Source organism: Stenotrophomonas sp., from assembly GCF_036662295.1.
In the GTDB taxonomy this organism is placed as follows: Bacteria; Pseudomonadota; Gammaproteobacteria; order Xanthomonadales; family Xanthomonadaceae; genus Stenotrophomonas.
In genome coordinates this window covers 1-50,804 of the sequence record NZ_JAVWXA010000021.1, presented here as the reverse complement: position 1 = coordinate 50,804, position 50,804 = coordinate 1, and the positions used below count along the sequence as shown (strand labels likewise).

Below are 50,804 nucleotides of genomic sequence, written 5' to 3'. Positions count from 1 at the left end.
GGCCCAGGCCGACTTCGGTGGTCTGCTTGACCGCTTCATAGGTCAGGGTGCCCGAGCGCGACACGATGCCGATCTTGCCCGGCATGTGGATGTGGCCCGGCATGATGCCGATCTTGCACTCACCCGGGGTGATGACACCCGGGCAGTTCGGACCGACCAGCACGGTGTCCGGATGGGCACGGGTCAGCACGTTCTTGACGCGCAGCATGTCCAGCACCGGGATGCCTTCGGTGATGCACACGATGACCTTGATGCCGGCCGCAGCCGCTTCCAGGATCGCATCGGCCGCGTACGGCGGCGGCACGTAGATGACCGACGCGTCAGCGCCGGTGGAAGCCACGGCATCGGCCACGGTGTTGAAGACCGGCAGGTCGATATGGGTGGTGCCGCCCTTGCCGGGGGTCACGCCGCCGACCACCTGGGTGCCGTACTCGATCATCTGGGTGGCGTGGAAGGTGCCCTGCTGGCCGGTGAAGCCCTGCACGATCACCTTGGTGTTCTTGTTAATCAAAACAGACATTGGATTTCCTTCGGTGTCGGATCAGGCGGCGTTCTTGACAGCTTCGACGACCTTCTTGGCACCGTCGTTGATGTTGTCGGCCGGGATGATGGCCATGCCGCTGTCGCGCAGCAGCTGCTTGCCTTCTTCCACGTTGGTGCCTTCCAGGCGCACCACGACCGGCACCTTGACGCCCACTTCCTTCACCGCGGCGATGATGCCTTCGGCAATCATGTCGCAGCGGACGATGCCGCCGAAGATGTTGACGAAGATGCCTTCGACCTTGTCCGAGGACAGGATCAGCTTGAAGGCTTCGATGACGCGCTGCTTGTTGGCACCGCCGCCCACGTCCAGGAAGTTCGCCGGCTCGCCGCCGTTGAGCTTGATGACGTCCATGGTGGCCATGGCCAGGCCGGCGCCGTTGACCATGCAGCCGATGTTGCCGTCCATGGTGACGTAGTTGATGTCCAGCTCCGAAGCGGTCACTTCGGTCTCGTCTTCCTGGGTCTTGTCGCGCATGGCGACCAGCGCCTTCTGACGGAACGCGGCGTTGTCGTCGCTGTCGAACTTGCCGTCCAGCGCGTACAGGTTGCCGTCGTCCAGGATGGCCAGCGGGTTGATTTCAACCAGGGCCAGGTCCTTTTCGTTGAAGAGGCGGTACAGGTTCACCATGATGCTGGCGAACTGGCCGGCCTGCTTGGCGGTCAGGCCCAGCTTGAAGCCGAAATCACGGCCGTGGTAGCCCTGCACGCCTTCGACGAAATCGACGTTGAGCGAGTGGATCAGCTCGGGGGTTTCGGCAGCGACCTGCTCGATTTCCACGCCGCCCTCGGAAGAGGCGATGTAGGTGATGGTCTTGGTGCCGCGATCGACCAGGACCGACAGGTACAGTTCCTTGACGATCTCACCGGCGGTGGTCACCAGCACCAGGTTGACCGGCAGTTCGACGCCGGCGGTCTGGTAGGTGGCCATCTTGGTGCCGAGCATCTTGGCCGCAGCGGCCTTCACGTCGTCGGTGGTCTTGCAGAACTTGACGCCGCCAGCCTTGCCGCGGCCGCCCGCGTGGATCTGCGCCTTGACCATCCAGGGGCCCTGGCCCAGGGCGTTGGCCGCCGCGACTGCTTCGTCCGGGGTCGCCGCGACCTTGCCGGCCGGAACGGGAATGCCGTACTCGGCAAGCAGTTGTTTTGACTGGTATTCGTGGAAATTCATGCGTCACCGTGGGAATAGGAACGACCGCACGCATCTCCAGGGCTCCCTCACGGGGCGCCGGTACGGACCGCGGCGGGCCCACTATTGTGGACGAGCCGGCGCGCAGGCGCAAAGACGCGCGTGCCCGGCACCGGCGCCGGGCGGTTTTCCACGGTCATTCAGGCAGTTGCGCCGGCAACCGGCGCGCCGGGGCGTGGGCCGGCCCCGTCAATTGCGCGGCAACGCAGGCCCGGCCCGCCCCGTCCGCCGCCCGGCTTGCCTATACTGGCCCTTCGACGGAGCGGGCCCGGGCCGTTGAAGGACGGTCGCCGGCGGCCGGTCTCCACCAGGGCAGCCAGAAGGGGAGTTCCGGCGTGTCACCCAGCGCTTCACTGATCGACCGCATCGAGTCCATACCGAGGCGGGAGCTGTACTTTTTCGCGCTTTACCGGGTGTTGATCGCCGCGGTGATCGCCGCCCTGCTGTTCAGCCCGTTGAACGGGCTGGTGGGCGCGGCCGACCACCCGCGCCTGGCCGCCTGGGTCAGCGGCGCCTACCTGCTGCTGTCGCTGGTCATCCTGGTGGTGGGCCGCAACGAGCGCTGGCTGCGCCCGATCGTGGTGGGCGGCGTGGCCGTGGACATCGTCGCCGCCACCCTGCTCGCCCATGCCCTGCCCGGGGCCAGCGCGGGCATCTCCATGTCCCTGCTGTTCAACGTCGCGGCCGCCGCCACCCTGCTGCCGCTGTCGCTGGGCATGGGCATCGCGCTGACCGCCAGCGCGGCCACCGCCGGGGAATACGTGTGGAAGCTGGTCGAGGGCGGGGACCCGACCCGCACCCTGGCCGAGCTGGCCATGTTCATCACCAGCTACCTGGCCCTGGCCTTCGTGAGCTACCAGGTCGGCAACCGTGCCCGGCGCAACCAGCAGCTGGCCAACCAGCGCGGCGACGAGGTAGCCAACCTGTTTGAAATCAACGAACTGATCATCCGCCGCATGCGCACCGGCGTGCTGGTGGTGGATGGCGCCAACCGCATCACCCTGGCCAACGAGGCCGCCTCCACCCTGATCGGCGATGGCCAGGGCAACGGCGGCAGCGGCCTGCTCGAGCTGGGCAGCGCCGCACCGGACCTGAGCCGGCGCCTGCAGCGCTGGCGCAACGGCTGGACCAACGAAGAAACGCCCCTGCAGCTGTCCCCCGACCAGCCCGAGGTGCAGCCCCGCTTCGCGCGCCTGCTGGCCGGCAGCGACCTCACCCTGGTGTTCCTGGACGACTCCAGCGTGGTCTCGCGCCGCGCCGAGTCGTTGACGCTGTCGGCGATGGGGCGCTTCTCGGCCAGCCTGGCCCACGAGATCCGCAACCCGCTGGCGGCGATCAACTACGCGGCCCAGTTGCTGGAGGAATCCACCGCGATCGGCGACACCGACCGCCGCCTGCTGCAGATCATCCACCAGCAGTGCCAACGCACCAACGGCATCGTGGAAAGCGTGCTCGGCCTGGCCCGGCGCGAGCGCGCCAACCCGGAAAACCTGGACCTGGCCGCCTTCGTGCGCCGCTTCGTGCTGGAGTACAAGCAGGGCCTGAGCCTGGAGACCGACAGCGTGGAGCCGATCATCACCGAGACCTCGGTGCACGCCCTGATCGACCCGCGCCACCTGCACCAGATGCTCACCGTGCTGGTGCACAACGCGCTCAAGTACGGCCGGATCGGCCAGGAGCCGGCCCGCGTGCGGCTGCGCGTGGCGCGCCAGGACCGCGCGGCGGTGATCGATGTGATGGACCGCGGCCCGGGCATCCCCGAGACCGTGGCCAGCCAGCTGTTCCGCCCGTTCTTCACCACCTCCGAGCACGGCACCGGGCTGGGCCTGTACATCGCCCGCGAGCTGTGCCGGGCCAACCAGGCCACCCTGGAATACGTCTCGGTCCCCGCCGGCGGCGCCTGCTTCCGGCTGGTCCTGGCCGGTCCGCACACGATGCTGCCGCCATGACCGGGCCCACCGCGGCCCCGCCCACCGTCAAACATTTGTCGGATTCAACCGCCCTCGGCTATCTTTCCCCCATATGAACGAAAACCGCAGCGCCCTCGTCGTCGACGACGAACGTGACATCCGAGAACTGCTGGTACTGACCCTGGGCCGGATGGGCCTGCGGATCAGCACCGCGGCCAACCTCGCCGAAGCCCGCGAGCTGCTGGCCAGCAATCCCTACGACCTGTGCATCACCGACATGCGCCTGCCCGACGGCAACGGCATCGAGCTGGTCACCGAGATCGCCCAGCACTACCCGCGCACGCCGGTGGCGATGATCACCGCCTTCGGCAGCATGGACCTGGCGGTGGAAGCGCTGAAGGCCGGCGCGTTCGATTTCGTCAGCAAGCCGGTGGACATCGCCGTGCTGCGCGGGCTGGTCAAGCACGCACTGGAACTCAACAACAGCGAGCGCGTGGTGCCGGTGGCACTGGCCAGCGAACAGGCCGCGCGCCTGCTCGGCGAATCGCCGGCCATGGACGCCCTGCGCAGCACCATCGCCAAGGTCTCGCGCAGCCAGGCCCCGGTCTACATCCTGGGCGAGTCCGGGGTGGGCAAGGAACTGGTGGCCCGCACCATCCACGCGCAGAGCGCGCGCGCGGCCGGGACGTTCGTGCCGGTCAACTGCGGCGCCATTCCGTCCGAATTGATGGAAAGCGAATTCTTCGGGCACAAGAAGGGCAGCTTCAGCGGCGCCCACGCCGACAAGCCTGGCCTGTTCCAGGCGGCGCATGGCGGCACCCTGTTCCTGGACGAAGTGGCCGAGCTCCCGCTGCAGATGCAGGTCAAGCTGCTGCGCGCGATCCAGGAAAAGTCGATCCGCCCGGTCGGCTCGGCCACCGAGGTGCCGGTGGACGTGCGCATCCTGTCGGCGACCCACAAGGACCTGGGCGAGCTGGTCGAGGATGGCCGCTTCCGCCACGACCTGTACTACCGCATCAACGTGATCGAGCTGCGCGTGCCGCCGCTGCGCGAGCGTCGCAGCGACCTGCCGCAGTTGGCCGCCTCGATCCTGGCGCGGCTGGCCCGCACCCACGAGCGCGCCACCCCGCTGCTGGCGCCCTCGGCGCTGGATGCGCTGGCCCAGTACCACTTCCCGGGCAACGTGCGCGAGCTGGAGAACATCCTCGAGCGCGCCCTCGCCCTGGCCGAAACGGACAGCATCGGCGCCAGCGACCTGCGCCTGCCCCAACCGGGCAGCCAGCGCCAGGGCAGCGGCGCCTCGGCGGTGCAGGAAGAAGCCGTGGTCGACCTGCCGCCGGGCAACGGCGCCCTGCCCTCCTACATCGAGCAGATGGAGCGCACCGCCATCCAGAAGGCGCTGGAAGAAAACCGCTGGAACAAGACGCGCACGGCCGCGCAGCTGGGGATCACCTTCCGCGCGTTGCGGTACAAGTTGAAAAAGCTGGGGATGGATTAGCGCCAACGCATGGCGTGCCACGGCGCTTCAAAACGCCAGGCACAGGCGACTTCATGTACATCATGTGCGGGCATGCGATTCAATCGACATCAAACCCAGCACTGCGGAGAGCGAGCCAACCGTTTCTCCGCCCCTGCTTTTCAACAGTGCACGTGAAAGCATCTTGACGCTAGCGATGATCGCCTTCGTCGTTCCACCAAAAATCGCAGTACCTATTTTCGATCAGTACCCGCCGTCCAGAGCCGCGCTCGACTGCACGAACAATGCCGTGGTCGATATACCCGTAGTGCATCCAGTCAAAAAAATCCACGAACTCAAGGTCAGGAAGATCTGCAGCAACAACCAGTTCAACCTTGCTCCAGTATGTGTTTCCTTCGATCCCCGCACTCGCCAACTGGACCGGCACCTCCGGGTAACCGAGCTTGGGCTTCACGAAAAGCCCGCCGATGGCGGATTGTCGGTAGTGATCTGCCGCTGCACTTCCATCGAGCACCATGCTCCGCAGCAGCGCCCGCTCAATGTCGTGGAAAGCGTCTTCGACCACCATGTCGACGACGCCTTCGCCAGGCATCAGATAGGCATTCCAGATATGTCGACTTGCCTCTCTGAATCTCTGCATCTGCGCGTTGACGTTCTTCATAGCAATCCCTCCAGAAGACCGCCGCTCGGTTGATCTGGACAGCACAGGCAGGGCATCGGGCGTCTCCACGAATAGGGCAAATGCAGGCAAATCGACTGCAAGCCTGCCGAAACTTCGCGCAGGACAGGCTGCCTGCAGCGCAATCCGCCGCGGCCAATGAGGCCGCGACGTTGATCGCCGGACGTTGCGTCAGTCCTTGGTCACGCGGTTGATCTCGGCCAGGCTGGTCGTGCCCGCCGCGGCCTTGATCAGTGCGGACTGGCGCAGATCCGGGATACCGGCCTTCTGCGCGGCTTCGGCAATCTGGATGGCGTTGCCGCCGGCCAGCACGATCACCGCGATTTCCTCGCTCATCGGCATCACCTGGTAGATACCGGTACGGCCCTTGTAGCCCTCGGTGCACTCCTCGCAGCCCACCGGCTCATACAGCCGGATCCCGGCGTCGATCTGCGCCTGGGTGAAGCCCTCGGCCAGCAGCGCATTGGCCGGCAGCTCGATGGAGCGCTTGCAGTTGCTGCACAGGCGGCGGGCCAGGCGCTGGGCGATCACCAGCGTGACCGAGCTGGTGATGTTGAACGGGGCGATGCCCATGTTCATCAAGCGCGCGATGGTCTGCGGCGCATCGTTGGTATGCAGGGTGGAGAGCACCATGTGGCCGGTCTGCGCGGCCTTGATCGCGATCTCGGCCGTTTCCAGGTCGCGGATTTCGCCGACCATGATGATGTCCGGATCCTGGCGCAGGAACGAGCGCAGCGCGGCGGCGAAGGTCATGCCGCGCTTGACGTTCTGCTGCACCTGGTTGACGCCGGGCAGGCGGATTTCCACCGGGTCTTCGGCGGTGGAAATGTTGCGCGTCTCATCGTTGAGGATGCCCAGCGCGGTATACAGCGAGACGGTCTTGCCCGAGCCGGTCGGGCCGGTCACCAGCACCATGCCGTAGGGCTTGTGGATGGCGTCCAGGAACAGCCGCTGCTGCTCGGCCTCGTAGCCGAGCTTGTCGATGCCCAGCTTGGCCGCGCTGCCGTCCAGGATACGCAGCACGATCTTCTCGCCGAACAGCGTGGGCAGCGTGCTGACGCGGAAGTCGATCTGCTTGGTCTTGGACAGGTTGAGCTTGATGCGCCCGTCCTGCGGCACGCGCTTTTCGGCGATGTCCAGCTGGGACATCACCTTCAGGCGCGCGGCGATGCGCTGGTTGAGCTTGACCGGGGCCTTGGCCACGTTCTTGAGCAGGCCATCGATGCGGAAGCGCACCCGGTAATCGTCTTCGTAGGGCTCGAAATGGATATCCGAGGCGCCCTTGCGGATCGCATCGACCAGCACCTTGTTGACGAACTTCACCACCGGAGTGTCATCGCCCTTGGCATCGTGCCCGGTGTCGCCGCCGGCGCCGCCGTCTTCGTCGCCGCCGGAGACGTCCAGGTCGCCCATGCCTTCGTCATCGCCGCCCAGCCCGCCACCCAGCGTGTCGTGCTTGGACTGCCACTGCTCAAGCGTCCGTTTGATCTGCTCCTCGTCGACCAGGATCGGCTCGACCACCAGGTTGGTGTGGAACTTGATCTCGTCCAGCGAATGGGTGGGATCGCTGGTGCCGATGAACAGCTTGCCGCCGCGCTTGAACAGCGGCAGCACGTGGTGCTTGCGCAGCAGCTCCTCGCTGACCAGGCTGATCGCGCTGTGGGCGCTGTCGAACACCGACACGTCCAGCAGCGGCATGCCGAACTCCAGCGCGTTGGCCGCCGCCAGCTGTGCGGCGGTGACCAGCCGCTTCTCGGCAAAGTACTGCGGCAGCGGCTGCTTGGCCACGCTGGCCTTGGCCATCGCATCGCGCGCGGCCGCTTCGTCCAGCGCGCCATCCTGGACCAGGCGGCGGGCGATGCCGGTGATCCCGACGAGATTGGCAGTAACCACGGCATTCATTGGATGCAAGCTCCCCATGTCATGCCGGAAGATTACTGCATTGCGGCGCGCGAGGGGCCGTGCCGGTGCGTTGACCGGGCCTGACGGCCCGCCCGGCCGCCCCCGTCGGCAGGGGCGGCGGGTTAACATTGGCGCGGGGAAATCGGGGAAACAACGTGAACAGCATCAGCATCATCCTGCCGGCCAAGAACGAAGCGGAGGGCCTGCTGCGGACCCTGCCGGCCCTGCGCCAGCGGTATCCGCACGCCGAGTTGATCGTGGTCGACGACGGCTCCTCGGACAACACCGCCGAGATCGGCCGCGCCCACGGCGCCAAGGTCCTGTCCAGCCCGTATTCGATGGGCAACGGCGCGGCCATCAAGCGCGGCGCGCGTGCCGCCAGCGGCGAGGTCCTGGTGTTCATGGACGCCGACGGCCAGCACGACCCGGCCCACATCCAGGCCCTGCTGGGCAAGCTCGACGAGGGCTATGACATGGTCGTCGGCGCCCGCGACAGCAGCGGCCAGGCCAGCGTCCACCGCGGCCTGGCCAACCGGTTCTACAACTGGCTGGCCAGCCGCATGACCGGGTTCAGGATCATGGACCTCACCTCCGGCTTCCGCGCGGCCCGCGCCGCGCGTTTCCGCGAGTTCCTGCACCTGCTGCCCAACGGCTTCAGCTATCCCACCACCAGCACCATGGCGTTCTTCCGCAGTGCCTACCCGGTGGCCTACGTGCCCATCCCGGTGGCCAAGCGGGTCGGCAACGGCAGCCACATCCGCCCGATCAAGGACGGCATCCGCTTCCTGCTGATCATCTTCAAGATCGCCACGCTGTACTCGCCGCTGAAGCTGTTCGCCCCCATCGCGGTGGGCTTCTTCCTGCTCGGGCTGGGGTATTACGGCTACACCTTCGCCACCATGCACCGCTTCACCAACATGAGCACCCTGCTGTTCAGCGCCTCGGTGATCATCTTCCTGATCGGACTGATCTCCGAACAGATCACCGGGCTGACCTATCTGGCGGCGCGGGATGGGCGGGATCGGGAATGAGGGGGACGTCGCAGCGCGCGCGCCTGTTGCTGGTTACCCGCAACCTGCCGCCGCTGCAGGGCGGCATGGAGCGCCTGAACTGGCACCTGCTGCAGCAACTGCAACGCACCACGGACGTGCAGGCGGTCGGTCCACACGGGTCGGCCCGCCTGGCCCTGCCTGGCCCGGAAGTACGCGAAGTACCACTGCGCCCGTTGTGGCGTTTCCTGCTGGCCGCCTTCTGGCACTGCCTGGCACTTGGCCTGCGGCGCCGCCCGAACCTCTACCTGGCCGGCAGCGGACTCACCGCCCCGCATGCCTGGCTCGTCAGCCGTGTTTTCAACGGCCGTAGCGCGGCATACCTGCACGGGCTGGACATCACGGTCGACAATGCCGTGTACCGCCGCCTGTGGCTCCCCTTCCTGAGACGCCTGGACGTAGTCATCGTCAACAGCAGTGCGACGGCCGCGCTTGCCGTCGATGCAGGCATCGCGCCGGCGAAAATCCATCGCGTTCATCCCGGCGTCGCCCTGCCGCTCGTGCCCGATCCTGCCCGCCGCGCGGCCGACGGCAAGGCATTCCGGGCACAGCACGCGCTGGGAGAGGGACCGCTGCTCCTGTCGGTCGGCCGGCTGACCCCCCGCAAGGGGCTGCTCGAGTTCGTCCGCGATGCGTTGCCGGCGATACTCCAGGCCCATCCCAACGCCGCGCTGGTGGTCATCGGTGGCGCGGCCAGTCAGGCGCTGGGGTCTGAGATGCTGACCCCGGACCAGATCCTCGCCGCCGCGTCCCCGTCGATGGCACCACGCATCCACTTCATCGGCGAGGTCAGCGACGAGGCACTGTCGGTGGCCATGCACTGCGCCGCCGTGCATGTATTTCCTGTCCGCTCCCAGCGCAGCGACCCCGAAGGCTTTGGCATGGTCGCCATCGAGGCAGCCGCGCACGGTTTGCCTACCGTGGCTTACGCCAGTGGGGGGGTGGTGGATGCCGTCGCGGCCGGCATCTCCGGCGCACTGGTGGCGCCAGGTGACAGCGCCGCCTTGGCCGAGGCGGTGATCGAGATGATCCATCGCCCACTGCCGTCGGTGCCCATGCGTGCCTTTGCCTCGGCGTTCGACTGGGATGCGTTCGGCCGCCAGGTGCGCGACGTGTTGGGCGTCGCAGAGCGGACCGCCCCATGAAGGTGTGGCTGCCCGCCATCCGCACCGGCAGCGGCACCGACGTGTTCACGCTGCGCATGGCCGATGCGTTGGCGGCACGGGGCCACGAACCAGTGCCGCAGTTCTTCGCGCATCGCAATGAGCCATGGCCATACCTGCTGCGGCGCGTGCCGGCACCGCCAGGCACCCAGCTTGTACACGGCAACAGCTGGACCGCCCATGTATTCAAGCGCCCCGAACTCCCGCTCCTGGTCACCGAGCACCACTACATCGGCGACCCGGCCTTCGCCCCGTTCCGCACGCCGCTGCAGCGCCTCTATCATCGCGCCCTGATCCAGCCCCAGGTGCGGGCGTCGTATCGGCTGGCCGATGGCCTGGTCGCCGTGAGCCAGCATACCGCCGAGGCCATGCAGCACACCCTGCAGCGGCCGATCGCCCACATCCACAACTGGGTGGATCTGGAGCAGTTCGCACCGGCTGGCCCGAGGCAGCCGGCGGATCTGCCCCTACGCTGCCTGTTCGTCGGCAACCCGTCAAAACGCAAGGGCAGCGATGTCCTCCCTGCACTGGCGGCGCGGTTGGGCGATGGGTTCGAGGTCTCGTGCCTGGGTGGACTGCGCGCTGACGCTGCATTGGCCTACGGACGCGTCACCGTGTTGCCGCGCCACCTGCCGGAAGACATGCCGCGTCTGTACAACAACGTGGACGTGGTCCTCCTGCCTACCCGGTACGAAGCCTTCGGCTACGTCGCACTGGAAGCGATGGCCTGCGGCATCCCGGTTGTTGGGTTTGACAGCACGGGCACGGCCGAAGTCTGCCGCCATGGCGAAACGGCGCTGCTGGGCCCGGTTGATGACCTGGACACGATGGTGATGCACCTCCAGCGGCTCGCCGCCGATCCTGGCCTGCGCAGGGAGCTGGGCGCCAATGCGCGTCATCGGGCTGAACGCCTGTTCGGCCAGGACCAGGCCATGGATCGCTACATCGGGTTGTACGAGACCCTCACTTCCGGCGTTCGCGCAGGCCGTTAAGCGCGGCCATCAGGACCGGATGCTGTTTGATGCGCTCGCCCACCCCGGTCCGCGCCCGGTTCATTGCGCGTCGCAGTACTTTGCGCGCCCCGCTCTCGGCGGCCTTCTCCGCGCGGATACGGCGCAGTCCAACCAGCAGGTGCGCCAACACCGGCGGCAACGCCACATCGACCAACACAGGCGAGCCGAGCGGAACCGCGGCGGTCGGCTCGGCAGAGGGATACGAGCCGATGACCGTACCGATGCCATCGCATGCCATCGTGTCATGGAGGATCGCCGCGCAGATGCGTGCCGCGCTGTGACCATCGGCATACGGCAGGAATTGCTTCCTGCGCCGGGCAAGCGCCCCCGCATCGATCCGACCGTCCACCACCGCCGCCACGAACGCCTCCACCGGGGCCATCGCCGAGGCGCCGCCGGCGGCATTCACCAACGCCGACGCCTCCTCGTTGAGCGGCTCGCCCTCGGGATTCAACAAGGCCAACAAAGGGCGCTGCATGGCCAGGTAATCGAACAGGAATGACCCGGGGTCACTGATCATGGCGTGCGAACAGGCGAATGCGGCCAGGTGTCCGGGCGATTCGTCCAACACGACCCCCAGTCCTGCCAGCTCATCGCGCAGCAGCGGCAACTGCTCGGCGCTCAACAGCCCCTGCTCCAGCAGCGCGGGAAAGAGCGCCGGATGCGGTCGCCATACCAGGCACAGCGACGTTCGCCGCGCCAGAAAGTACTCGAACATCTCCGGCCCCAGCAGGTCGAAGGTGGAGAAGTTGGACGACTGCGAGTAGCGATGGCCAAAACTGAAATGGCTGTTCCAGAGAAATGCCGCGCGATCACCGATGCGGGCCTGCAGCCCGCCATCCAGCGGCGCCTGCAAGGCCTGCACCATGCGATCGAAGCGGGGGTGGCCCAGCACCTGCACATGGCCATCCGCACGCGGGCAATGCCGCGCATACATGGCCTTCTCGCCCGGCGCCCGCGCCACGATGAGATCGGCGCCGATCTGCAAGGGCTGGGCGAACTGCAGCCGCAGGTTCTTGGCACCCGCGCCCACGGTCAGGCCGTAGGGGATGTATACCACCTGATCCACGCAGCGGCGAACCTGGTGGAACCACAGCGCCGGTGGGCGTTCCCGGTCGTAGGGATGGGTGAACACGGCCACGTCGAACTGACCGACGTTCATGCGGATGCCAGGCACCCACTCGACGAATGGTATGCCTTCCGATGCAAGCAGCGCACGATGGATGTCCGCGCGCGCAGCACTCAATCGCGAGTCGCCCACGTTGTAGGGCAGCAGCCACGCCACGGGCTCAAAGCGCGGATCGGCCTGCATCCGTGCCCACAGCGCAGCCACGTTGCCCCATGCCTCCGGGCGCTGCAGCAGGAACAGCACGCGCAACGCCGGCGACACCGATCACTCTGCCCTGGCAAAGCCGGTGATGCCGGCCTGCGCCAACGCCAGGTCTTCCGGCGTATCCACTTCGAACAACTCCAGGGCGCGAGCCGCTGCAGGCAGCAGCGGCTCGATGCACTCGTACACATAGCGCGTGCCGGGGACCAGCAGGTCGGGCGGGCCGGCAAATATATTGGCCCACTCCCACGGCGTCACCGGGTCGCGGTGGAAGGCCGACACCCGATCAACCACATCATCGCCGTCAACGCCGGTACTGACGAACACCGCCTGGGTGCTTTTTGCACGGGTGACGCCCACCAGCAGCGGCACCGTTGCCGCGGCCTCGACGAAGGCCCGCAGCGACGCGGGTTCGATGATCAGGTCGCCATCCAGGTACAACACGCGGCGCTGCATCCCGACCGAGCCCATCCGGATGCTGTGGGCGGTGTTGGTGGTGCGATACTCCGGGTTGCGCACCAGCACGACGTCGCGATGATGGCGACTGCAGTGGTCGATGATCAATTCTTCGCGATAGCCCACCACCACATGGATGCGCGGAACCAGGGGCTGCAGGGCATGAATCAACCGCGACAGCAGCGTGACGCCGTCGATCTCGATCATGCACTTGGGCATGCCCATACCCAGGCGCGAACCCAGGCCGGCACAGGCGATTACAGCGCCTTCAATAGCTTGCATAGACTACTCGCATCATTGACGACAATATCGGCCACGGCGATGGTCTGCGGTGCAGGTGCATGCACGCCACCGTATGCGATGCCGATGTCCGCTTCCCGCAACATTGGTACGTCGTTGGCACCATCGCCGACGGCGACGATCCGCTCATACCCCCCCTCCCGGCGCAATCTGCGCACCGCGTCATCCTTGGCCAGGATGGACTGCAGCTGCACGCCACCTGGCGCGGCCACCGCACTGGAACTGAACGACCGACAGCCCAGGCGCGCGATCATCGGCGCGATCCAGATGTCCAGGTTGCCGGTCACCACGAAGCAGCGGTCGGCATGGTCATTGACGAATGCCTGCAGTTCGGTCGACAACGGCACGGCCTCGATGATCTCGTGCACGCGCGAAAGCGGCACCTGCCCCAGGATCAGCGTGCGCAGGCGCATCGAATCCTCGAACGGCACGTGGCCGTCCATGGTCAGCCGGGTCAATGTGGCGATCTCCCCCGCGATACCCAGTTCGGCCGCGATGCAGGGCAGGATCTCGGTGGAGGTCAGCGTGCCATCCAGGTCGAAACAAAAGGCGGTGCCGCTCATGCGCGCTCCAGCAGGAACCAGCGCTGGCGGGTTTCGGCGCGGTTGTTCAGGCCATCCTGCGCATAGACATCGCCTTCGCCTACCAGAGCGAAGCCCGCCTGCAGCAACGTGGGCTGCAGCAGCGCCATGAATTCGGGCACGCTGCGGTAGATGGCGTGATAATCGTGTTCCAGCTCGGCGGAAAAATGCCCCTTCAGGGTGAGCCGCGACTCAGCCGCCACGGGCTCGCGCAGCAGCACCAGTGCGCCGGCGGTAGTCACCTCGCCGATCGCCCCGAACAGCGTGGTCAGCTGGGCATCGTTGAGGTACATGCAGATACCGGCGCAGAGGACGCGATCAAAATCCGCCTCGCCCAACGCCGCGACCGACAGCTGCTCGGCGTGCAGATGCGTGAAGCGACAATGCGGGTCGTCCTGGTGCTGGGCGCGTGCATGCGCCAGCAGCCCATCAGTGGAATCGATGCCGTGATAGCGCGCCACCATCGGCACCAACCGACGGCTCCAGCGCCCGGTGCCGCAACCGACGTCCAGCAACGCCTGGCGGCCGTCCAGTCGCAGGATCGGCAGCACGCGTGCGATCTCGGCCGCATCGCGACGCTCGGCCAGATCGCCTTGCTTGTCCTGATAGATGACCGCGCGCGTGGGGCCCACCTCGTCGATGCGACGGGCACGATCGGCAAAGAACGCCGCGACCTCGTCCGGATCGATCTCGGGCGTCAATGCGTCGCCGAATGCTGTCGTTATCCTTGCCACACCTGTTCCCCTGTTCTCATGCCTGCGCAGGTCGCCATACGGTCCACCACAACGCGGCGACCAGCAGCAGATACGTCGCTCCCAGTGCCAGGACCGCCCCGGCCCCGGCATACGCCGGTACCCAGGCCACCATCAGCACCAGCAACAGCAGCAGCGCCCCCAGCTGCAGCCCGATCCGTATCCGCTTGCGTCCGCGTGCCATCAACATGGTACAGCCTAGTGCCGACAAGCCAAGCAATGCAGGGAACAGGCAATTCAACCGCGCCAGGTCGGCAGCATGGGCGAACTCCGCGCCAAACAGCCATGGCAGCGCGAAGGACAACGCCCAGGCCACCGGGATGCTGACCAGGCCCAGCCCCACCCCTGCAGCAGCGAGTCGGCGCAGGAACCGCGCCTGCTCCTCGGCGCCGCCCAGACGGCGGAACAACTTGGGCGCGGCCGATATCGCCAGGGACACCGCTGGTAGTGCAATGAGTGCGGCCAGCCGGTAGGCAGCCGTGTAGTGGCCGGCTACGTCGGCGCCGGCCAGTCGATAGACCAGCGATTTATCGAGCGTGCCCAGCCCGGTGTCCACCACGCGCATGGCCAGGAAGCCGGACGCGTCGGCATACTCGCCCGGGGCGGCGCCGGCAGGGGCCCAGCCAGGTCGCAGCCGTCGCGCGACCGCCAGCAACGCCATTGCGGTGGCGACCGCGCCCAGCAGCACGTGCCACTGGAGATACTGGGTCAGGGAGACGGAGGCGGACAATGACACGCAGACCAGCAGCGCCACCACATTACCCAGCGGTCCCAAGGCATACATCGCGCCGGCCCACCCCATCCGGTCATGTGCCTGGAAGGCGTAGCTGGCCAGGGTGACCAGCGGTACCAGCAGCAGCTCGGGAATGGCGATGGCGAGCAGTGCGATGAGCACGACGGGACTTTCCAGCCAATGGATCGCCAGCAGGAGATAGGCTGCGCCCAGCACCATGCTGCTCCCCAGCAGCCGCCACAGGGCCTTGCGCCATTGCAGGGCAAACGTGCCGGCATCACGCGAGGCAGCCTGCAGCATCAGCAGGCCGAATCCGATGCCACTCAGGGCACCCAGCGCCGTGGCCAACCCGGCCAGCCCGGCAAACGTGCCGTAGCCCCCCAGCCCCAGGACCCGGGCCAGCCCGATCGCCCAGACCGCCTGCAGACCGGCCCGCAGGACCTGCCAGAAGACCATCAACGCGGTGTTGCGGGCGAGCGGAGATGGCATGGGGCGCTGGAAACGGTCCGTCAGCAGTGGGGAGGTGCGTGAGCCGCAGGGCGGCCGTATCTACCGGTACTGCCCGGGCGCTCAGTCCCGATGCTCGGCAGCCGGGGCGGCGCCGATGCCTGGCATGCCCATGGCCTGCGCCTTCGCACGTGCCAACGCAGCCTGCCGATGCCAGCCCTTACCCTCAAGGGTATCAATAACCTTCCGGGCATACTCGGGCTGGCCCCCACTGGTCTCGATCGCGCGGACGAACATCGCGTCGGCGAAGGCCTCGTCACGGGCATGTACCATGGCGAAGTCGCCCACCTGGGCATAGCTGTAAGGCGGCATCGTCGCCCGTTCGAACAGCGCACCGAATGCCTGGACCAGCTTCGCATCGTCCAGCGGCACGCCCTTGTAGCGATTGGCCAGCAGCGAAAACAGCGCCCCGGTCGTTTCCGGACTCAACATGCCGGTACGGACCTTGGTCAGCAAGCGGTCCCACCACGCGTCAGGCACGGGGCGGCCATTGTGCGCCGCCACCAGAATCAGGCCCTGGTCGCTGATGATCGACGCGTTGGGCAAGGCTGCACCGCGTTCAAATTCGGCGATGGCCATGTTGATGAAAGGCGACGTGGAGTAACCGTCGGACATCTCCACGTACCGGGCCGCCAGGTCAGCGCTGGCGCGCGCCGAGCCCCGGTTCTCCACCGCCAGTTCGGTTGCCAGCAACAACGGGTTGCCCCAGGTCGCCGCGCGGATCAGGGTGAGTCCGAGGCAGGTGACGACGAGGGCAGCAGCGGCAGCGGGCACCACCAGTGCGCGCGATGCCGCCGGCAGGCGAAGCACAAGATCGCTCAGCGCCAGCAGCACCCCGAGCAGGGCCAGATAATTGCGGTGCTCGAACACCAGTTCCAGGCCGATCACATTGCTGGTCAACAGATGCGAGGCCAGGAACCACATCACGCCCAGCGCAAACAGCGGCGCACGCCTGCGCAACCAGAGCGCTGCGGCGAGAAGGCCCGCCAGCAGCAGCCCGCCCAGCAGCGTGGTCACCGGCTGCAGCAGCCCGCGCGAGGGTTGCACGTTGTCATAGTAGAACGTAAGCGTGCCCGGCGTGGGCAGGAACATCTGCTGCAGGTACATCGGCAGTACGCGCAGCTGGGTCAGCAGCCGCTCTGCCGTACCGAAGTTGCGGGCCAGGTAGTGCTCGGTCCAGTAGCGCGGGATCACCATCGCAACAAACACGACCAGACCGACCGCGACCATCGCCACATACAGCAACTGCCAGCCACGCTGCACGCGGGAACTGGCCGCCGCGAACCGGAGCACGGTCAGCTCCATCGCCAGCGTGTATACCGGCACCAGTACCGCTGTCTCCTTGGAGAGCAGGCCGGTCAGGGTGAGCAGGCCGGCAGCCAGCAACCACGGCCACGCACGCGCGCCCTGGATCTGGCGCAACCGCCCGTGCAGATAGCAGATGAGAGCCGCCAACATGAAGGTCGCGGCCAATGTCTCCATCCGCTGGACCACGTACAGCACGCTGGATACCTGGATGGGATGGACCGCCCAAAGCAGCGCCACCGTCAACGCGACCAGGCGCCGACTGCGAGCGGTCACGCCCGTGGAGGCGCCGAGCAAAAGGCTGACCAGCAGATACACCAGCAGGCTGTTGCCGGCATGTACCAGCAGCCCGACCAGCTTGTAGCCCCACGGATTCAAACCGCCCAACGCATGATTGGCCGCCAGCGTGGCCATCGCCAACGGACGCGCACCGAAGGTGCCGCCTGGGTCGAACGAGGTTGCCGCTTGCCAGATCAACGACGGCTGCAACGTATCCACGTGCAACCGCGTGTTTTCCACGATCGTGCTGTAGTCATCGAAGATGAAGGCACCGGTGAGGCCTGGCCAATAGACCCCCAGTACAACAGCGACCAGCACAGCCAGTCCTGCCCACTGCTGCCAAAGCTTCGTATCACGCTCACCGTTCAACAACACCGTCTCCCTCGACTACCGATCAATCAACCGCAGCCCGCCGGCAGCAGCTTTGCATCCAGCGAGGCATCGGCCTTGCAGCGCCATTCCCCGGAGCGGCTGCGGGCGATCTCGATGGTCTTGTTGGCCACCGTCGGACTGCCGCGCAGGGTGCAGCGGATATAGCCCTGATCGGTGGACAACATACTCATGCGACACCGCGCGGTGCTGCTGGGCAGCCCGATGGCCGCGAGGTCGAAGGTAGTGACATTGTTGGCCAGCACCTGCGATTCGAACATCGTCCGACCGCCGGTCACTTCGGCCAGGCCCGCCGTCAACTGCGACTTGGCCACATAATTCTGATAAGCCGGCAGCGCGATGGCTGCCAGGATCGCGATGATCGCAACCACGATCATCAGCTCGATCAACGTAAAACCACGCTCCCCACGCATGGCGTCCCCCCATAGGATGCTGTTTGGTTGTCTTTCAAAAGAAAAGGGGGCGAAACCGCCCCCTTTCCTCAAACAGACGTGGCGCTATGAATTAGCAGCCAGCCGGCTTGTAGTCGTCCAGGGTGGACTGAGCCTTGCAGTTCCATGCGCCCGAGCCATTGCGCTCCAGCTCGATGGTCTGGTTGGCCACCTTCGGGTTGCCCTTCAGGGTGCAGGTGATCTTCTGGCCGGTAGCGGCTTCCCAGTTGCCGGTCGGGACGATGTCGCAACGCGGGGTGCTGGAAGCCAGACCCAGGTCGGCAACGGTCGCCGCGCCGGTCTTGGTACCCGACTGGATGCCTTCTTCGAACGCGGTCACGCCGCCACGGATGTCGGCCAGACCGGCAGTGACCTGCGACTTGGCGACGTAGTTCTGGTAAGCCGGCAGTGCGATGGCGGCCAGGATGGCGATGATCGCGACAACGATCATCAGTTCGATCAGGGTAAAGCCCTGCTGCTTCTTCATGAGTACATCCCCTAGAGGTAGGAAAAAAATGAACACTGGGTCGAAGCCTGGGCCGGCGAACCGGTGAGCAAGGCTGGCGCCCGTGCGGGTGGATCAAAGCAGGTTGCGTGCCAACTTCATCAGCAATGCTCCCCAGCATTCCCCGGCGCAATGATGGCAGCAATCTTCAGGATTGGAACCCCCCTCACAGAAAACTGCGACCAATCCGGCAATGTGACGTGTTGCGTCACCTTGTGACCGAGCGGGTCCAGACGCCCGGTCAACGATCGCCCCGCCGGAGGGCTGCCCAGCGCCCCCGGAACCAGCTACCATCTCGCGCAGATAGCCCGCCTGGGGATGGCGTGGCTGGGGAGCCCGTATGTCTGTCAGCCGTAGTGCAGTCAAGAAAGAGCCCGTGGCGCGTAGCACCATGGAGTTGCAGCCGTTTGTCTGGGAGGGGACCGACAAGCGGGGTGTGAAGATGAAGGGCGAACAGCCCGCCAAGAACATGAACCTGCTGCGCGCGGAGCTGCGTCGCATGGGCATCACGCCCACCGTGGTCAAGCCCAAGCCCAAGCCGCTGTTTGGTGCGGCCGGGGCCAAGATCAGCGCCAAGGACATCGCCTTCTTCAGCCGCCAGATGGCGACCATGATGAAGTCGGGCGTGCCGATCGTGGGTGCGCTGGACATCATCGCCAACGGGCACAAGAACCCGCGCATGAAGAAGATGGTGGACACCATCCGCACCGACATCGAGGGCGGCTCCTCGCTGTATGAGGCGATCAGCCGCCACCCGGTGCAGTTCGATGAGCTGTACCGCAACCTGGTCAAGGCCGGTGAAGGCGCCGGTGTGCTGGAGACCGTGCTGGAAACGGTGGCCAACTACAAAGAGAACATCGAGGCACTGAAGGGCAAGATCAAGAAGGCCCTGTTCTACCCGATCATGGTGATGGCGGTGGCGATGATCGTCAGCGGCATCCTGCTGGTCTGGGTGGTGCCCCAGTTCGAGGACGTGTTCAAGGGCTTCGGCGCCGAGTTGCCGGCCTTCACCCAGATGATCGTGAACCTGTCGCGGTTCATGGTGTCCTGGTGGCTGCCGATCCTGATCGTCATTGTGGGCAGCGTGTTCGCCTTCATTGCCGCCTACAAGCGCTCGCCCAAGATGCAGCACGGCCTGGACCGCCTGATCCTGAAGGTGCCGGTAATCGGCCAGCTGATGCACAACAGTGCCATCGCCCGCTTCGCCCGCACCACCGCGGTGACCTTCAAGGCCGGCGTGCCGCTGGTGGAGGCGCTGAGCATCGTCGCCGGCGCCACCGGCAACATGGTCTACGAGGAGGCCGTGCTGCGCATGCGCGATGACGTGTCGGTCGGCTATCCGGTCAACATGGCCATGAAGCAGACCAACCTGTTCCCGCATATGGTCATCCAGATGACCGGCATCGGTGAAGAGGCCGGTGCGCTGGATGCGATGCTGTTCAAGGTGGCCGAGTACTACGAGCAGGAGGTCAACAACGCGGTCGACGCGCTGAGCAGCCTGCTGGAGCCGATCGTGATGGTGGTTATTGGTACCATCGTGGGCGGCATGGTGATCGGCATGTACCTGCCCATCTTCAAACTCGCTTCGGTGGTCTGATACATACATGGCATTTCTCGACCAGCATCCCGGCCTCGGCTATCCCGCCGCGGCCGGCCTGGGACTGCTTCTGGGCAGCTTCCTCAATGTAGTGATCCTGCGCCTGCCCAAGCGGCTGGAGTGGCAGTGGAAGCGCGACGCCCGCGAAGTGCTGGAAGAGCCGGATATCTACGAGCCGCCACCGCCGGGGATCGTGGTGGAGCCCTCGCACTGCCCGCACTGCAAGCACAAGCTGGCTTGGTACGAGAACATCCCGCTGTTCAGCTGGCTGGTGCAGCGCGGCAAATGCCGCCACTGCCAGGCCCCGATCTCGATCCAGTACCCGCTGGTGGAAGCACTCACCGCCCTGCTGGTGCTGGCCAGCGTGTGGCAGTTCGGGTTTGGCTGGCAGGGCTTTGGCGCGATCGTGCTGAGCTGCTTCCTGGTGGCCCTGTCCGGGATCGACCTGCGCACCCAGCTGCTGCCGGACCAGTTGACCCTGCCCTTGATGTGGCTGGGGCTGATCGCGGCCAGCGACAACCTGTACATGCCGGCCAAGCCGGCGCTGCTGGGCGCACTGGCCGGCTATCTGTCGCTGTGGTCGGTGTGGTGGCTGTTCAAGCAGATCACCGGCAAGGAAGGCATGGGCCACGGCGATTTCAAGCTGCTGGCCGCGCTGGGCGCCTGGTGTGGGCTCAAGGGCATCCTGCCGACCATCCTGCTGTCGTCGGTGATCGGGGCGATCATCGGCTCGATCTGGCTGTACTCGCGCGGCCGCGACCGGGCCACGCCGATTCCGTTCGGCCCCTACCTGGCCATTGCCGGCTGGATCGTGTTCATGTGGGGCGAGCAGATCATCAGCGCCTATATGGGCTTTGCCGGCCTGCGCTGAGGCCCGACCGATGGCGCGCTACCTCATCGGATTGACCGGCGGCATCGCCGCCGGCAAGAGCGAGCTGAGCCGCCGTTTCGAGGCACTGGGCATCACCGTGGCCGACGCCGATGTGGCCGCGCGCGCGGTGGTCGCGCCCGGCAGCGAGGGCCTGGCCCGGATCGTCGCCCACTTCGGCCCCGGCATCGTGCTGGCCGACGGGCAACTGGACCGTGCCACCCTGCGCGAGCGCATCTTCGCCTCGCCGCAGGAGCGCCAGGCGCTGGAAGCCATCACCCATCCGGCCATCCGCACGCTGCTGCGCGCGACCTGCGAGCAGGCCGCAGGCCCGTATGCCATGGCCGCCATCCCGCTGCTGACCGAAGCCGGCGGCCGCGGGCAATACCCGTGGCTGGACCGCATCCTGGTGGTGGACGTGCCGGTGGCCGTGCAGCACGCCCGCCTGCTGCAGCGCGACGGCATCACCGCCGAGCTGGCCGACCGCATGATCGCCGCCCAGGCCAGCCGCGAGGCGCGCCTTGCCCTGGCCGACGACGTCGTCGCCAATGACGGCCCGCCCGACCACCTGCAGGCTCAGGTCGAGCACCTCGACCGCCTTTACCGCACCCTGGCCGCCAACCGCGGGTAGAGCCACCCCATGGGTGGCTGCACATGTAACCCGCCCAGCGCGTGAAAGCCTGCCACGCATGGCGTGGCACTACCGGATCCCACCCCGTGGGTGGCTGCACGCACCTCCGCCCTGTGCGGAAAACCTGCCACGCATGGCGTGGCACTACCCGATCACCCCCGCTCTGGGTGGCTGCACGCGCCCCGCCCGGCGCGGAAACCTGCCACGCATGGCGTGGCACTACCGGATCCCGCCCCGTGGGTGGCTGCACGCGCCCCCGCCCTGTGCGGAAAACCTGCCACGCATGGCGTGGCACTACCCGATCACCTCCGGGGTAGAGCCACCCCATGGGTGGCTGCACATGTACCCGGCCCTGCGCGCGAAAGCCTGCCACGCATGGCGTGGCACTACCGGATCAAATGGTCTGCCACCACCCGATCAAAGCGCCGGCGCGAAGGTCAACGTGGCCACCACGCCGCGCTCGTCGCCGGGGCGCACGCTGACCTGCCAGCCGTAGAGGTCGCACAACCGGCTGACAATGGACAACCCGATACCGCCGCCCTGCGAGTGGCCGGCATGGGTGCCGCGGTAGCCGCGTTGGAACAGCTTGGCCGCGTCTTCCGCGCTCAGGCCCGGCCCGCTGTCGATCACATCGACTTGGTTGCCGGTGATGCGCACCCGCACCGATCCGGTCTGCGAGTACTTCACCGCGTTGCCGATCAGGTTGCCCAGCGCCACCGACAACGCCGATTCGGGCGCATCGATGACCAGGTCGCGGTCGCCTTCCAGCACCAGTTCCAGCGGCTTGCCGCCCAGCTGCGCACGGTGTGAATCAAGCAACTGCTCTGCCACCCGTGCCACGTTGCTGCTGCCCTGCCCGCGCTCGTTGCGCGAGAGAAGCAACAGCGCACCAATCAGATCCGTGCACTGCTGTTCGGCTCGCTGGATGCGCTGCAGGCGCTGCAGCACCTTGGGGTCCAGATCCGGCCGGGTCAGCAGCAGCTCGGTTGCCCCCCGGATCACGGCCAGCGGCGTGCGCAACTCATGGCTGACGTCGGCGTTGAACTCGCGGTCGCGCTGCACCACCTCGGTCAGCCGCGACGAATAATCGTCCAGCGCCTGGGCCAGCTGGCCCACCTCGTCGTCAGGGAAGCGCGGCGCCAGTGGTTCCGGCTCGCTGGTGCCACCCCGGTAGGCGCGCAGGCGTGCGGCCAGGTCGGACACCGGCTTCATCACCTTGGAGGCCGACCACCAGCCCAGCACCAGCGACAAGGCGCTGAAAACCAGCACCGAGAAGAACAGCGCGCGGTTCAACTGCTCTGCGCCACGCAGGCTTTCGGTCATGTCGTAGGCGAGGAAGAACCAAGCGTCGGGGGTCTTGCGTACCGCCAGCTTGTAGGAAAACGGGTTGCCCCGCTCGTCCACGCCGCTCAGGCCGTGGATGCCATCGCGGAATTCATACCAGTCCGGCTCTTCCTGGCGAAGCGCTTCGAACTTGTCCGGCCCCACGATGCGCGCGCGCATCTGCTGCACGGGAAGATCGGGGTTGCGCGAAGGATCAGCGAAGTAGCGGTGCGCATACTCGTTGATGTTGCGGTTCATCACGTCTTCGACCAGCTGGTTTTCCACGCGCGCGCGGGCCAGGTTGGTGGCGAAGGCAAACAACGCTGTCAGGCAGAAGCCCAACAGCACGAATGACACGATGATGCGGCTGCGCAGCCGGCGCCGGTATGGGCCCCGGCGGCGCTCCCCCCTGCCCGTCACCGGATCAGGCTTCCGGCGCGGCGATGCGGTATCCGATGCCATGGCGGGTCTGGATCAGCGGAACCTCGAACGGCTTGTCCACCACCGCGCGCAGCCCATGGATGTGCACGCGCAGCGAGTCCGAGTCGGGCAGTTCTTCGCCCCACACGCGGGTCTCCAGCTCCTGGCGGGTGACCACGGCGGGCGCGGCTTCCATCAGTGCCTGCAGGATCTTCAGCGCCGTGGGGTTGAGCTGCAGCAGCTTGCCCTGGCGGCGCACTTCCAGCGTGTCCAGGTTGTATTCCAGGTCGCCGGTTTCCAGCACGCGCGTCTGCACGCCCTTGCCGCGACGGGACAGCGCGTTCAGGCGCACTTCCACTTCCTGCAGCGCGAACGGCTTGATCAGGTAGTCGTCGGCGCCGGAATCAAAGCCAGCCAGCTTGTTGTCCAGCGAATCGCGTGCGGTGAGCATCAGCACCGGGGTCTGCTTGCGCGCTTCGTTGCGCAGCTTGCGGCAGACTTCGATGCCGTCCATGCCCGGCAGGTTGAGGTCCAGCACGATCGCGTCGAACTCGTGCACCACGGCCAGGTGCAGGCCGGTCACGCCGTCGGCGGCGAAGTCCACGGTATGCCCGCGGTCTTCGAGGTAGTCGCCCAGGTTGGCGGCGATGTCGCTGTTGTCTTCAATTACAAGAATTCGCACTGTGACCTCTGTTTCATGAGGGATTGGCCCGGACGGCGGTGCCGCGGACGGGGCCGCGGCACGCCATTACCTTGCGCTGCCTGCTGAACGATACAGGCTTCATTGTTAACAGTAGACACCGGCCTGTGCCATGGCGGCGTCAAATCACCGGCCGGGGTTGAGATTGTTGAACTGCTGGTGCTCGTTGAGCAGGGCCCGGCCGTTTTCATTGGCCCGGCGCCGCTGGGCCACGGTCGTGCACACGCTCTGCTGCATGTTGCTGCCGGTGGCGCGCTCGCGGCGGCAGATCAGCCGGCTGTCTTCCTTGGCCTTGCCCATCACCGTGTTGACCAGCTCCTGGTCGTTGAACACGGCGGTGCGATCGGTCGGATTCAGCTCGCTGGACAGGCTGTGGCCGTCCATCTTTTCCTGGATGCGGCCCAGCGCCTGCTGCACCCGTGCCCGGTCATCCTGGCTGATTTCGCTGTAGTCCTCGCTGTTGAGCGCGGCCTTGATCCGGTCGACCTGGGCGGCCACCGGCTCGCTCTCGGTCATCTTGACCGCCTCTTCGCCGCGCTTGGCGTGGGCGCTGCCGACTACCAGCAGGGCAAGGACAAAAACGGTATATCGACGCATCGTCAAAACTCCATCCTTCCATGAACGAAGCGCCACTGTACGAGGCGCCCGAACCGGGGACAAGGGACTGATGGCAGGGGGGCCGGCACCTGTCTGGACGGCCGGTTGCCCCTGTAAAAAGGCCCAGACGGAAACCCGCCTGGGCCTGAAGTGTGTTCCCGATTACCGATCCTGCTGAGGAGGGCAGAGCTGCGGTTTGTCGAAGCCTACGCCGGGGGCGATTAAAGCCTCGTTAAAAGCGCACTAGCTTTCCGTAAATTTATCAAGCCTTTGAATTTGAAGGCTTTTTCATGGAAGCCACGTGCTCGATGATGCGCCCGGCGAGGTCGGTCTGGCAGATGGCCTCGATCCCCTCCAGGCCGGGCGTGGAGTTCACCTCCAGCACCAGCGGGCCGCGGCTGGAGCGGATCAGGTCCACCCCGGCAACGCTGAGCCCCAGCGCCTTGGCCGAGCGCACCGCCACCTGCTGTTCGGCGCGGCTGGCCTTGGCCGCGCGGGCGCTGCCGCCGGCATGCAGGTTGGAGCGGAAATCACCGTCGGGGGCCTGCCGCTGCATCGCGCCCACCACCTGGTCGCCCACCACCAGGCAGCGCAGGTCCGCGCCCTGCGCCTCGCCGATGAATTCCTGCATCAGGAAGTTGGCATACAGCCCACGCAGGGCCTCGACGATGCCGCGCGAGGCGCTGGCCTTCTCGGTCAGGATCACCCCCCTGCCCTGCGTGCCCTCGTTGAGCTTCACCACGTGCGGCGGCGGACCCAGCATGGACAGCAGGTCCACGGTGTCGTCCGGGTTGTCGCCGAACACGGTGACCGGCATGTCGATGCCTTTGGACGCCAGGATCTGGTGCGCGCGCAGCTTGTCACGGGCGCGCAGGATGGCATCGGAGGGATTGGGGGTGCGCGCGCCCATCATCTCGAACTGACGCAGCACGGCGGTGCCATAGCGGGTGACCGAGGCGCCGATGCGCGGAATCACCGCATCCACCCCGGTGATGGGCCGCCCCTTGTAATGCATGGTGAAGCCGTCGGCGGCGATGCGCATGTAACAGCGCAGCGGATCGAGCACCCGCACGGTGTGCCCGCGGGTCCGCGCGGCCTCCACCAGGCGGCGCGTGGAATAGAGCTTGCTGTTGCGGGACAGGATGGCGAGTTTCATCGCGGGGGACGCACGGGGCCGGAAGGGGCCGGAAGGGGCCGGAAGGGGCGAAGCATAGCGCGGCCGCGTCGCGGAGGGATGATGCCGTTGCCGACGTCCTTCACCTGTCCTCAACCGTGCCCCCCAACCGTCGAGGCTGACGTTTACGGCAGGACGAACCGTCAATATCCGCGCCGGCGAGCAAACTCTTACGACTCGAATCGGCCCATCTGCGCGCACCGAATGTCGTGATCAGTCTGCATTGTTTAAGAATCTCGTGAGACACAAGCGGATGCATTGCAACCGCTGAGAATGCACTCCTATATTGCGTTGGCCCGAGGCGCCGCGGGCATTGAAGTCCAACAACCACACGCTGAAATGGAGTTTGACATGTTCGGAAAAGTTCGTACTTCTATGTTTGCAGTCGCACTACTTGCGGCTTCCGTATTTGGTGCCGGCAGCGCAATGGCAGCAGACAACACGACTGCTGCCGATGTCATCATCATCTGCGACGCCGACCTCTGCGTGATCATCATTCTTTGACTCTCATCGCCCGGGCGCGCCCTACGCGCCCGGGCCATCGCGCTCCGTTGAAAAGGAACGTACATCATGAAGATCCCAATGGTGATGGCCACTGCGCTTGCCCTGTGCATCAGCCTTCCGTCGGCTGCAACCAGCTCCGAGCACATCCATGCAGGAAAAACAGATATACGTGCGTTCTTCCAGGCCTACCTCGCAACTGGCAATGACGCGGTCCCAAGCGTGCAGCTACCGGCCATCTGGATCTATTCACCAGCAGGCCACCTGGTCGCCCGGATCGACAGCCCGACCGCCCTTGATGCCGTTGAGGGAATTATGGCCACACCTGATGCGCCGGCGATTTCGACCATGCGACTTGCCGAAATGATCGGCCTGATGAATAGATTGGGCGTGGACACCGGAGCAGGGCCGGACGGCTCTTGGACGTGGCTTCTACTGAGAAGCAATGCCTGCAGCCAGAAGTGCCAGCCCTTCCACGCGTCGATCAGGTCCGTGCAAGCCAGGCATCCCGGCGCCATCCGCGCCATTGATCTTGCCTTCACCCGCTGAGCCATGGTCATCCGACCAAGCGCTGCATTCTTCCTTGCGGTGATGCGTCTGCGCGAACAGCAGCTCAGGGCGCTGTATCTGGTCGCGACCTTGGCCGTCACGGTGCTCGCGTGGATCGTCCTGTCCACCCTGACGGATCCATTCCTGGTATCCCGGGCCGGAGGCAGTATCAATGCAGGCCTGACCATCTCCAATGCCCGGGCACAGGCTGACGCCTTTCCGCTGCGCTACATGGACGAACTGGAACGGCATCCCGGGGTTGCAGGCGCTACCTACATCAATGTCACCGCCCTCCCCTGCGCCGCAGGCCGCGGCGTGATACCGCTCAATGCCGTGGGTGGCTCCGGCACCGTTGCCCGGCTACGCGCCAGCGGGGTCCCTCGGGAGATGATCGAACACTGGCGCGGTCTGGAACAGGGCGTACTCGTCGGCACGGAACTGGCCGAGCGTTGCAACCTGATGGCCGGGATGAGCCTGCAACCCACAGATCTTCTCTCGGGCATCGTGATGCCATTGACGATTGTCGGCGTGCTGCCGCAAATCGATGCGCAACTTGGCAACCGTATTGCCTATGCACACTATGAATACATCAATCGGATGCTCCCTGCGACCCAGCAGAATCGAGTCATGCGCGGCAACGTGACCGCGGTGGACGCCGCGTCCATCGAGAGCTTGGCCCAAGCCATCAGTCATGAGTTCGCCAGCAGTGACCCCCCCCTGTTGGCTGAGCCCAACACCACCATTCAAAATGCGCTGGGCAGGTTCGGGCAGGTCCAAGGTCTGCTTGGCATGGTCATGCTTGCCATGGCCGCATGCACGCTTTTGGTGTTCATTACGGTGCTGGCCCACTTGACTGCTCGGCGACGCGCCAGCATGGGTGCACTGCAGGCTTTGGGCTTCAGCCGCCGCCTGCAGTTTGTCGCGTTGACAGCCGAGCTCGGGGCCCAGCTTGCTCTGGGAACACTGCTGGGAGTCGCGGGCGGCCTCGCCGTCATTTACGCACTGAATCCGAAGGTGGACTGGCTTGTCGGTCAGCTGCGGCTGCCCGGCTGGGCACTGCTGTGGCTACCTGCAGGATTGGGTTTTCTGGCCATGGCTGCGCTCGCCCTGCCTGCGCGCCGCATTGCAACCCTGCGGCCGATCGATCACCTGCAGCAGTGACAACGCCCGGAGGGTCCCTCATGCGTACGACCGGACAAGTTCGCCAACTGCTCATCCTCCTCTTTTCGATGCACCGCAGCCGTCCCTACGACGCGCTGATGATCGTCACCGGATTTGCCCTCGCCGCAGCAACGTTGACGGTCATGCTGTCCATTCCTGCGGGCATTGACCGCATTACCCGCCAGACAGGGCAATCCGACATCGCTCTGGCAATGGCAGCCAACGCTGTGGATGAGTCCAGCAGCAGCTTGACACAGGAGCAAGTGGCCCAGCTCTCACACCTTCCGCAGGTGGCGCTATCTGCCGATGGCCAGCCGCAGATAGCGCCCCAGTTTCTTGCTACGGCACGCCTTCCCGGTGCGGATGGTCAACAGGGGACTGTGCAGCTTCGTGGGATCGACAGCCGCACCTGGTCGCTGCTCGACGACGAAGTGGTGCACGCAACTGCACGCTTCGAGCCGGGGCAACGGCAGTGGCTGGGAAGCGCAACACTGGCCACTCAGTACCCCATGCTGAGCGATACCGCAGCCGAATTGCTGGGGTCAACATGGGGACGGGCAGGACTGATGGAGGCGGGTGGGAGCATATGGGAATCCGAGCTATGGCTGGAACAATCGGCACTGCGTGCGGCCATGAACCGGCCATCCGGGGTGTCCTCGGTATGGATCAAGCTGAAGGCCCCCGGTGCCCTCGACGAACTGATCTCAGCGGCCCAGGCAGATCCGCGCCTGGAAGGGGTCCGCATCATGGGGCAGATGGATTACTACCAGCAGCAGATGGGATTCCTGACCCGCCTGGTAACGGCTGCCGCGCTGGGCGTATCGCTGCTGCTGGGCGCAGGCGCCGCACTCGCCATCACAACAGCGCTGGACATGGTCCTGGACAAGCGCCGTCATCAACTGGCCACCTTGTGGGCGCTGGGCTTCAACCCGAAGGCCATCGCACTGGCCGTCCTGGTCGACGTGGCAACGATCGGATTGCTGACGTCACTGGCGGCCACCGCGCTGGTCCGTGCTGTGCTGGATGGCGCAGGCTTTGGCACTTCGGGTGCAAGCCAAGCCGTGTACGCAAAGTTTGTCATCGATTCCGGCGTGGTCGCCGCCGTCCTGGCCTATACCGTGCTTCTTGCACTGCTGGGCGCTGCCCTGCCGTTGCACCGCACGATCAGCGGCGGGCTGGCGCATGGGTTGAAGCGTTGATCCGGGCAATTTCCCACGCTTGCTGACGAGGTAGCCATGAACTCAGAGACACCCCCTTCCCGCAGCGCGTTGCTTCACCAGCTCCGACGCGATACCTGCGATGAGGCCGCGCAGCCAGGCCCGGGCGCACAGCGTTCGATGCGTTGGAAACTCCCGACGGCCATCCTGCTTCTGCTCCTCGCCGCGGGGGCGTGGATGCTGACTCGACACCTCAGCTCCCCCGCGGCGTCCATAGAGAGCAACCGCACAGTGACTTCAACGCCAACGGCCGTTCCCGGCACGGTTTCTTCCGCCACGGGCCTGGATGCGAGCGGCTATGTCGTGGCGCGCCGAACAGCCACGGTGTCGGCACAGACCATCGGCATGGTGACGGAAGTACTTTTTGAGGAAGGAGAACACGTTGAAGCAGGCCAGATTCTTGCCCGGCTGGATGGTAGGGCTGCCACGGCGTCGCGGGACATTGCAGTGAGCCAGCTCGCTGCGGCCAGGAAATTGGCGCAGCAGTACGAGGTGCAGTTCGATCAGGCTCATCGCGAGGGCCAACGTGCCACGGAATTGGCAACCCGCAAGCTCGTGGCCCGCCAGGATGCCGAGCAGGCAATTGCCAAGGCGGCGGGGCTGCGCGCGCAACTGGCCGCACAGCGGAGCACGGCCGAGGCCACCAGGGCGCAGGTCGAGGCGGCGCACGTGCTGCTGGAGCAGACCGTCATCCGCGCCCCGTTTGCCGGCGTTATCACTTCCAAGGCTGCGCAGGTAGGAGAAATCATTTCACCCAGCGCAGCTGGCGGCTTCACCCGCACCGGTATTGCGACCATCGTGGACATGCACTCGCTGGAGATCGAAGTGGACGTGGGTGAGGCGTACATCAGCCGAATCGTGCCCGGGATGCCCGCCCGGATCCGGCTCAACGCCTACCCCGAGCTGGATCTGGCAGGTAAGGTCATCGCCATCATCCCCACGGCTGACCGGGGCAAGGCAACGGTGCGTGCCCGGATCGGCTTGGACACAAGTGACCCGCGCATCCTGCCCGACATGGCCGCCCGCGTCAGCTTCCTGGGCACGGCAGTGCCGTCGATGCCAGGTGCTGTGCCGACGCCATTGTCTTGACCCTTCCCCCGGCCACTGGAGCCTCCATGTCCTTCACCCTTTCGCTCACCGGCGTCAGCAAGTCCTATCGGCGCGGCGATCAGCAGATCCAGGTACTGCAGGCTATTGACCTGATAGTAGACGCCGGTGAGTTCGTGGCTCTGATGGGCCCCTCCGGATCAGGCAAGACCACGCTCTTGAACCTGATGAGCGGCGTGGATGGACCCAGTACCGGGGCCATTGTTGTGAATGGCACGCGGATTGACCAGCTGGGCAGCAGTCAACTGGCGGCGTGGCGCAGCCGCAGCGTCGGTTTCGTATTCCAGTTCTACAACCTGATGCCCACCTTGAACGCCTTGCAGAATGTTGAGCTGCCGCTTCGGCTCACGCCCCTGACCGGTGCGGAACGGCGTCGGCGCGCAGCGATTGCGCTGGAGTTGGTCGGGCTCTCCGACCGCGCATCTCACCGGCCGTCAGAGCTGTCAGGCGGCCAGCAGCAGCGTGTGGCCATCGCGCGGGCAATCGTGACCGACCCTGAATTCCTGATCTGTGATGAGCCAACAGGCGACCTCGACCGGCAATCGGCGGTGGAGATCATGGAGCTTTTGCAGCAGTTGAACCGCGAATGCGGAAAGACCCTCGTGATGGTCACCCACGACGCCAAGGCCGCCGAGTACGCCTCACGCTTGTTGCATCTGGACAAGGGTGAGCTGATGGCGTGACCCGCCTGACGGCGCTCACCGAAGAATCAACATCCATACCCCCACCGGACGTGATCGGTCCCGGCCTGGTGTAGGGATGCAGCTACTGACGGCTCAACCGGCTGCACGACAGATCCACCTTCAGGCGCTGGGCGAGTTCCAGCACGCGGAAACACGGAAAATGCAGGGCCTGCGCGACCTCCGAGCAGAGTCCGGGGCCGCTCGAGGCCTTTACGGTGCCGATGTGGTTCGTCGAGATGTCGAGACAGATGGCCTTCAGCAGGCGTCCCAACTCAGGCGTCCCAAATGACGCCGACTACCGTCGCGTCAAAGCTCGCGATGCAATCTAGGTCAAGACTCGCGGGGCCGGCGACCCACAGCAGCTACCCGGCCTATAGCCAGACAATCAGTCCTCTACACTGCCTAGCTGCCACGCCGTCGGAGATGGCGGCTTTGGCTAAACCATAGGCAACAGAACTACGATAGACCGGACTTCCACTACCCCCACGCGCTCGAGCAATATTTGAAAAGCCAACCTACTCGAATCCACATCCCGGTCGGGCACGTAGTTGGGCCATCGTTCGGACAGGGCGCCGAATTATCTTCGTAGCTGTACGCTGGGTCGGTTATCACTCCGCAAGAAGCACCTGTTGTCACGCCCATGTGGCAGACGGGAGCACCTATTGCAGGACTTGAGCCTTTAACAATCACGACGCGACTAGAGTTCGGGTAGCTGAGGCAGTAACGGCGTTGACAGCAATCTCACCGTCACCGCTGTGCCATTGAAAGTCAGCTGCCCCACCCCACTGCTCAGCCTTTGTCGTTGTCGTGAGCGCGCCCGAGGGCGACGGACTCGGAGGAGTCGGATAGTTGGTGTAGACCATAGATTCTGGAAAATGCCCCGTGGCCATTACGCCCCTCTTTTCATGACACCGAGTCACGCACAGTGAATCCGCCGGTTCATTGTGGACCACTGTCCATGATCCAGCCGCGCGAAGAAATACCCGAAACTGCAGCTCGGGCTCCTACCGCTCTCACGAGCCACTTGAAAGCAGTTCGGCAGATTCTTGGATCTCGCGCTCTTTCACCGCATTGATCACCGAGAACCGGACCGGCATGCCCAGCGCTCTCTCAATGTTTGCCCTTTCGCTCTCATAGGGAGCCGGATCTCCATCCGGCGAGCGCGCATCAATCAAAACAACGCCATCGCGCTCGTCCACGCCGGCGCCAATGAGGCCAGGCACCATCACCCTCAACGCACTCCACGACTCCCGCAGCCTGCTTCGCTGTTCAACGGCCGTCATCCGAGCGCCAAGCGTAAACACCACGGGAACGTCGCCGGCGACGGTTTCAATGGTGCGTGGCGCGACGGAGGTGGCGCCAGTAAGACGAAGATGGATGGCCTGGTTTGGATAATGGGTCCAGTAAAGGCCTGCAAGACGGTCTTCGAACTCTCGGCGCAGCGCCTCAATGCCTTCCAGCGCAAACTGCTGCCGATCCATTTCAGCAACAGCAACGTCTCTCGGCGCCCCGGTGTCCTTCGAATAGAAATCCACTTCAATCTGATGCTTGTCTGGATCAATGCGCAACAGCGCCGGGTCGACATCGTCGGCCTTGACAGAAAAAGCAATACAACAGGTCATTGCCAACAACACCTTACGTCCATTCATGGAAAGGCATCCTTGTTGTTGATCCCACTGATACTGCTCTAACCGCCCCAGCAACACGCTGGATGCGATTCACAATACCTCTACTACCGACGGATGGATCTCGCGACCGTCAACGTCACCGCGACGGTGTCCCAATGAGCGGACAAGCTAACGCCACCCAATAGCGCCTCGCAGATCTGCAGGCACGAAGAAGCGCGCATACAGGCCAGCTGAGCGCGAAATCAAAAAGGGCGTTGGTGGGATCGATACCGCGACTGATACCTGGAAGGGCATCGCCCGTACTCATCAATCGAACCAATTCATCAAGCCAGTCAGTCACTTACAAACCGGATTGGAACAGTGGAGCGGGTGAAGGGAATCGAACCCTCGTCAGTAGCTTGGGAAGCTACAGCTCTACCATTGAGCTACACCCGCGCGGTGCCGGACAAGTCTATGCGGCGGAGGGGGCAAAAGGCAACGGGCGGCACTGGGCCGCCCGTTGCATCCGGCGTTCACCGGCCCTGCGCCGCGCCCCGAAGGGGGCACTGCGCAAGGTGGATCAGAAGCTGCCGCTGAAGCTGGCGAACAGGGTCACGTCACGCGCACGCTTCTGCAGCGTGGTGGTGCTCATGCCGATGTTGCTCTGCAGGCCGCCCAGCTTGACGCGCGCACCCATCACGGCGGTGGCGTAGTCCTTGTCGAACTCCAGGCCCGGCACCTTGTACATGCCCACTTCCGGCATCGACTGCAGCCACGCGCTGGCCTGCTGGCCATCTTCGAACTCGTGGTCGTAGGTGACCTGCACGTACGGGGTCACGGTGCTGCCTTCGAAGCGGGCCTGCCAGCCCAGGCGGCCGACGGTGGAGTCCGCTTCCTGGTTGGCGTAGCCCAGCGCGGTGGCGCTCGGGTTGCTTTCGGCGTAGCCATCCAGCTTGACCTTCTGCCAGATCACCGCGGCGATCGGGCCGTGGCGGAAGCCACCCTCGAAGTGCGACTGGCCACCGAAATCGTAGCCGGCGTTCAGGGCCACGGTCAGGTTGCTGCCTTCCGGCGAACCTTCATGGGTGCGGGTGGCCGGCCCGAGCTGGACCTTGCGGGTGACGTCATAGTCCAGCCAGCTGTAGCTGACCTGGCCGTTGACCCAGGCGTGGTCGCCGTACCAGCCGGCGAACAGGCCCAGCGAGGCGTCGGACTGGGTGAAGTCGCCCTTGCTGTTGCCGAAGTCGGCGTCCATGCGGCCGTAGCCGGCGAAGCCGCCGAGCACCAGGCCGTTGCGCGCCCAATCCACGCCGAACAGGCCGGCCGGCGCCATGCCGTCGTACAGGTCGGCGTGGGCGTAGCGCTGCATGTCGCCACGCACGCTGCCCCACCAGGACATGCCGTCGTCCGGACGACCGCCCAGGTGCAGGCTGACCTGGTCGGCACGCGCGCGGCCGATGGTCTGCGCCGAGTGGGTCAGGATCTGCTGGTTGCGCGGGGCTTCCAGGATCGACAGGGTGTACTGGCCCAGCATTTCATGCGTGGCCGAGGTCGGGTGCACGCCGTCGGCGAAGACGTAGGTGCTGGCCGCGTTCGGGGTGGCGTAGCTGGTCGGGTTGCAGGTCAGCGACGACGCCGTGAGGCAGGCAGGGCTGGTGACGTTGCTGAAGCCGTAGGTGCCGGGGCTGGCCACGATTTCCTGCAGCACGTGGAAGGTGTCCACCGGGATCACCTGCAGGCCGGCGGCCTTCAGGCCACCGAACAGCGCATCGTTGTAGGCCTTGGCCAGCGCCGTGCCGGCCGCCATGGCCGCCGGGCCACCGGCGCGGGCGCCCGGGGTCAGGCCGACGTCGGGGATGGTGGGCACCACGACGTATTCGGCACCGGCCGCCTTGAGGGTGCCGACGATGCCGACCTGGTCGGTCACCGCGTTGGTCAGGGTGGAGACCAGCGGCGCGCCGGCCTGGATGGCGAACAGGTCATTGGCGCCACCGAACACGGTGTACAGCGCGTTCGGGTCGGCCTTGCCGCCGTTGGCCGCCAGGTACTGGGCGGTCTGCGTCTTGAGCGAATACACCGGCACCGCCGGGGCACCCGGGGCCAGCACCTGGGCGGTGTCCACGCCGACGCGTGCGCCACCGATGGCGTAGTTGTCCCCGCCCTGGCCGTTGCCGTGCGCCGCACCGTTGGTGCCGTAGTAATGGGCCACGTACTGGGCGTAGGTCCAGCCCGGGTTGGTGGTGAACTGGCCGGTGACCGGCTGCACACCGGCCGGCAGCAGCGGGCGGAAGTACCCGGCGTCGGTCAGGCTGTCGCCGATGAACACGGTCCTGGTGTACGGCGACTGCGCCATGGCCGGCGCTGCCGCCAGGGCAATGGCAACGGCCAGAAGGGAACGCAGGGGACGCTTGCGGATCTGCATGTAAAGCTCCTTGAAGTGGGAGAACGACCGACGTACGCCGGCGCACGGTGTAATGGTTTCACTGCACCCAGGCCAATTCACGCTGCGTTGCCGCATGAAAAGGCACGGGGGCCGACCAGCCTCCGGCGAGGCCACCGCCGCCAGCCCGTCGCGGGGCCGGCAAGGGTACGCAGTCCGGCGCCGTTGAGGGACAATGGCACGATGATCATTATGCTCAATGGCGACACCCGCCAGCTTCCGCAAAGCACTTCGGTGCTGGACCTGCTGCAGACCGAGAACCTGCTCGAGCGGCGCGTGGCCGTGGAGGTCAACGGCGAGATCATCACCCGCAGCCGGCACGCCGACCATGCGCTGTGCGACGGCGACGTAGTGGAGATCGTGCATGCCCTCGGCGGCGGCTGACCGGCGCAGCATCGCGGCGCGCGATAGGCGATAATTGCGCGCATGAATGCAAATGCCCCTATTGATCCGCTGGTGATTGCCGGCAAGGCCTATGGCTCCCGGCTGCTGACCGGCACCGGCAAGTTCAAGGACCTGGAAGAAACCCGCCTGGCCACCGAGGCCGCTGGCGCCCAGATCGTCACCGTGGCCATCCGCCGCAGCAACATCGGCCAAAACCCGGGCGAACCGAACCTGCTGGACGTGCTGCCGCCGGACCGTTACACGATCCTGCCCAACACCGCCGGCTGCTACACCGCCGAGGATGCGGTCCGCACCTGCCGGCTGGCGCGCGAGCTGCTGGACGGCCACCCGCTGACCAAGCTGGAAGTGCTGGGCGACCAGAAGACCCTCTACCCGGACGTGGTGCAGACCCTCAAGGCCGCCGAGCAGCTGGTCAAGGACGGCTTCCAGGTGATGGTCTACACCTCCGACGACCCGATCCTGGCCAAGCGCCTGGAAGAGATCGGCTGCGCGGCGGTGATGCCGCTGGCCGCGCCGATCGGCTCGGGCCTGGGCATCCAGAACAAGTACAACCTGCTGCAGATCATCGAAGACGCCAAGGTGCCGATCATCGTCGACGCCGGCGTGGGCACCGCGTCGGATGCGGCCATCGCGATGGAGCTGGGCTGCGACGGGGTGCTGATGAACACCGCCATCGCCGGCGCCCGCAACCCCGTGCTGATGGCCAGCGCGATGCGCAAGGCCGTCGAGGCCGGACGCGAGGCGTTCCTGGCCGGGCGCATTCCGCGCAAGCGTTACGCCAGCGCGTCCTCGCCGGTGGATGGGCTGATCGGCTGATGACCAATCCCTTCGACAGTGCCGGCGCCAAGGCGCCGCCCAAGCCCTTCACCGCCACCGAGGGCCGCCGCGAGGTGCGCAGCTTCGTGTTGCGCCAGGGCCGCTTCACCCCCGCCCAGCAGCGCGCGTTCGACGACCGCTGGCCGCGTTTCGGCCTGGACTACACCGGCCAGCCGCGCGACCTGGATGCCACCTTCGGCCGCGATGCGCGCAAGGTGCTGGAGATCGGCTTCGGCAATGGCGCCGCGCTGCGCTTTGCCGCCCAGCACGACCCCAGCCGCGACTACATCGGCCTGGAAGTGCACGCCCCCGGCGTGGGCCGCCTGCTCAATGCCCTGGCCGACGACGACGCCGACCACGTGCGGCTGTACCACCACGACGCGGTGGAGGTGCTGGAAAAGGAAATCGCCGATGGCGCGCTGGATGAAGTGCGCATCTATTTCCCCGATCCCTGGCACAAGAAGCGCCACAACAAGCGGCGCCTGATCCAGCCCGGCTTTGCCGAGCTGCTGGTGCGCAAGCTGCGCGTGGGTGGCCGGCTGCACTGCGCCACCGACTGGGAAGACTATGCCGAGCAGATGTGGGACGTGCTCGATGCCACCGCCGGGCTGAGCAACCGCGCCGGCCCACGTGGCCAGGTCGAACGCCCCGACTGGCGCCCGCAGACCCACTTCGAAACCCGTGGCCAGAAACTCGGCCATGGCGTGTGGGACCTGTTGTACGACCGCACCTGATCCTGGCCCAAGGAACCGCGCCACCCCATGGACACCGCGCTGACGCTGACCACAGACATGAAGCTCGTGCTCGGGCTGGTCGGGTTCACCATGGCGATGTTCCTGTTCGAGCGCATCCGCGCCGACGTGGTGGCGCTGGTGGTGCTGGTGGTGCTGGGCGTGACCGGGCTGATCGCCCCGGAGGAAATCTTCGGGGGCTTCTCCGGCAACGCGGTGATGAGCATCATCGCCACCACCATCCTCGGCGCCGGGCTTGACCGCACCGGCGCGCTGAACCGGCTGGCGGCCTGGCTGCTGCGGCGCGGGCATGGGGTGGAAACGCGGCTGTTGATGATGACCACCGCGATCGCCGGCTTGAACTCCTCGTTCATGCAGAATCCCTCGGTGATGGCGCTGTACCTGCCGGTCGCCTCGCGGCTGGCCGCGCGCACCGGGCTGACCCTGCAGCGCCTGCTGCTGCCGATCGCCGCGGCCATCGTGATGGGCGGTGCGCTGACCATGGTCGGCAACTCGCCGCTGATCCTGCTCAACGATCTGCTGGCTTCGGCCAACAACAACCTGCCCTCGGGCCTGGCCACCATCGAGCCGCTGCGCATGTTCGCGCCGCTGCCGATCGGCGTGGCGTTGCTGGTGGCCTCGCTGCTGTACTTCCGCTACTTCGGCGACCGCAAGCTGGTCGAAGAGGAAACCCTGGCCAACGACGGGGTCACCCCGGCGCGCACCGAGAGCTACTTCGCCAAGACCTACGGCATCGAAGGCGACGTGTTCGAGCTGGTGGTCACCGCCGAAAGCCCGCTGGTGGGCATGACCCTGGGCGAGGCGGAAAACGTGCACGACGCGCCGCTGCTGCTGGCCCTCAAGACCGGCAACGACACCCGCCTGGCGCCGCCGGCGGAGATGCGCATCTGGGTGGGCAGCGTGCTGGGGGTGATGGGCGCGCGCCAGCAGGTGGGTGATTTCGCGCAGAACCAGTTCCTGCGCATGTCTTCGCGGCTGAAGCACCTGGGCGACCTGTTCAACCCCAGCCGCGCCGGTATCTCCGAGGCCGTGGTGCCGCCCACCTCGGACGTGATCGGCAAGACCGCCTCGGAACTGCGGCTGCGCAAGCAGCGCGGCATCAGCCTGCTGGCGATCAACCGCGACAAGCAGGTGATCCGCGAAGACGTGCGCAACGTGGCCCTGCGCGCCGGCGACATGCTGGTCTTCCACAGCATCTGGACCGACCTGGCCCAGGCGGCCAAGAGCCGCGACTTCGTGGTGGTGACCGACTACCCCAAGGGCGAGCAGCGCCCGCACAAGTTCAAGATCGCGATGAGCATCTTCGCCCTGACGATCCTGATCGCGCTGACCTCCAAGTTGCCGGTCGCGCTGACCCTGATGACCGGCGTGGCCGGCATGCTGCTGACCGGGGTGCTGCGCATGGACGAGGCCTACGCCTCGATCAACTGGAAGACCATCTTCATGATGGCCGGGCTGATTCCGCTGGGCTGGGCGATGGACAGCAGCGGCGCGGCCGCGTGGGTGGCCGGGCATACCATCGACCGGCTGCCGACCGGCATCCCGGTGTGGGTGCTGGAAATCGCGCTGGCGCTGCTGACCACGGTGTTCTCGCTGACCATCAGCCATGTCGGTGCGACGATCGTGATGGTGCCCATCGCGGTCAACCTGGCACTGGCCGCCGGCGGCAACCCCACCGCATTCGCCCTGATCGTGGCGCTGTCGGCGTCCAACAACCTGATGACCGCCTCCAACCCGGTGATCTCGATGATCACCGGCCCGGCCAACTACACCCCGCGCGAGTTGTGGCGGGTGGGCGCGCCGCTGTCGCTGATCTACACCATCGTGGTGGTGTTGATGATCAACCTGATGTTCTGAGCAAGGCGTAGCGACCCACGGTCGCTATCTACTCCCCCAGCCAGACCTGGCCGTCGCGCACCTGCAGGGTCACCGCGCGCAGCCGATCGCCCTTGCACGGTCCGGCCACGCAGCTGCCGTCGTCCAGCGAGAACGAGGCGCCATGTGCGGCGCAGACCAGGTGGCCCTCGCGGCTCTTGAGGAACTGGCCCGGCGCCCAGTCCAGGCGGCGCCCGGCATGCGGGCAGATGTTGAGCCAGCCACGCACGGCCTCGCCCTGGCGGTACAGCACCAGCGATTCGCTGTCGCCATCCACGGTGGCATCGACGTCGGCGAAGCCGTCATCGGCGATGGCCTGCAGGGAAATCAGCGGGGCGGCGAGGGTGTCGGGCACGGGCACGTCAGGCATTGCAGTCGGAAGCCCGCATTCTCTCACGCCGTCATGTGGCTGGCTGCGGGATGAACCCAAGTCATTGATTTAAAATGAACACGCGCTACGTTTAACGAGTTTTTCACTCAATGACAGTGGCCACCCCGGATACTCGTGGTTCGCTGACTTCAGCCATGAAACGCCATGTACAACCGCTTCTTCCAATACAACACGTTCCGCACCCTGTTCGCGCCGCGCAAGCCGCGCCATCCGTTGGTGCGCGTGGCAGTCGGCCTGTTGGGGCTGGCGATCCTGGCAGCGCTGGTGTTTGTGGGGGTGTTCGTGGGCGCGGCGATGATCATTGCCGGCCTGGCCTGGAAGCTGCTGGCCCAGCGCAAGCAGGCGGCGCGCCCGGAGCAGGCGCACGTGGTGGAGGCCGAGTACCGCGTGGTACGCAAGCAGGCCCTGCCGCTGTCGCGTTGAGCTGCCCCGCGCGGCCGCTCCCCTTGATAAAACGCATCGCGTAAACGCCACGTTCGGCGTGGCACCGCGTGCGCGCTCGTTCTAGACTGCCTGTGACCCTTCGTGACAGGACGCGAGCATGACCGATGTAATCCCCACGCCCGAGCAACCGCGCATTCCCGTCGCCGGGGGCGGCACCTTCCCGGTGCGCCGCATTTACTGCGTCGGGCGCAATTTCGCCGACCATGCGCGCGAGATGGGCGCGGCGGTGCCGGCGGCCGACGACCGCGGCCGCCCGATGTTCTTCAGCAAGCCGGCCGATGCGATCGTGGTCGGCCACGATGATGTGATCCCCTACCCGCCGGCCACGCAGGACCTCCACCATGAAGTGGAACTGGTGGTCGCGATCGGTCGTGACGCGCCGGCCGGCGAACTGCCGGTGGACCAGGCCGAGGCGCTGGTGTTCGGCTATGGCGTGGGCCTGGACCTGACCCGCCGCGACCTGCAGGCGGCCGCCAAGGCCAAGGGCCATCCGTGGGACAGCGCCAAGGGCTTCGACGCCTCCGCGCCGATCAGCGAACTGGTGCCGGCCGGTGAAGTGGGCGACCTGTCCGCGTTGAACCTGTCGTTGGAGATCAACGGGCAGGTACGCCAGCAATCGCTGCTGGACCAGATGATCTGGAACGTGCCGGAGATCCTGCACGAACTGTCCAAGCTGTGGGCACTGAAGGCCGGCGACCTGGTCTTCATGGGCACGCCGGCGGGCGTGGCCGCGTTGCAGCCGGGCGACCGTTTCAGCGCGCGTCTGGAGAACGTGGCCGAACGCCACGGCATCATCGCCGGATGACACCCCCTGCGTTACGCTGCGCCGTCTTTCGACCACACTGCCACAGGAGACCCCGATGGGAATGATTACCGAGTTCAAGGAATTTGCCATGCGTGGCAACGTCATCGACCTGGCGGTCGGTGTCGTCATCGGTGCGGCGTTCGGCAAGATCGTCACCGCGCTGGTGGACAAGATCATCATGCCGCCGCTGGGTTGGCTGATCGGCCGGGTGGACTTCTCGCAGCTGGCCTGGACGCTGGCACCGGCGCGGGTGGCCGCCGATGGCAAGGAGATCCCGGCGGTGGTGATCGGCTACGGCGATTTCCTCAACACGCTGGTGCAGTTCGTGATCGTGGCCTTTGCGATCTTCCTGGTGGTCAAGGTCATCAACCGCCTGGCGCGCAAGAAGGAAGCGGCGCCGGCCGCCCCGGCCGAAGAAGTGCTGCTGCTGCGCGAAATCCGCGACAACCTCAAGCGCTGAAGCCCCGGCACTGCCGGCCGGTGCACGCACTACCGGGTGGCTGATGGATGACTGCCGAGCCGGCCAGCGGCCGGCACTACCGGGCGGCTGATGGATGACTGCTCAGCCGGCCAGCGGCCGGCACTACCGGGCGGCTGATGGATGCCTGCCGAGCCGGCCAGCGGCCGGCACTACCGGGTGGCTGATGGATGCCTGCCGAGCCGGCCAGCGGCCGGCACTACCGTGCGCGCCATCGCCCGAAAGCCCCCCCGCGCGGGGCTTTCGCGTTTGGAAAACAGCATCCGCCCAACCATGACCTACCGCCCATGTGCGGCGCGGGCAGGCTGTTAAGCTCGACCGCTTCCGCCCCTGTTTCCCGGAGTTGTCCATGCGTCGCCGCGTCCTTGCCATCGCATCCTCCCTCGCCCTGCTGGCCGCCCCGGCGTTCGCGGCGACCGGCACCACCACCCTGCCGCCCAGGTCGCTGGCGACCGCGGCGGAGCTGCGCGAGCAGGCGCTGAAGGACGATACCGGCTGGAAGGTGGTCGAGTCGCTGACCACCGAGATCGGCCCGCGCATCGCCGGCGGCGAAGCGGACGCCCGCGCCGTGGCCTGGGCCGTGGCCAAGTTCAAGGCGCTCGGCTTTGACAAGGTCTGGACCGAGCCGGTGACCTTCCCCAAATGGGAGCGCCGCAGCGAGCACGCCGAGGTGATCGGCAAGCACGCCCAGCCGCTGGCCATCACCGCGCTGGGCGGCAGCCCGGGCGGCACGGTCGAGGCCGAGGTGGTGCGCTTTGCCGACCTGGCCGCGCTGCAGGCCGCGCCGGCAGGGTCGCTGACGGGCAAGATCGCCTTCGTCGACTACCAGATGACGGCCTACCGCGACGGCCGCGATTACGGCAACGGCGGCGCGGTGCGCAGCAAGGGTCCGTCCGAGGCGATCCGCAAGGGCGCGGTCGGCTTCGTGATGCGCTCGGCCGGCACCGATTCGCACCGCGTGCCACACACCGGCATCACCCGTTTCGATGACGGCCTCACCCCGGTGCCGGCGGCGGCGCTGTCGGTGCCCGACGCCAACCAGCTCGCGCGCCTGGTCGCGCTGGGCAGCACCACGCTGAAGTTGAGCCTGGATTGCGGCTGGGACGGCAAGGCCACCTCCTACAACGTGATCGGCGAGATCACCGGGCGCAGCCTGCCCAAGGAAGTGGTGGTGATCGGCGGCCACCTCGATTCGTGGGACCTGGGCACCGGCGCGGTGGATGACGGCGCCGGCGTGGGCATCACCATGGCCGCCGGCCACCTCATCGGCCAGCTCAAGCAGGCGCCCAAGCGCACCATCCGCGTGGTCGCCTTCGCCAACGAGGAACAGGGCCTCTACGGTGGCAAGGCCTATGCCGAGGCGCACGCCAAGGACGTGGTGCGGCACCAGCTGGCGGCCGAAAGCGACTTCGGTGCGGGCCGCATCTATGCCTTCAACACCGGCTCGCCCAACCCGGAAAACTCGCGCGAGGCCACCCGCCAGATCGCCGAGGTGCTCAAGCCGCTGGGCATCGAGTACGCCGCCGACAAGGGCGGCCCCGGCCCCGACGTCGGCCCGCTGGCCGCCAAGGGCGGTGCATGGGCGTGGCTGGCCCAGGACGGCAGCGATTACTTCCACCTCCACCACACCGCCGACGACACCCTGGACAAGATCGACCCGGCCGCACTGGCCCAGAACGTCGCCGCCTACACCGTCTTTGCCTACCTGGCCGCCGAAGCGGACGGCAGCTTCGGCAGCGAAGCCAAGCCGACCACGCCGCCGAACGAATGACCGGGCGCGGGGATCGGGCAGACATGCTGGTCCCCGCCTGGTTGGCCGAGTAAAAAGCGCCTCGCCTGTCTGCGGGGTTCAAGGGTGGCTGTGGGATGCCGGCCAGCGGCCGGCACTACCGGTTTTTTTTGGTGTGCACCGGGCTATTGGCCCAGGGCGCGCGAGGAAAAAAAAACCCGGCCGCAATGCGACCGGGTTACCGGGATTCGTCACACCCCACGCGGTGAGCGCCACAAGCTACTGCGGTCCGGACAACGGCGCCGCGCTGGGTGGGTGTCTCTCCTCACCAACGCAGCACGGCGCCGTCGAGCACTGTGACCCACCGTCTGGGTGGTCACTATGCGAAAAATCCGAATCCCATGTAGTCAGGCAGTTATCGGTGACGCCGATCACACCACGATGTGTGGACGCGCGCACGTGCGCGTTTTCCCGACAAACACATCCTGCTCAGCGCCTGCGCCGACCGACCCAATGCGACAACAACACCGCCGTCGCCGAGGCCACGTTGAGGCTTTCCACCGCACCCGAGCCGGGAATGGAGACCTGCTGGTCGCAGTCCTGCGCCAGCGCGCGATCCATGCCCTCGCCCTCGGCCCCCATCACATACACCAGGCGTTCGGGCACCTCGCTGGCGAACAGGTCCGCGCCGCCCGCCACCAGCGTCGCCGCCAGCCCAAAACCGGCCGCGCGCAAGGCGGCCATCGCTTCCGGCAGCGCCGGCAGGCGCACCAACGGCACCGCCTCCGCACCGCCCTCGGCCACGCGCGCGGCGGCACCGGACAACGCCAGCGTCGCCCCCGGCGGCAGCAACAACCCGGCCACCCCGAAATGCGCCGCCGAGCGCAGGATCGCGCCGAAGTTGTGCGGGTTGCCCACGCCGTCCAGCCACAGCGCCAGGGCCGGCGCCCCGGCCGGCAGCGTCGCCAGCCAGGCATCCAGTTCCAGCATCGGCGCGCGCAGCACATCGGCCACCACGCCTTCATGGTGGGTCGTGGCCGCCAGCTTGTTCAGATCGCCCTCTTCCACCACCCGGTAGCCGACCCGGTTGGCCACGCACCACTTCAGCACCGGCTGCATGCGCGGGATCAGCGACTCCACCAGGTACAGCTTGCGCAGCGCCTGCGGGCGCTTCTCGAACAGCGCCTGCACTGCGTTCCAGCCGTACAGGCGCAGCTCGTCGTTGCCGCGCCCGGGCGGCGGCGGCGTGCCGCCTTCGCGCGGTGGCAGCGGGGTGGCCCGCGGCGGTCGCGACGACGGGCGGCGGGCATTTTTCCAGGGATCATTCACTACGGGACAACTCCAGCTTGCGTTGACGCCAGAAATCGGCGTTCTTGATGCCCAGGGCATCGGGGTCGAAGGTCGGGTCCAGCCCGAGCTTCTTCTGTCGTTCGTAATCGCGCAGCGCCAGCATCGCCGGCTTCTGCACGATCAGGATGGCGATGATGTTCAGCCACGCCATCAGGCCCACGCCGATGTCGCCCAGCGCCCAGGCCAGGGTGGCGTTGTGGAAGGCACCGAACACCACCATGCCGATGATGCCCAGGCGCAGCAGCAGCACGGTGAGCGGCCGCTTCCTGTTGTGGTTGACGTAGGTCAGGTTGGTTTCGGCCATGTAGTAATAGGCCATGATCGTGGTGAAGGCGAAGAAGAAGATCGCCAGCGACACGAACGAGGCGCCCCAGCCCGGCAGCACCGCTTCCACGCCGGCCTGCGCATAACCGGCGCCTTCGGGGATACCGGCCAGGCCCTGGAAGATCGGCTCGGCCCCGGCCACCGGTGAGTACACGTTGTAGGTGCCGCTGGCCAGGATCAGGAACGCGGTGGCCGTGCACACCATCATGGTGTCGAAATAGATCGCAAACGCCTGCACGTAGCCCTGCTTGGCCGGGTGCGAGACTTCCGAGGCCGCCGCGGCGTGCGGGCCCGAGCCCTGCCCGGCTTCGTTGGCGTAGATGCCGCGCTTGATGCCCCACTCCACCGCCAGGCCCATCATCGCGCCGAACGCGGCATGGGTACCGAAGGCGCTGTCGAGGATCAGGCCGAACATCGCCGGCACGCGGTCGTAGTTGATGACCATGATGGCGATGGCCATCAGGATGAAGGCGGCGGCCATGAACGGCACCACCACCTCGGCGAAGTTGGCGATGCGCTTGACCCCGCCGAAGATGACCACGCCCAGCAGCAGCGCCACCACGATGCCGATGGCCAGCTTGAGCGCCAGCACCGATTCCATGCCGAACATCTGGCCATCCAGCGGCCCGCACAGCGCGCCGCCGCGGCAGGCGTTGATGATGCTGTCGGCGATCGCATTGGCCTGCACGCCCGGCATCAGGAAGCCGGCGGCCACGATCGTGGCCAGCGCGAAGGCCATGGCATACCACTTCAGGCCCATCGCCTTTTCGATGTAGTAGGCCGGACCACCGCGGTAGCGCCCCTCGGCGTCCTTGGTCTTGTAGATCTGCGCCAGGGTGCATTCCACGTAGGAGGTGGAGGCGCCGAAGAAGCCCATGATCCACATCCAGAAGATCGCACCGGGGCCGCCGAAGGCGATGGCGGTGGCCACGCCGGCGATGTTGCCGATGCCCATGCGCCCGGCCATCGACATGGCCAGCGCCTGGAACGACGACACGCCGGCGTCGGATTTCTCGCCCTTGACGGTCAAGCGACACATTTCCACGAAACCACGGACCTGCATGAAGCGGGTGCGGACGCTGAAGAACAGGGCCGCGCCCAGGCACACGAAGATCAGTGCCTTGCTCCAGATGATGCTGCTGACGACATGTACGGCTGCTTCCACGCGCTCTCTCCAGTCGGCGGAAAATAAAGGACGTCCCGTCGGCTGGAGGGGACCGGCTCGATTCTCCACCATCGCGGGCCGGCCGGGTAGGGCCACGCCCGTCGCCGGCGGTCAGGGCAGCGCGGTGCGTACCCGGGCAAAGCGGCGCAGGTCGTGCAGTTCACCGCGCTTGAGGATGGCGCAGCGGGCCGTGCCCTCTTCCACGAAGCCGTTGGCCAGCAGTACCCGGGCCGAGCCCTCGTTGAAATCCAGCACCTCGGCCTGCAGCCTGAACAGGCGCAGGTGATCCATCGCCCACGGTGCAAACAGGCCCACCACGCGGGTCATCCAGCCCTGGCCCCAGTGGGCCTGGCCCAGCCAGTAGCCCAGTTCGCCGGCATGCCCGCGCTCGGCCGTGCCGACCTGCACGCCGATGCCGCCGCAGGCCGCACCGTCGATGACGATGGCCCGCGACAGCGTGCCCGGGCCGAGCACCTGCCCGGCCAGGAAGGCTTCGCCATCGGCGTGGGTATAGGGGAAAGGAAAGCGGTCGCGCAGCCCGCGCGACACCGCCGCGTCGTTGGCATGGTGCACCAGCGAGGCCAGGTCCGCGTGCCGCCACGGCCGCAGTACGAACCCCTGCCCCTGCAAGGCTGGCGCCGGATCAGGCATGCCCGCCCACCGAGGGTGTCTCGGCTTCCTGTTTCTCCAGCTCGCGCGCGACCGCCTCCGGCGAGCGCGTATACGGGGCCAGCAGCGCATAGAACGCCGGCACCACGAACAGGGAGAGGAAGGTGGACACGGTGACGCCGAAGATCACCACGATGCCGATCGTGCCGCGGCTGGCCGACCCGGGGCCGCCGGCCACCACCAGCGGGATCGCGCCGACTACCGTGGCGATGGAGGTCATCAGGATCGGGCGCAGGCGCACCATGGCCGATTCGACGATGGCCGCGTGCACGTTGCGGCCCTCATCGCGCAGCTGGTTGGCGAACTCCACGATCAGGATGCCGTTCTTGGCCGCCAGGCCCACCAGCATCACGATGCCGATCTGGCTGAACAGGTTGATGGTGCCGCCGCTGACGTACAGGCCCAGCAGCGCGCCGAGCACGCCCAGCGGCACGGTCAGCATGATCACCAGCGGGTGGATGAAGCTCTCGAACTGCGCGGCCAGCACCAGGTACACCACCAGCAGCGCCATGGCGAAGGTGAGCAGCACCGCGCTGCCGGCGTTCTGGTATTCGCGCGATTCGCCCTTCCAGTCCAGCTGGGCATGCTGGGGCAGCTCGTCGCGCGCGGTCTGCTGGGCCCAGGCGATCGCCTCGCCCAGCGGGTAGCCCGGGGCCAGGCCGGCGCTGATGGTGATCGAACGCAGCCGGTTGAAGCGGTTGAGGTTGCCGGCCTCGGCCACCTCGCTGAGGGTGACCAGGTTGGACAGCGGCACCAGTTCGCCGCTGCTGGCGCGCACGCGGATGGCGGCCAGGTCGGCCGGCGAGGCACGGCCATCGCGGCCAGCCTGCACCAGCACGTCGTACTCCTCGCCGTTGTCCACGAACGTGGTGACCCGGCGCGAGCCCATCATGGTTTCCAGCGCACTGCCGATCGCGGTGACCGACACGCCCAGGTCGGCGGCGCGCTGGCGGTCGATGTTGACGCGCATCTGCGGCCGGGTTTCCTTGTAGTCCGAATCGGCGCCGACCAGGCCGGGGTTGTCGGCCATGCGCTGCAGCATGCGATCGCGCCACTGCGCGATCTCGGCATATTCCGGGCCGCCCAGCACGATCTGGAACGGCTGGCCCTGGCTGCGCACCAGCCCGCCGCCCACCTGGGTGCGCACGCGCACGCCACGGATGCCGTCCAGGTGCTTCTGCAGGTCGGCGGCCACGTCCGGGGTGGCATCGTGGCGCTGACGCCACGGCTGCAGGAACACGCTGATGCGCCCGGTGTGCATTTCCTCGCTGGCGCCAAAGCCGCCGGGCACGCGCGGGTTGGCGCGCACGATCGGCTTGTCCTCGCCGACGAAACCGGCCACCACCTTTTCCACCTGCTGGACCTGGGCCACGGTGTAGTCGTAGCCGGCGCCTTCCGGGCCATCGATCATGATCTGGAAGGAGCCGCGGTCTTCGGCCGGCGCCAGCTCGGAGGGCAGCACCTTGAGCAGCAGCGCGCTGGCCAGCAACGACAGCACCATCACCACCACGTAGATCCAGGTGCGCCCCACGTGCGCATCCAGCACCCGGCCGTAGGCGGCCGAGACCCGATCCAGGTTGCGGTTGATCAGCCCGTGCAGGCCACGCGGCGGCTGGCCGGTATGTGGCTTGAGCAGCTTGGAGGCCATCATCGGGGTGAGCGTGAGCGAGACGAACGCCGACAGCGCCACCGCCGCGGCCAGGGCCACGGCCAGCTCGCGGAACAGGCGCCCGGTGTTGCCTTCCAGGAAGCCCACCGGCAGGAACACGGCCACCAGCACCGCGGTGGTGGCGATCACCGCAAAGGCCACCTGCGCGGTACCGCGCTTGGAGGCCACCAGCGGCGGCTCGCCCAGGTCGATGCGGCGCTGCACGTTCTCCACCACCACGATGGCGTCATCGACCACCAGCCCGATGCACAGCACCAGTGCCAGCAAGGTGAGCAGGTTGATGGAGAAGCCGAACGCATACAGCGCGATGAAGGCGGCCACCAGGCAGACCGGAACGGTCACCGCGGGAATCAGCGCGGCGCGGAAGCTGCCCAGGAACAGCCAGATCACCGCCAGCACCAGCAGCATGGCCTCCACCAGCGTGGCATACACGCGGTCCACGGCGGCTTCGATGAAGGTGGTGTTGTCGAAGGCGACGAAGATGTGGGTGCCTTCGGGCAGGGTCAGCCCCACCCGCTCCGCCTCGGCGCGCGCGGTACGCGCGACGTCCAGCGAGTTGGCGGTGGAGGTCTTGACGATGCCAAGGCCGATGCCCGGCTCGCCGTTGCTGCGGTAGTAGGCGCGACGCTCGGAGGAGGCCAGTTCGATCCTGGCTACATCGCCCATGCGCACCACGTAGCCGTCGGCGCCCTTGCCCAGCGGGATGGTGGCGAAGTCTTCGGGCTTGACGTAGTTGCGCTCCACGCGAAGGGTGAAGTCACGGTCGGTGGATTCGATGCGGCCGGCCGGCAGCTCCACGTTCTCGTTGCGCAGCGCGGTTTCCACGTCGCCCACGGTCAGCCCGCGCGCGGCCAGCTGGTCGCGGTCCAGCCAGATGCGCATGGCGTAGCGCTGGCGCCCGCCGATGCGGACCTGGGCCACGCCGTCCAGGCTGGAAAAGCGATCGACCACGTAACGGTCGGCGTAGTCGCTCAGCTCCAGCGTGTCCATGCTGGAGGAGGTCATGTTGAACCAGATGATCGGGTCGGCGTCGCTCTCCACCTTGGCGATTTCCGGCGGCCGCGCCTCTTCGGGCATGCGGTCGGCGACGCGGCTGACCGCATCACGCACGTCGTTGGCGGCCGCTTCGATGTCGCGGTTGGAGGTGAACTCGATGCTGACCTGGGCGCGGCCGTTGGAGCTGCGCGCGTTGATCGTGTCGATGCCTTCGATGCCGGCCAGCGCGTCTTCCAGCACCTGGGTGATGCGGCTTTCGATGACGGCCGCCGAGGCGCCGGTGTAGTCCACCGAGACCGAGACGATGGGCGGATCGATGGCGGGCAGCTCGCGCAGGGTGAGGCGGGTGAAGGACATCACGCCCAGCACCACCAGCAGCAGGCTCATCACCACCGCCAGGACCGGACGCTGGATGGAGATGTCGGAAAGCTTCATCCGGCAGCGCCTGCCGACGGCGCGGGCGCAGATGCAGGCGTGGGCGTGGGCGTGGCGGGCGTGGCAGCCGGCCGCGCATCGACCTTCAGGCCCGGGCGCAGCTTGCCGGTGCCATCCACCACGATGCGGTCGCCGGGGGCCAGGCCGCTGCGGATCTCAACCACGCCGGCGCGACGGGCGCCGCTGGTGATGTCGATGCGCTCCACGCTCTGGTCGGCCTTGACGCGGTAGACGAAGGAATCGCGACCGACCTGCACCACCGCGATTTCCGGGATGACCAGCGCCTGGCGCTCGGGGCGGAACATGCGGATGTCCAGCAGCATGCCCGGGCGCAGCGCGTGGTCGGCGTTGATGAAATCCGCGCGCACGGTGATGGCGCGGGTGCCGGGGTCCACGCGGGTGTCGATGGTGGCGACCACGCCTTCGAAGTTGCGGCCGGGATACGCCACGCTGGTGGCGGTGACCTTGTCGCCCTTGCCCAGGCTGGCCAGCTCGGCTTCGGGCACCTGGAAGTCCACGTGCATGCGCTCGATGTCGTCCAGGGTGGTGATGGTGGTGGTGGGGGTGACCAGCGAGCCGGCGCTGACCTGGCGGATGCCGAGCACGCCGGCGAACGGGGCGCGCACGCGGCGGTCGCCGATGTCCGACTGCATTTCGCGCACGCGCGCCTCGGCGGCATCGCGGATCGCGCGCTGGGTATCCAGGGTGGCGCTGGCCACCAGCTGCTGGGCGGCCAGTTCACGCTGGCGCTTGTAAAGCTGGTCGGCCTCGGCAAACGTGGCCTGGGCCTGCAGCAGCGCCGCTTCCTGCGCCTGCCCGCGCAGGGTCACCAGCGGGGTGCCGGCACTGACCTGCTGCCCACTGTCGAAGTGGACCGTATCGATGATCTCGCTGACCTTGGCGGTGATGGTCACCGACTCACGCGCCTTGGCCGTGCCCAGTGCCTGCAGGGTGTCGTTCCATGCGGAGGTCTGCACCACCTCGGTGGTGACCGGCACGGCATCTGCCGGCCGGCGCGCGACGTCGTCCTTGCCGTTGCACCCGGCCAGGACGACCAGGGTGAGGCCAGCGGCGATGCGCGCGGTGATGCGTGCCAACATGTAGAAAAATCCCGTTAAATCCCGACCACCGAGTGTACGGGGCGGCCCTGTCCGGGCATATGTGCCAAGCGTTTACCGGGGGCCTCCGCCGCGCCGGTGACGGGCGCAACCCCTTTCGTGCTGGGGCTCCCGGCCGGTGTATCGGCGTGTATCGGCGCGTGTCCGATCGCATCGGTGGCCCGATGCCCGCCAGCGGCCATGCCGATGCCCCCAGCCTACCCTGACCGGCCCGGCGGCGCATCCGCCGGGTGCCCGGCGCGGGTGAGTCCTTGCGAGTGCGGCAGGAGAGCACCAACCGCGCACTGGTGGTTGGTCGGCGGTCGTAGAGAACAAGG

The 50,804-nt window shown here is 66.6% G+C and carries 47 protein-coding genes and 1 tRNA gene; 22 read left to right on the top strand and 26 right to left on the bottom strand.

Annotation, left to right across the window (positions count from 1 at the left end; all coding sequences use genetic code 11):
* Together RSA25_RS06425 and sucC are read right to left on the bottom strand one after the other, a co-directional pair.
* Window positions 1-520, bottom strand: a 520-nt coding sequence (locus RSA25_RS06425) for a CoA-binding protein (protein ID WP_332808075.1), incomplete at its 3' end; no start/stop codon positions are given.
* A gap of 21 nt (window positions 521-541) precedes the next feature.
* Window positions 542-1,711 (bottom strand): ADP-forming succinate--CoA ligase subunit beta, encoded by a 1,170-nt coding sequence (sucC, locus tag RSA25_RS06420; protein WP_332808074.1) that lies wholly within the window; start codon window positions 1,709-1,711, stop codon window positions 542-544.
* Between the two features lie 353 nt (window positions 1,712-2,064).
* Here sucC and RSA25_RS06415 point away from each other — a divergent pair, with 353 nt between their 5' ends.
* Both RSA25_RS06415 and RSA25_RS06410 read left to right on the top strand, forming a co-directional pair.
* Window positions 2,065-3,678: a HAMP domain-containing sensor histidine kinase gene (locus tag RSA25_RS06415; protein ID WP_332808073.1), complete on the top strand. Its 1,614-nt coding sequence runs from the start codon at window positions 2,065-2,067 to the stop codon at window positions 3,676-3,678.
* A 73-nt stretch (window positions 3,679-3,751) separates the two neighbouring features.
* On the top strand, window positions 3,752-5,137 hold the full coding sequence (locus RSA25_RS06410; RefSeq protein ID WP_332808072.1) for a sigma-54 dependent transcriptional regulator: 1,386 nt from the start codon (window positions 3,752-3,754) through the stop codon (window positions 5,135-5,137).
* A 169-nt stretch (window positions 5,138-5,306) separates the two neighbouring features.
* Here RSA25_RS06410 and RSA25_RS06405 read toward each other — a convergent pair whose 3' ends face one another.
* Both RSA25_RS06405 and pilB read right to left on the bottom strand, forming a co-directional pair.
* Complete coding sequence (locus RSA25_RS06405; protein WP_332808071.1) at window positions 5,307-5,777, bottom strand: hypothetical protein; 471 nt, start codon at window positions 5,775-5,777, stop codon at window positions 5,307-5,309.
* A gap of 189 nt (window positions 5,778-5,966) precedes the next feature.
* Complete coding sequence (gene pilB / locus RSA25_RS06400) at window positions 5,967-7,697, bottom strand: type IV-A pilus assembly ATPase PilB (protein WP_332808070.1); 1,731 nt, start codon at window positions 7,695-7,697, stop codon at window positions 5,967-5,969.
* 155 nt (window positions 7,698-7,852) lie between these two features.
* On the opposite strand from pilB, the gene RSA25_RS06395 reads away from it, so the two are divergent.
* From RSA25_RS06395 to RSA25_RS06385, 3 genes are read left to right on the top strand one after another with little or no spacing between them, the layout of a single operon-like run.
* Window positions 7,853-8,728 (top strand): glycosyltransferase family 2 protein, encoded by an 876-nt coding sequence (locus RSA25_RS06395; protein WP_332808069.1) that lies wholly within the window; start codon window positions 7,853-7,855, stop codon window positions 8,726-8,728.
* The gene (locus RSA25_RS06390) at window positions 8,725-9,891 is read left to right on the top strand and encodes a glycosyltransferase family 4 protein (RefSeq protein ID WP_332808068.1); all 1,167 of its coding nucleotides are present in this window, start codon (window positions 8,725-8,727) and stop codon (window positions 9,889-9,891) included. Before RSA25_RS06395 ends, RSA25_RS06390 begins: the two co-directional genes overlap by 4 nt.
* On the top strand, window positions 9,888-10,901 hold the full coding sequence (locus RSA25_RS06385) for a glycosyltransferase family 4 protein (protein ID WP_332808067.1): 1,014 nt from the start codon (window positions 9,888-9,890) through the stop codon (window positions 10,899-10,901). The genes RSA25_RS06390 and RSA25_RS06385 overlap by 4 nt, the downstream gene beginning before the upstream one ends.
* Here RSA25_RS06385 and RSA25_RS06380 read toward each other — a convergent pair.
* The 8 genes from RSA25_RS06380 to RSA25_RS06345 all read right to left on the bottom strand — a co-directional run bounded on the left by RSA25_RS06380 (window position 10,873) and on the right by RSA25_RS06345 (window position 18,473).
* Window positions 10,873-12,294, bottom strand: coding sequence for a hypothetical protein (locus RSA25_RS06380; RefSeq protein WP_332808066.1), 1,422 nt, complete (start codon window positions 12,292-12,294; stop codon window positions 10,873-10,875). The genes RSA25_RS06385 and RSA25_RS06380 overlap by 29 nt on opposite strands.
* Window positions 12,295-12,315: 21 nt before the next feature.
* Complete coding sequence (locus tag RSA25_RS06375) at window positions 12,316-12,927, bottom strand: NTP transferase domain-containing protein (RefSeq protein WP_332808065.1); 612 nt, start codon at window positions 12,925-12,927, stop codon at window positions 12,316-12,318.
* A 38-nt stretch (window positions 12,928-12,965) separates the two neighbouring features.
* Window positions 12,966-13,571, bottom strand: a complete 606-nt coding sequence (locus tag RSA25_RS06370; RefSeq protein WP_332808064.1) for an HAD family phosphatase — start codon at window positions 13,569-13,571, stop codon at window positions 12,966-12,968.
* Window positions 13,568-14,290, bottom strand: a complete 723-nt coding sequence (locus tag RSA25_RS06365; protein ID WP_332808063.1) for a class I SAM-dependent methyltransferase — start codon at window positions 14,288-14,290, stop codon at window positions 13,568-13,570. Before RSA25_RS06365 ends, RSA25_RS06370 begins: the two co-directional genes overlap by 4 nt.
* A 49-nt stretch (window positions 14,291-14,339) precedes the next feature.
* Entirely contained in the window at window positions 14,340-15,563 is a 1,224-nt protein-coding gene (locus tag RSA25_RS06360) for an oligosaccharide flippase family protein (RefSeq protein WP_332808062.1), read from the bottom strand.
* 81 nt (window positions 15,564-15,644) lie between these two features.
* Window positions 15,645-17,534 carry a hypothetical protein gene (locus RSA25_RS06355; protein WP_332808061.1) on the bottom strand — a complete coding sequence of 630 codons (1,890 nt, stop codon included), beginning with the start codon at window positions 17,532-17,534 and terminating at the stop codon, window positions 15,645-15,647.
* A 29-nt stretch (window positions 17,535-17,563) separates the two neighbouring features.
* Complete coding sequence (locus RSA25_RS06350) at window positions 17,564-17,968, bottom strand: pilin (protein WP_332808060.1); 405 nt, start codon at window positions 17,966-17,968, stop codon at window positions 17,564-17,566.
* 91 nt (window positions 17,969-18,059) lie between these two features.
* Window positions 18,060-18,473: a pilin gene (locus tag RSA25_RS06345; protein ID WP_332808059.1), complete on the bottom strand. Its 414-nt coding sequence runs from the start codon at window positions 18,471-18,473 to the stop codon at window positions 18,060-18,062.
* 358 nt (window positions 18,474-18,831) lie between these two features.
* On the opposite strand from RSA25_RS06345, the gene RSA25_RS06340 reads away from it, so the two are divergent.
* The 3 genes from RSA25_RS06340 to coaE are packed head-to-tail and all read left to right on the top strand — an operon-like array spanning window position 18,832 to window position 21,587.
* Complete coding sequence (locus RSA25_RS06340; RefSeq protein ID WP_332808058.1) at window positions 18,832-20,088, top strand: type II secretion system F family protein; 1,257 nt, start codon at window positions 18,832-18,834, stop codon at window positions 20,086-20,088.
* 7 nt (window positions 20,089-20,095) lie between these two features.
* Entirely contained in the window at window positions 20,096-20,959 is an 864-nt protein-coding gene (locus RSA25_RS06335) for an A24 family peptidase (RefSeq protein WP_332808057.1), read from the top strand.
* A gap of 10 nt (window positions 20,960-20,969) precedes the next feature.
* Window positions 20,970-21,587 (top strand): dephospho-CoA kinase, encoded by a 618-nt coding sequence (coaE, locus tag RSA25_RS06330; protein WP_332808056.1) that lies wholly within the window; start codon window positions 20,970-20,972, stop codon window positions 21,585-21,587.
* Window positions 21,588-22,004: 417 nt separating this feature from the next.
* Here the strand turns inward: coaE and RSA25_RS06325 are convergent, their stop codons facing one another.
* The 4 genes from RSA25_RS06325 to rimK all read right to left on the bottom strand — a co-directional run bounded on the left by RSA25_RS06325 (window position 22,005) and on the right by rimK (window position 25,783).
* Window positions 22,005-23,372: a HAMP domain-containing sensor histidine kinase gene (locus RSA25_RS06325; protein ID WP_332808055.1), complete on the bottom strand. Its 1,368-nt coding sequence runs from the start codon at window positions 23,370-23,372 to the stop codon at window positions 22,005-22,007.
* Window positions 23,335-24,012 (bottom strand): response regulator transcription factor, encoded by a 678-nt coding sequence (locus tag RSA25_RS06320; protein ID WP_017356179.1) that lies wholly within the window; start codon window positions 24,010-24,012, stop codon window positions 23,335-23,337. The genes RSA25_RS06325 and RSA25_RS06320 overlap by 38 nt, the downstream gene beginning before the upstream one ends.
* 144 nt (window positions 24,013-24,156) lie before the next feature.
* The gene (locus RSA25_RS06315; RefSeq protein WP_332808054.1) at window positions 24,157-24,627 is read right to left on the bottom strand and encodes a hypothetical protein; all 471 of its coding nucleotides are present in this window, start codon (window positions 24,625-24,627) and stop codon (window positions 24,157-24,159) included.
* A 262-nt stretch (window positions 24,628-24,889) separates the two neighbouring features.
* Window positions 24,890-25,783, bottom strand: a complete 894-nt coding sequence (gene rimK, locus RSA25_RS06310; RefSeq protein ID WP_332808053.1) for a 30S ribosomal protein S6--L-glutamate ligase — start codon at window positions 25,781-25,783, stop codon at window positions 24,890-24,892.
* A gap of 291 nt (window positions 25,784-26,074) precedes the next feature.
* Between rimK and RSA25_RS06305 the strand changes: the two genes are divergently transcribed.
* The 6 genes from RSA25_RS06305 (at window position 26,075) to RSA25_RS06280 (ending at window position 31,019) form a co-directional block, all read left to right on the top strand.
* Window positions 26,075-26,305 carry a hypothetical protein gene (locus tag RSA25_RS06305; RefSeq protein WP_332808052.1) on the top strand — a complete coding sequence of 77 codons (231 nt, stop codon included), beginning with the start codon at window positions 26,075-26,077 and terminating at the stop codon, window positions 26,303-26,305.
* 66 nt (window positions 26,306-26,371) lie between these two features.
* Window positions 26,372-26,851: a hypothetical protein gene (locus RSA25_RS06300; RefSeq protein WP_332808051.1), complete on the top strand. Its 480-nt coding sequence runs from the start codon at window positions 26,372-26,374 to the stop codon at window positions 26,849-26,851.
* A gap of 3 nt (window positions 26,852-26,854) precedes the next feature.
* Entirely contained in the window at window positions 26,855-28,012 is a 1,158-nt protein-coding gene (locus tag RSA25_RS06295) for an FtsX-like permease family protein (protein ID WP_332808050.1), read from the top strand.
* A gap of 20 nt (window positions 28,013-28,032) precedes the next feature.
* Window positions 28,033-29,211, top strand: coding sequence for an FtsX-like permease family protein (locus RSA25_RS06290; protein WP_332808049.1), 1,179 nt, complete (start codon window positions 28,033-28,035; stop codon window positions 29,209-29,211).
* Between the two features lie 138 nt (window positions 29,212-29,349).
* A complete protein-coding gene (locus tag RSA25_RS06285; protein WP_332808048.1) occupies window positions 29,350-30,318 on the top strand; it encodes an efflux RND transporter periplasmic adaptor subunit in 969 nt (322 codons plus the stop codon).
* Between the two features lie 26 nt (window positions 30,319-30,344).
* Window positions 30,345-31,019: an ABC transporter ATP-binding protein gene (locus RSA25_RS06280; RefSeq protein ID WP_332808047.1), complete on the top strand. Its 675-nt coding sequence runs from the start codon at window positions 30,345-30,347 to the stop codon at window positions 31,017-31,019.
* Window positions 31,020-31,101: 82 nt separating this feature from the next.
* On the opposite strand, the gene RSA25_RS06275 is transcribed toward RSA25_RS06280, so the two are convergent.
* The 4 genes from RSA25_RS06275 to RSA25_RS06260 all read right to left on the bottom strand — a co-directional run bounded on the left by RSA25_RS06275 (window position 31,102) and on the right by RSA25_RS06260 (window position 35,015).
* Window positions 31,102-31,290 carry a hypothetical protein gene (locus RSA25_RS06275; protein WP_332808046.1) on the bottom strand — a complete coding sequence of 63 codons (189 nt, stop codon included), beginning with the start codon at window positions 31,288-31,290 and terminating at the stop codon, window positions 31,102-31,104.
* A 742-nt stretch (window positions 31,291-32,032) separates the two neighbouring features.
* Window positions 32,033-32,668 carry a hypothetical protein gene (locus RSA25_RS06270; protein WP_332808045.1) on the bottom strand — a complete coding sequence of 212 codons (636 nt, stop codon included), beginning with the start codon at window positions 32,666-32,668 and terminating at the stop codon, window positions 32,033-32,035.
* A gap of 340 nt (window positions 32,669-33,008) precedes the next feature.
* Window positions 33,009-33,082, bottom strand: a tRNA-Gly gene (locus RSA25_RS06265).
* A 124-nt stretch (window positions 33,083-33,206) separates the two neighbouring features.
* On the bottom strand, window positions 33,207-35,015 hold the full coding sequence (locus RSA25_RS06260) for an autotransporter domain-containing protein (RefSeq protein WP_332808077.1): 1,809 nt from the start codon (window positions 35,013-35,015) through the stop codon (window positions 33,207-33,209).
* Window positions 35,016-35,249: 234 nt separating this feature from the next.
* Between RSA25_RS06260 and thiS the strand changes: the two genes are divergently transcribed.
* From thiS to RSA25_RS06240, 4 genes are read left to right on the top strand one after another with little or no spacing between them, the layout of a single operon-like run.
* A complete protein-coding gene (gene thiS, locus RSA25_RS06255) occupies window positions 35,250-35,450 on the top strand; it encodes a sulfur carrier protein ThiS (protein ID WP_332808044.1) in 201 nt (66 codons plus the stop codon).
* A gap of 42 nt (window positions 35,451-35,492) precedes the next feature.
* Entirely contained in the window at window positions 35,493-36,287 is a 795-nt protein-coding gene (locus tag RSA25_RS06250; protein WP_332808043.1) for a thiazole synthase, read from the top strand.
* A complete protein-coding gene (trmB, locus tag RSA25_RS06245) occupies window positions 36,287-37,021 on the top strand; it encodes a tRNA (guanosine(46)-N7)-methyltransferase TrmB (RefSeq protein WP_332808042.1) in 735 nt (244 codons plus the stop codon). Before RSA25_RS06250 ends, trmB begins: the two co-directional genes overlap by 1 nt.
* A gap of 27 nt (window positions 37,022-37,048) precedes the next feature.
* A complete protein-coding gene (locus RSA25_RS06240; RefSeq protein ID WP_332808041.1) occupies window positions 37,049-38,896 on the top strand; it encodes an SLC13 family permease in 1,848 nt (615 codons plus the stop codon).
* Between the two features lie 28 nt (window positions 38,897-38,924).
* Here RSA25_RS06240 and RSA25_RS06235 read toward each other — a convergent pair whose 3' ends face one another.
* A complete protein-coding gene (locus RSA25_RS06235) occupies window positions 38,925-39,284 on the bottom strand; it encodes a Rieske (2Fe-2S) protein (protein ID WP_332808040.1) in 360 nt (119 codons plus the stop codon).
* 165 nt (window positions 39,285-39,449) lie between these two features.
* Between RSA25_RS06235 and RSA25_RS06230 the strand changes: the two genes are divergently transcribed.
* From RSA25_RS06230 to RSA25_RS06215, 4 genes are all read left to right on the top strand, one after another.
* Window positions 39,450-39,728, top strand: a complete 279-nt coding sequence (locus RSA25_RS06230) for a hypothetical protein (RefSeq protein ID WP_332808039.1) — start codon at window positions 39,450-39,452, stop codon at window positions 39,726-39,728.
* Window positions 39,729-39,846: 118 nt separating this feature from the next.
* Complete coding sequence (locus RSA25_RS06225; protein WP_332808038.1) at window positions 39,847-40,554, top strand: fumarylacetoacetate hydrolase family protein; 708 nt, start codon at window positions 39,847-39,849, stop codon at window positions 40,552-40,554.
* A gap of 55 nt (window positions 40,555-40,609) precedes the next feature.
* Window positions 40,610-41,014, top strand: a complete 405-nt coding sequence (gene mscL, locus RSA25_RS06220) for a large-conductance mechanosensitive channel protein MscL (protein ID WP_332808037.1) — start codon at window positions 40,610-40,612, stop codon at window positions 41,012-41,014.
* 367 nt (window positions 41,015-41,381) lie between these two features.
* Window positions 41,382-42,803 (top strand): M28 family peptidase, encoded by a 1,422-nt coding sequence (locus tag RSA25_RS06215; protein WP_332808036.1) that lies wholly within the window; start codon window positions 41,382-41,384, stop codon window positions 42,801-42,803.
* A gap of 447 nt (window positions 42,804-43,250) precedes the next feature.
* Here RSA25_RS06215 and RSA25_RS06210 read toward each other — a convergent pair whose 3' ends face one another.
* From RSA25_RS06210 to RSA25_RS06190, 5 genes are all read right to left on the bottom strand, one after another.
* Window positions 43,251-44,030: a TrmH family RNA methyltransferase gene (locus RSA25_RS06210; RefSeq protein WP_332808076.1), complete on the bottom strand. Its 780-nt coding sequence runs from the start codon at window positions 44,028-44,030 to the stop codon at window positions 43,251-43,253.
* Between the two features lie 52 nt (window positions 44,031-44,082).
* A complete protein-coding gene (locus RSA25_RS06205; protein WP_332808035.1) occupies window positions 44,083-45,600 on the bottom strand; it encodes an alanine/glycine:cation symporter family protein in 1,518 nt (505 codons plus the stop codon).
* Between the two features lie 111 nt (window positions 45,601-45,711).
* Window positions 45,712-46,251, bottom strand: coding sequence for a GNAT family protein (locus RSA25_RS06200; RefSeq protein WP_332808034.1), 540 nt, complete (start codon window positions 46,249-46,251; stop codon window positions 45,712-45,714).
* Window positions 46,244-49,369, bottom strand: a complete 3,126-nt coding sequence (locus RSA25_RS06195) for an efflux RND transporter permease subunit (protein WP_332808033.1) — start codon at window positions 49,367-49,369, stop codon at window positions 46,244-46,246. The genes RSA25_RS06200 and RSA25_RS06195 overlap by 8 nt, the downstream gene beginning before the upstream one ends.
* Window positions 49,366-50,469 carry an efflux RND transporter periplasmic adaptor subunit gene (locus RSA25_RS06190; RefSeq protein ID WP_332808032.1) on the bottom strand — a complete coding sequence of 368 codons (1,104 nt, stop codon included), beginning with the start codon at window positions 50,467-50,469 and terminating at the stop codon, window positions 49,366-49,368. Before RSA25_RS06190 ends, RSA25_RS06195 begins: the two co-directional genes overlap by 4 nt.
* Window positions 50,470-50,804: the final 335 nt, after the last annotated feature.

Coding starts and splice junctions, on each gene's coding strand:
- RSA25_RS06295 (WP_332808050.1), top strand. CDS start 26,855: ATGGTCATCCGACCAAGCGCTGCATTCTTCCTTGCGGTGATGCGTCTG.
- RSA25_RS06325 (WP_332808055.1), bottom strand. CDS start 23,372: ATGGCATCGGATACCGCATCGCCGCGCCGGAAGCCTGATCCGGTGACG.
- sucC (WP_332808074.1), bottom strand. CDS start 1,711: ATGAATTTCCACGAATACCAGTCAAAACAACTGCTTGCCGAGTACGGC.
- RSA25_RS06350 (WP_332808060.1), bottom strand. CDS start 17,968: ATGCGTGGGGAGCGTGGTTTTACGTTGATCGAGCTGATGATCGTGGTT.
- RSA25_RS06390 (WP_332808068.1), top strand. CDS start 8,725: ATGAGGGGGACGTCGCAGCGCGCGCGCCTGTTGCTGGTTACCCGCAAC.
- RSA25_RS06410 (WP_332808072.1), top strand. CDS start 3,752: ATGAACGAAAACCGCAGCGCCCTCGTCGTCGACGACGAACGTGACATC.
- RSA25_RS06190 (WP_332808032.1), bottom strand. CDS start 50,469: ATGTTGGCACGCATCACCGCGCGCATCGCCGCTGGCCTCACCCTGGTC.
- RSA25_RS06335 (WP_332808057.1), top strand. CDS start 20,096: ATGGCATTTCTCGACCAGCATCCCGGCCTCGGCTATCCCGCCGCGGCC.
- RSA25_RS06235 (WP_332808040.1), bottom strand. CDS start 39,284: ATGCCTGACGTGCCCGTGCCCGACACCCTCGCCGCCCCGCTGATTTCC.
- RSA25_RS06280 (WP_332808047.1), top strand. CDS start 30,345: ATGTCCTTCACCCTTTCGCTCACCGGCGTCAGCAAGTCCTATCGGCGC.
- RSA25_RS06225 (WP_332808038.1), top strand. CDS start 39,847: ATGACCGATGTAATCCCCACGCCCGAGCAACCGCGCATTCCCGTCGCC.
- RSA25_RS06230 (WP_332808039.1), top strand. CDS start 39,450: ATGTACAACCGCTTCTTCCAATACAACACGTTCCGCACCCTGTTCGCG.
- RSA25_RS06250 (WP_332808043.1), top strand. CDS start 35,493: ATGAATGCAAATGCCCCTATTGATCCGCTGGTGATTGCCGGCAAGGCC.
- RSA25_RS06385 (WP_332808067.1), top strand. CDS start 9,888: ATGAAGGTGTGGCTGCCCGCCATCCGCACCGGCAGCGGCACCGACGTG.
- RSA25_RS06345 (WP_332808059.1), bottom strand. CDS start 18,473: ATGAAGAAGCAGCAGGGCTTTACCCTGATCGAACTGATGATCGTTGTC.
- trmB (WP_332808042.1), top strand. CDS start 36,287: ATGACCAATCCCTTCGACAGTGCCGGCGCCAAGGCGCCGCCCAAGCCC.
- RSA25_RS06200 (WP_332808034.1), bottom strand. CDS start 46,251: ATGCCTGATCCGGCGCCAGCCTTGCAGGGGCAGGGGTTCGTACTGCGG.
- thiS (WP_332808044.1), top strand. CDS start 35,250: ATGATCATTATGCTCAATGGCGACACCCGCCAGCTTCCGCAAAGCACT.
- RSA25_RS06300 (WP_332808051.1), top strand. CDS start 26,372: ATGAAGATCCCAATGGTGATGGCCACTGCGCTTGCCCTGTGCATCAGC.
- RSA25_RS06215 (WP_332808036.1), top strand. CDS start 41,382: ATGCGTCGCCGCGTCCTTGCCATCGCATCCTCCCTCGCCCTGCTGGCC.
- RSA25_RS06315 (WP_332808054.1), bottom strand. CDS start 24,627: ATGCGTCGATATACCGTTTTTGTCCTTGCCCTGCTGGTAGTCGGCAGC.
- RSA25_RS06195 (WP_332808033.1), bottom strand. CDS start 49,369: ATGAAGCTTTCCGACATCTCCATCCAGCGTCCGGTCCTGGCGGTGGTG.
- RSA25_RS06370 (WP_332808064.1), bottom strand. CDS start 13,571: ATGAGCGGCACCGCCTTTTGTTTCGACCTGGATGGCACGCTGACCTCC.
- RSA25_RS06375 (WP_332808065.1), bottom strand. CDS start 12,927: ATGCCCAAGTGCATGATCGAGATCGACGGCGTCACGCTGCTGTCGCGG.
- RSA25_RS06340 (WP_332808058.1), top strand. CDS start 18,832: ATGTCTGTCAGCCGTAGTGCAGTCAAGAAAGAGCCCGTGGCGCGTAGC.
- coaE (WP_332808056.1), top strand. CDS start 20,970: ATGGCGCGCTACCTCATCGGATTGACCGGCGGCATCGCCGCCGGCAAG.
- RSA25_RS06240 (WP_332808041.1), top strand. CDS start 37,049: ATGGACACCGCGCTGACGCTGACCACAGACATGAAGCTCGTGCTCGGG.
- RSA25_RS06305 (WP_332808052.1), top strand. CDS start 26,075: ATGCACTCCTATATTGCGTTGGCCCGAGGCGCCGCGGGCATTGAAGTC.
- RSA25_RS06360 (WP_332808062.1), bottom strand. CDS start 15,563: ATGCCATCTCCGCTCGCCCGCAACACCGCGTTGATGGTCTTCTGGCAG.
- RSA25_RS06285 (WP_332808048.1), top strand. CDS start 29,350: ATGCGTTGGAAACTCCCGACGGCCATCCTGCTTCTGCTCCTCGCCGCG.
- RSA25_RS06270 (WP_332808045.1), bottom strand. CDS start 32,668: ATGAATGGACGTAAGGTGTTGTTGGCAATGACCTGTTGTATTGCTTTT.
- RSA25_RS06290 (WP_332808049.1), top strand. CDS start 28,033: ATGCGTACGACCGGACAAGTTCGCCAACTGCTCATCCTCCTCTTTTCG.
- mscL (WP_332808037.1), top strand. CDS start 40,610: ATGGGAATGATTACCGAGTTCAAGGAATTTGCCATGCGTGGCAACGTC.
- rimK (WP_332808053.1), bottom strand. CDS start 25,783: ATGAAACTCGCCATCCTGTCCCGCAACAGCAAGCTCTATTCCACGCGC.
- RSA25_RS06405 (WP_332808071.1), bottom strand. CDS start 5,777: ATGAAGAACGTCAACGCGCAGATGCAGAGATTCAGAGAGGCAAGTCGA.
- pilB (WP_332808070.1), bottom strand. CDS start 7,697: ATGAATGCCGTGGTTACTGCCAATCTCGTCGGGATCACCGGCATCGCC.